We start from the raw sequence: 47,605 nt of genomic DNA on the forward strand, positions 1-47,605 counted from the left end.
CCCAAAGCTCGCCCCAGTTCTCCGCCCCGTGTCCGCCTCACTGCGGCTCCGCTTTCGCTCCGCCACGTTTTCGCGCGCCTTGGGAAATCGTCAAAATGTGCTGGCACATTTTGACGATTTCCCTACTTAAGCGGCGGCGCGCGGAGGGGTTTTGAACCGTCTTTTCCCAATCCTTTGTTCGCGCGCCTACGCGATTCATCCATATTCGACTCACCGCCGAAATGATTGAATCGCTTCTTTAGGCGGGGCGCGCGACTGGGACACTGCCCCGGCTGGTACTGTTCTTTCTGTGAACAGAAAGAACCAAAGAAACTTTAAAGCGCATCCCTACGGGATGCTCTGGCTGGGTCTAACCGCATGTGCAAAACCTCGGCCCAAACAACCGGCAACCTCTATCCCAATAACGTACGACCGCCTCCGCCCAAATTCCAACACAACCTCTACCCAGCTTTTTGTTCCGCGGCCATCTCAGCCCACGCCACAACGAAAAAGCGGCTCGCCTAATAGGCAAGCCGCTCCAAAACTACTGAAAATTCGTAGCCCCTAGGGGAATCGAACCCCTCTTCCAAGAATGAAAATCTTGTGTCCTAACCGATAGACGAAAGGGCCATCGTCGAAATGACAGTGCAAAGGTAGAACCATTTTCGGAAATTCCAAACGTCTGTCGAAAAAATCTCCTCTTCTTTTGATGCCGGAGCGTCAAAAACCTCCCGCAGCTCAGCATCCGCACCTTTCCGAAACAAAAAAGGCTTTCTCCTCAACGCGAGGAAAAAGCCTTTCGAACAAAAAGTGACGCCGACAGGACTCAAACCTGTAACCTTCTGATCCGTAGTCAGATGCTCTATTCAATTAAGCTACGGCGCCAATGCTTTCGCACCGCAAAAGTAGTCATTCTCCCGACATTTCCAAAATTTATATTCTCTATATTTGCAAAAATCTATCCGCACACCCATGAAAACGCTCCCCGAACTCGAAACAGCCCTCATCGCCGACGGCTATCGACTCACTCCGGACGAGGCACGGCATCTTCTGCACACAGCCGAGACCGATGCCCTGTGCCGAACGGCCGACCGGGTGAGACTCCATTTCATGGGCAACCGCATGGACACCTGTTCGATCATGAACGCCCGCAGCGGCCGTTGTTCGGAAGATTGTAAATGGTGCGCCCAGTCGGTTCACCATCGGACGAAAATCGACGTCTACCCCCTGACCGACACCGCCGAAGCCCTGCGCCACGCCCAAGACAACCACGACAAAGGAGTCGGCCGGTTCTCGTTGGTGACCAGCGGACGCGCCATGACCGACCGCGAAATCGGACAATGCGCCGCCATCTATCGCGCCATCGCGGAACGGATGCCGGGTTTCCGAAACGGACACCTCTGCGCCTCGATGGGACTGCTGACCCGCAAACAGCTGCAAACCCTGAAAGAGGCCGGCGTCGGACACTACCACTGCAACATCGAGACCGCCCCGTCCTATTTTCCACAACTCTGCACGACCCACACCTTCGACGAAAAGCGCCGCACACTGCGCTGGGCCCGGGAAGCCGGGATGCGGATTTGCAGCGGCGGAATCATCGGCATGGGCGAAACGGCGGAACAACGGATAGAAATGGCCTTCGCCCTACGCGAAATCGGCGCAGACTCGATCCCGATCAACGTACTGAACCCGATTCCGGGCACGCCGCTCGAAAAGACCCCGCCCTTGTCCGACGACGAGATTTTACGCACCTTCGCCCTCTTCCGCCTGATCCATCCGCAGGCCCATATCCGCTTTGCCGGCGGCCGAACACTGCTGCGGCGCGAAGTACAGGAGCGCGCCCTGCGCGGCGGCGTGAATGCCGCAATCGTGGGCGATCTGCTCACCACGATCGGCTCCGGAGTGGCCGAAGACCGCGAAATGTTCCGACAGTGCGGTTTCGCGGAATAACGGATTCCGCCGGGTACAAAAAATCGCGTTTTTCATCGGGACGGCCCTATTTTAGGAACGGATTTTGCATCCCCCCGACACAGGCACAGGCAGATCCAACCCACCGGCCGAATCCCATTCATGTTCCGCAAGATCGTCAAATATGCGCTGCGTACAGCGGCCATTCTGCTCGGAATGGTCGTCCTGCTTATCATCGCGCTCTATCTTCCGCCGGTTCAGCACTTCATCAAGAACAAAGCCGTCGCTTACGTCTCCGAAAACTTCGGCATGCAGCTGTCCGTCGAACGGTTGCGCCTCCGCTTTCCGTTGCGACTGGCCGTGGACGAGGCCCAAGCCGTGACCACCGAGGACGACACTCTGTTCCGATGCGCCGCCCTGCGCGCCGACATCGCCCTGTGGCCCCTGCTGCGGAAAGAGGTCGTCGTGCGGCAGTTCGAATTTGACGAGACTTCGTTCCATCTGGACGACACCACCGGCGGCCTCGACCTGAGAGTCCGCGTTCAGAAGCTGGCCCTGACCGCCGACCGGGTCGATCTCGCCCAACAGACCGCCCACATCCCCTCCATCCGGCTGAGCGGAGCCACCGTCGGCCTGACGCTGAGCGAAGCCCGGCCCGACACCACCGAAACGGATACGACAGCCGCTCCGCTGCGGTGGAAAATCGATGCCGACCGGCTGCTGTTAGACCGAATCGCGTTTACGATGCGGAATACATCGCCCGAAAGCGACCTGAAAGCACGGATCGAATCGGGCGAAATCACTGCGTGCGCCGTCGATCTGGGCGATCAATCGGTCGAGGTCGGTCGATTGAGTCTCGACGGCGGAGGATTCGCCTACCTGAGCGACACGATCGCATCGCCCGCTTCCGAACGAAGCGCCGAACCGTCCGACACCACCGCGACCCAACCGTGGAGCATACGCGCCGGGGCGATTCGCGTGGGAGCATTCGCCGTCCGCTACGGACTTCCGTACGGAGCGCCCCGGGCCGGTTTCGACCCGAATCACATCGTCATCAGCGGTCTCAACATCGCCATCGACTCGGTATTCAATCGCGGAACGGAGGTACGGGCGACCCTTGCCGACCTGAACTTCACCGAACGCTCCGGTCTCGCGGTCACCCGAACCCGCGGCGACATCCGGATGGACAGTACGGGGTATGGGCTGAGAGCGTTCCGGTTACAGACCTCCGCTTCGACGATCCGGGCCCAGGCCGTCGTCGGGGCCGGAATCGCCTCGATGGAGCCTGCCACACCGATCGACGCCCGCATCGACATGACCTTAGGGGCCTCCGACCTCGCTCGTTTCATCGAGTGGAACGACACCCTGCGGCGACAGCTGGGAAATCGCTCTCTCACCGTGGGGGCCCAGGTCGGCGGAACGTTGAACAAGCTGAATCTGAATCGTTTTTCCGTTGAACTGCCTCGCGTTTTCGCCCTCCGGGCCAACGGCTCCGTACAGCAGCCGACCGACCCGGAACGGATGCTGGGCCGGATCGCCCTGAGCGGCGAACTGACCGATCCGCAATTCGTTTCGCCCCTGCTGCCGGACGGCATCACGCTGCCCCGGATGCGGCTGCGCAGCGACCTGCGGGCTGCCGCCGGGCGGTTCGAAGGCCTCGCGACCCTGTGGGCCGGAACCGGCAAACTGACCGCCGAAGGTTCGTTCATCCCGCGCAGCGAACGGTACACAGCCCGGATCGAAGCGGACAGCCTGCCGCTCTACGCCATCCTCCCGACCGACTCGTCGAGCATCGCCACCTTCGCCATCCGGGCCGCAGGGCACGGTTTCGACCCCTTCTCGCCGCAAACGACCGCCGATATCGAGACACGGATCGTTCAGGCCGTCTACGACCGATTCGACTTCGGCGGCCTGTCGCTCACCGCCGCCCTAGCCGACCATCGGTTCCGGGGACGGTTCGTCGGCGAGAACCGGGCCCTGAACGCCGACCTGCATTTCGGCGGGCTGCTCACACGAGCCCGGCAGGAGGCAAGCATCGAGGGGCGGATTGCGCAACTCGATCTCGAACGCATGCACCTCGTCGCCCAACCGGCCAACGCCTCGTTGCGGCTCCGCGCCGCAGCATCGGCCACCGAGACCAAAGCCTACACGGCGACCGTCGTCCTCGACACCGTGCGGGTACGCTACGGCACGTTCGAAAACACGGTGAACCGCACGACCCTGACAGCCGAAGCCGACTCGGCGCATGCCCGGGCAGATGTCTCATCCGGCGACCTGCAACTGACCTTCCGGTCGACCGTTGGGCTCGACTCGCTGGCCGGCGGTTTCGACCGGGCGATCGCCGAAATCCAACGCCAGATCCGCGCCGGCCGAATCGACGCCGACACCATCGGATATACGCTGCCTCCCTTCTCGCTCGACTTCCGGGCCGGGCGGAACAACATCCTGAACAACTATCTGCTCGCCCGGGGGATGGGTTTCGGGCAGGCCACGCTGACGGGGAGGACGACGCACGGCAAACCGTTCGGCATCCAGGCCGAAATCAATCGTTTCTCGACCCAGGGAATCGTCCTCGACACCATCAAGGCCGGCATCGGTTCCCGGAACGGCCGCCTGCGCTACTTCGCCCGACTGGGCAACCGGCCCGGCAATATGAACCGGCTCGGCTCGATCTTTCTCGACGGCAACGCCTCCGGCAACTCGGCTCTGGTCAGGCTGGTGCAGCTCGACCGGCAGGGGCGCAAAGGGCTCGACTTCGGCCTGCGCGGGACGCTGACCGACAGTGCGGTGACAGTGAACCTCGTACCGCGCCGGCCCGTCTTCGGATTCTCGGAATGGTCGGTCAACAGCGGCAACTACGTCCGCTACGCTTTCGACCGGAGTCTGACCGCCGACCTGCGGATCCAACGACCCGGGCAATCCTTCTCGCTGCAATCGTCCACGGCGAGCGACATGCCCGCCGGCAGCCTCCGGTTAGGAGTCACCGGGTTCGACATCGCAGGCGCGCTGAACCTCCTGCCCAAAGCTCCGCCGGTCGGCGGGCGATTGGGGCTCGACCTGACGTTCGGGCTGGCCGACAGCCTGCTGGCCGCCCAGGGAATGATCGCCATCGACACCCTCCGCTACGAAAACCGTTCGGTGGGCGACATCGGCCTGCGTCTCGCCTACCGGGGCGAAGCCCACAACGGACAACAGGGCTCGGCCGACCTCTCGATCAACCGCCAGCCCGCCCTTTCGCTCGCCGGACACTACCATCCGGCCGACACGGCCCGGGCCGTGCGACTGACGGCCGACCTGCCCGGCATTCCGCTGGAGGTGCTCAATCCGTTTCTGCCGGAAGGCTCGGGCAGTCTGACCGGAAAGCTCGCCGGACACATCGAAGCCGACGGCCCGACCGACGCTTTGCAGCTGAACGGCTCGTTGCAGTTCATCAAAACAGCCGTCGACGTGGCCGCCATCGGAACCCGGTTCGGCATTTCGGGCAACCCGATCCTCCTGCAAGGCGGACGGGTACTGTTCAACGACTGGGGTCTGATCGCTCCCAACCGACAGCCCCTGACGGTGAACGGCTACATCGACCTGCACGACTTCCAACAGATCGCCACCGACCTGCGCATCGAAGCCTCCGACTTCCAGCTGGTAAACGTGGAAAAGAACATGAGCGCAATGGTCTTCGGCCGGGCGAGCGCCGACCTCTCGGCCCGGATGCGCGGGCCGTTAGAAGCGCTGAACATCCGCGGCAATGCCACCCTGCTGACCGGCACCGAGGTGACCTACGTCATGCGGGAATCGCCCATGAGCATCCGCGACCAGTCCCAGAACGTCGTGAATTTCACCGCCTTCAACGACACTACGACGGTCTATGCCGTGCGGCCTCCGGCAATCATCCGCCCGACCGGGATCGACATGCTGATGAACGTTTCGATCGACCCCGACGTCGAAATTTCGGTCTACCTGTCCGAAGACGGCCAGAACCGCATCGACCTGCAAGGGGGCGGCACGCTCACCTATGCGATGAACCGGCTGGGCGACACCCGTTTCGCCGGGAAATACGAACTCTCGGGCGGTCGCGTGCGATACAGCCCGCCGGTGATCTCGACCAAGGATTTCGCCATCTCGCCGGGCGGCTACGTGAGCTGGACGGGCGATATCGCCGATCCGACCTTCTCGATCCGGGCGGCGCAGACGCTCCGCACGACCGTCACGATGGAAGACCAGACTTCGCGACAGGTGACCTTCCGGATCATCATCGCCATCAGCGGCTCGATGCAACAGCTCGACGTGGGGTTCGACCTCGCCGCGCCCGAAGACTTGACGCTCCAGAACCAGCTGGCCTCGCTGACGCCGGAACAACGCCAGAACCAGGCAATGAGCCTCCTGATCTACAACACCTACACCGGCCCGGGCACTTCGGCCAAGGTCAATACGGGGAATCCGCTCAATTCGTTCATCGCCAAAGAGCTGAACCAATGGGCCCAGAACAGCCTGCCGGGCGTCGATCTCTCGTTCGGCGTCGACTCCTACGACGATCCGGCGGCAGGGCCGGGCGGCACCCGAACCGACTACTCCTACAAGCTCTCGAAGAAATTCTTCGACAACCGGGTGCGGGTGGCCGTGGGCGGCAAGGTGACGACGGGCGACCCGAACCAGAACGCCGCCGAGAACCTGATCGACGACATCTCGCTGGAGTACCAGCTCACGCGGCGCGACAACATGTACCTGAAGGCGTTTCGCGAGACCAACTTCGAGAGCATTCTGGAGGGCGACGTAACCGAAACGGGCGTCGGGTTCGGCGTGCGCAAGAAGATTCTGAAACTGGGCGACCTGTTCCGGCTCACCCCGGAGAAAAAAGAGGTGAAAGAGGCCCGCAAGGCGGCCCGACAGGAGAGACGCGAAGAGAGACGCCTGCAACGGCAGGCCGAGAAAGAGGAGGCGACCCGTCCCGCCGAACCGCAGACCACTCCAAACGAACAACCCCGATGAGACACCTTTTCCGACATATCCTCTGCTCCACCCTGCTGCTGGGCGGCCTGGCCGCCTTCGTTTCGTGCTCGACCACCCGGCGGCTGGGCAAAGGCGAAGTGCTCTACACCGGCGTCCGAAAGATGACTTTCACGCCGGCCGAAGACAGCCTGCGGATTCCGGCCGAAGTGATTTCGGCCGTCCGGCAGCCGCTGAACGTGGCCCCGAACAACGCGCTGTGGTCGCCCTACTGGCGAACCGGCATCCCGATCCGGCTCTGGGCGTGGAACTACCTCTACACGCCGAAAGAGAAAGGGTTCAAATACTGGTTCTACAAACGGCTGGCCAAGCCGCCGGTGCTGATTTCGAAAGTCCGGCCCGAACTGCGCGTCAAGGTCACCGAACAACTCTTCGAAAACCACGGCTACTTCGACGCCCACGGCAGCTACGAACTGGTGCCGAGCAAACACAAACCCGACCAGAAAGCGAAAGTGAACTACCGGTTCACCGTTTCGGCGCCCTACACCTACGACTCGATCGAGTACCTCACGGCTCCGGGCCGGGTGGGACGCATCGTGGACAGCCTGCACGCCGGGACGCTGCTCCGCAAAGGGGCGGTCTACAACCTCGACACGCTGGTGGCCGAGCGCAACCGGATCGCCACGACGCTGCGGAGCTTAGGTTATTACTACTTCCGTCCGGAGTACATCGCCTACGACGCCGACACGACCCAGACGCCTTACCGGGTATCGCTGCGGATGCGGCTGGCCGACGGGATTCCGCCCGCCGCCATGCAGCCGTACCGAATCGGGAACGTACAGGTGACGCTGGTCAATCCGGTGCCGGGCCCCTTCGACACGATGACCCTGGGCGACGTCCGGGTGCGCTACCAGCAGCCGCTGAAGATCCGCCCGCGCATTCTGGCCGGCACGATCCGTCTGAAACCGGGCCAGATCTTCAACGTCGAAGCCCAGAACCGAACCCAGAGCGACCTCAACAAGCTGGGGATATTCAACTCGGTGAGCCTCTCGGTGCCGCCGCTGGACTCGCTGCACGAGGGCCAAGACTCACTGAATGTCCACATCTACGCGGCGTTCGACAAACCGATGCAGGCCGAATTCGAAGCCGACTTCAACTCCAAATCGAACAGCTATCTGGGGCCCGGAGTGACTTTCGGACTGCGGCACAACAACATTTTCAAGGGGGGCGAGGTACTGGCCCTCAACCTGACGGGCTCTTACGAGTGGCAAACGGGGAACAAAAGCCAGTACGAGACCCGGCCTTCGGCTGTCAACTCCTATGAATTCGGTCTGAACGCCTCGCTGAGCGTGCCGCGCATTCTGGCGCCGGGCTTCCGCTACCGGGGTTTCACCTACCCGGCCCACACGACCTACAAGATCGGGGCCGACCTGATGAACCGGCCGAAATACTTCCGGATGCTCTCGCTGAACCTCTCGGCGGGATTCGACTTCCGCACATCGCCCTACAGTTCGCACAACCTGACGATCTTCAAGCTGACCTACAACCGGTTGCTCCACACCTCGCACGTCTTCGATTCGACGATGCAGCAGAACCCGGCCGTGGCACTGAGCTTCAGCAACCAGTTCATCCCGGCCATCAGTTACGCCTACACCTTCGACCGGCTGTACGGCTCGCGCCAGCGGAACCGGTTCATCTTCCAGGGGACGGTCACCGAGGCCGGAAACATCTTGGCGGGCCTCTACGGCCTCTTCGGATCGCACGGCGAGAAACGGCTCTTCGGCAGCCCCTTCTCGCAGTTCGTCAAGGGGACGGCCGAGGTGAAGTGGTACCACCGCGTGGGACTGGACAACTGGCTGGTTTCGCGGTTCCTGATCGGCGCAGGCTATGCCTACGGCAATTCGAAGGTGATGCCCTACAGTGAGCAGTTCTACATCGGCGGGGCGAACAGCATCCGGGCTTTCACGGTGCGGTCGCTGGGCCCCGGGAGCTACCGTCCGCCGAAGGAGATGGTGAACGGCTACTGGGATCAGACGGGGAGTTTCAAGCTGGAAGCCAACGTCGAGATGCGGTTCAAGATCATGGGCCGTCTGGGAGGCGCCGTTTTCGTGGACGCGGGTAATATCTGGCTGCTAAAAAACGACCCTCAACGCCCCGGAGGCGTGCTGCGGGCAAAGAATTTCTGGAAAGAGATCGCCCTCGGAACGGGCGTCGGGCTGCGCTACGACATCAGCGTGCTGGTGCTCCGGCTGGACATGGGGATCGGCATCCACACGCCGTATCCGAATCCGGACAAGCGGGGCTATTACAACATTTCGAAATTCAAAGACGGACTGGGCCTCCATCTGGCGATCGGCTATCCTTTCTGATGCGCGCCGTCGGCCGCGGCGCGCGACAGGTAGAGCTCCGTGAGCCGCGCCACCGCATAATCGTCCAGCCGCCCGACCGGAATCACACACCACCCCTCGGGCCACTCGCCGACCGTCAGATCCGGGAGCTCGATCCGGTGGAAGGTCGCATGGATAATGCGGTGCGACAAGACGTGCTTCGGCATCCGCACCGCCCCTCTCCACACCCAATCCGTTCCGTCGACCGGAAGCGGCAAAGCGTCGAAATCGCACTCTCCCTCCGTCTCGACCAGCGGGAATTCGTACAGCCCCCGCCAAATATCGTTCCCCTCGCGTCGGCAGACCACCGTTCGCCCCTGCCGGTCGACCAGATGCAGGTAGTTGAACCACCGCGGCGTCTGCACCGTCCGCCCCTGCTTGACCGGCCGCTCGGCCACCGTTCCGTTCCGCCGGGCCAGACACGCCGTCCCCAACGGACACGCCTCGCACTGCGGCGACCGCGGCGTACAGACCAACGCCCCGAGCTCCATCACCGCCTGATTGTACCGTCCGGCCCCCTCGCCCTTTCGCCCGACCGTCTCCAGAAACTCCTCCAGCAGCCTCTGTGCCGCCGCAGCGAACTCCTTTCGTCCGGCCGCCGTGTCGATCGGCGTATCGATATCCAACAGACGGCTCGCCACTCGATAGACATTCCCGTCCACCACGGCATACGGCGCATCGGTCGAGAACGAGACGATCGCCGCCGCCGTATAATCCCCCACTCCGCGCAACGCTCGGACAGCCGCATAGTCCGTCGGAAAAACTCCTTCGTGCCGCTCCGCGACCTGCCGGGCCGCCGCATGCAGGTTGCGGGCCCGGCTGTAATAGCCCAGCCCCTGCCAGAGCTTCAGCACCTCGTCCTCGTCGGCCCCGGCCAGATCGACCGCCGTCGGAAAACGTTCGACGAAACGAAGATAATACTCCAACCCCTGCGCCACCCGCGTCTGCTGGAGGATCACCTCCGAGAGCCATATCCGATACGGGTCGCGCGTTTCGCGCCACGGCAGCGGACGGTGATTTTCGATATACCAGTCGATCAGAGCGTTGAAGTCCATAGAATCAAAAAACGAAATCGGCCGAAAAATTATTTCCCCTCCTCCCCGCTCTCCGTCGGCCCGGTCAGCGACGCCACGCCGAGCCGTGCAAAGCGGATCAGGTCGTCCGGAGCCAGCGCGATCTGCAACCCCCTCACCCCGGCGCTGATGTAAATGCGGTCGAACCTCCGACAGCTCTCGTCGATAAAGGTCGGAAAGGCGCGCTTCATCCCGATCGGCGAACAGCCGCCTCGGATATACCCGGTCGTTTCGAGCAGCTCGCGGAGGTGGATCATCGCCACGCTCTTATTGCCCGACACCCGCGCCGCCGCCTTGAGATCGACCTCGCGGTCACCCGGAATCACACAGACCAGTATCCCGTTCCGGTCGCCCCGCAAGACCAGCGTCTTGAAGACCTGCCGGACATCCTCGCCCAGCTGTTCGGCCACATGCACCGCATCCAGATGCTCCTCGTCCACCACGTAAGGCACCAGCTCGTACCCGATTCCCGCCCGGTCGAGCAGCCGGGCGGCATTGGTTTTCGTCACTTTCATAAATATCAGCGATTCAACAGCCGATCCGCGAAACGACACCCCTCCGGCAGGCACTCCAACAACCGCACCAACCCCTCCGTCAAGCGTTCCAGCGCCTCCGGAATGCGCCACTCCGACCGCGGATCGCCCGTCCGGTTCGACAGCGCGCGCAGTTGCAGAAACGGCACCCCCTCGTCCCGACACACCGCAAAGAAAGCGGCCCCCTCCATCGACTCCACCGCCTCGCCCTCGTGCAGTGGCAGCGGCGAACAGGCACTATTGGCCGACCGGGCCGCCACCACCCGGAAACGATCCTTCAACGCCCCCACATAGGGACAAGACACGGGCTGCGCCTCCGGCAGCTTGTCGAACGATTCGAAACGGCCCGTCTCGGGCCTCCATGCGCCGATATCGGCCTGCCGGTCGCTCCCGACCAGGACGACATCGTCCAACGTGAGCGACGTGCCGGGCAATATGCCCGCAATTCCGGCCTGGATCGCCAGACAGGGCCGCCCCTCGCGAACCGCCCGCGAAACGGCCACCCCGGTCGCCCCGGCTCCCATGCCGCCGACCATCCACCGCACGGGCCGGTCGCCGAACCGATCGCCCACCCGGGCCCGCAACGGTCGCTGTTCGAGCTCCGTCGCCGTAAGGAGAAGAATGGAAGGTATCATAATTCAATCAATCCGTCCTACAAAGATAACTCGCCCCGGCGATTCCCGGCACCTTCCGAGGCAGAAACCGATGACATCCCTTATCTTTGCACCATTATTTTTCAGACGACTATGCAACGCGACATTCGCCGGGAGCTCCAAGACCGGATCCTGATACTCGACGGCGGGCTGGGTACCCTGATCCAGGCCCGAGGGCTGACCGAATCCGACTACGACGGCCACGTCGGCTGCAACGACTATCTGGTCGTGAGCCGCCCCGACGTGCTTGAGGAGATCCACGCCGCCTATCTGGAGGCCGGAGCCGATATCGTTTCGACCGACACCTTCAACGCCAACCCCGTATCGTTGCGAGACTACGGATTGCAGGCACGCACCTGGGAGCTCAACAAAACCGCCGCCGCACTGGCCCGCAGCGTGGCCGACCGGTTCGAACGGCAGGACGGCCGGGCCCGGTTCGTGGCCGGCTCCGTCGGGCCGACCAACCGGAGCGCCTCGATGTCGCCCGACGTGAACGACCCCGGCCTGCGCAACATCACCTTCGACGAACTGGCCGAAGGATACGCCGAACAGATGCGCGGCCTGATCGACGGCGGAGCCGACCTGATCCTGATCGAGACCGTCTTCGACACGCTCAACTGCAAAGCGGCCATCTACGCCCTCCGGACGCTGATCGGCAACCGTTCGATTCCGCTGATGGTCAGCGGCACGATCACCGACGCCAGCGGGCGGCTCCTGTCGGGCCAGACCGTCGAAGCCTTCTACGCCTCGGTCGAGCACGGCGACCTGCTGAGCATCGGGCTGAACTGCGCGTTCGGGGCGCGGCAGATGATGCCCTACGTCGAACGGCTCGGTCGGGTGGCCAAGGGGGCCGTTTCGGCCCACCCCAACGCCGGACTGCCGAACGTGCTGGGCGGGTACGACGAAAGCGCGGAACAGATGGCCGTTATCATCGAGGAATACCTCAAAAGCGGGCTGTTGAACATCGTCGGCGGATGCTGCGGAACCACGCCGGAACACATCCGGGCCATTGCCGAGGTCGCTAAAAAATACAAACCGCGCACCTTCCGCGCGCCGCAGGACAACGGCGGCGCGACGGTGCTGGCGGGGCTCGACATCGTCCGGATCGAACCGGTGTCCAACTTCGTGAACGTCGGCGAACGAACGAACGTGGCGGGTTCGGCCCGGTTCGCCCGGCTGATCCGCGAACGGCAGTACGCCGAAGCGCTGGCCGTGGCCGCCGAACAGGTCGAAGGGGGCGCCCAGGTGATCGACGTCTGCATGGACGCGCCGATGATCGATGCCGAACGGGCGATGACCAACTTTCTGAACCTGACGGCAGCAGAGCCCGAAATCGCCCAACGGCCCGTGATGATCGACTCGTCGGACTGGCGGGTGATCGAAGCCGGGCTGCGGGTCGTGCAGGGAAAAGCGGTCGTCAACTCCCTCTCGCTGAAGGAGGGCGAAGCGCTCTTTCTCGACCACGCGCGCCGCGTGCGGGCCTTCGGAGCGGCTGCCGTCGTCATGCTCTTCGACGAGCGGGGACAGGCCGACTCCTACGAGCGTAAAATCGAGGTGGCGGAACGGGCTTATAAGCTCCTGACAGAGAACGGATTTCCGGCCGAAGACATTATTTTCGACCCGAACATCCTGGCCGTGGCCACCGGCATCGAGGCCCACAACGACTACGGCCGGGCGTTTATCGCAGCGACGGCGTGGATCAAGCGGAATTGCCCGGGAGCGCGGGTGAGCGGCGGCGTGAGCAACCTCTCGTTCTCGTTCCGGGGCAACAACCCGGTGCGCGAGGCGATGCACTCGGTCTTTCTCTACCACGCCACCCGCGCCGGGATGGACATGGGGATCGTCAACCCCTCGATGCTCCGGATTTACGACGACATCGACCCGGAGTTGCTGACGCTTTGCGAAGACGTGGTACTGAACCGCCGGGACGACGCGGCGGAACGGCTCACGGCATATGCCGGGTCGCACGCCGCCGAAACCGGCGCAGCCGCAACGACAAAGCACGACGCCTGGCGCGACGGAACGGTCGAAGAGCGGATTATCCACGCGCTGGTTCAGGGAGCGACGACGCATATCGAAGCGGACACCCAGGAGGCTTATGAGAAGTACGGTTCGGCTATCGAAGTGATCGATCGCGTGCTGATGGCCGGGATGAGCGAGGTGGGAGAGCGATTCGGAGCCGGGAAGATGTTCCTGCCCCAGGTCGTCAAGTCGGCCCGGGTGATGAAACAAGCGGTCTCGGTGCTGGAACCCTTCATCTCGCACGACCGGACGACGGAACAGGGAGCCAAACTGCTGATCGCCACGGTCAAAGGCGACGTGCACGACATCGGCAAAAACATCGTGTCGGTCGTCCTGACCTGCAACGGCTACCGGATCGTGGATCTGGGGGTGATGACACCGCCGGAACGGATCGTAGAGGCGGCGATGGCCGAACAGGTCGATGCGGTGATCCTCTCGGGGCTGATCACCCCGTCGTTGGAGGAGATGCGCGTGGTGGCCGAACGGTTCGAACGGGCAGGCCTGCGGATACCGATCTGCGTGGGCGGAGCGACGACCTCGGAGCTCCACACGGCGGTGAAAATCGCCCCCTCCTACTACAGCGGTCTGGTGGCCCACTCGACCGACGCTTCGAACTGCGTCCGGTTAGTGAACCGTATTTTGAAAGAGCCGGGGTTTGCAACGCGCTACCGAGCCCGCCAGGAGGAGTTGCGGCAGCAGTATGCCGCCCAGCGTGCGACCGGCGAACTGCGTCCGTTGAGCGAAGCGCGGGCGCACAAACTCGAATTGGATTTCAACGCCGGAACGGTGGCTCAACCCCGACAGCTCGGCAAACGGGTGCTGACCCGTTATCCGCTGGAGGGACTCGCAGAGCGGATCGACTGGAGCTATTTTTTCTCCGAGTGGAACTTGAGGGGGCGTTATCCGGAGATTTTCGACCATCCGACCAAGGGCGAAGAGGCACGGCGACTGTTCGACGACGCCCAGACCATGCTGCGTCGGCTGCTCGCCTCGGGCGAGGTGCGGGCGGATGCGGTGGTGGCGATCGTGCCGGCGCGGAGCGAGGGAGACGACCTGCTGATCCGAGGCTGTTGCCACACCGACGGCACTTCGTGCGGATGCGGTGCGCCGGAGAATCGGTTCGCCTGCCTGCGGAATCAGGAGGTGAATCAAGCAACCAACCTCTCGCTCGCGGACTTCGTTTCGCCGGGGCCGACTGCGGGCGCGCCGCAGGATCACATCGCTCTGTTCGCCTTGGGGGTGACGTGCGATTTCCGCGGCGATTCCGATTACGAAAACATCATGGCCCGCATACTTTGCGATCGACTGGCAGAGGCCTTTGCGACGGAGCTGTCAGCCCGGTTGCGGGATGAGTGGTGGGGTTTTCCGGCCGGTTCGGAAGGGATACGGGTGGCCATAGGCTATCCGTCGGCTCCGGATCACGCGGGCAAACGACTGATTTTCGACCTGTTGGATGTCGAGGGAGAGATTCCGCTGCGTCTGACGGAGAATTTCATGATGCAGCCGACCTCGGCCGTTTCGGGTCTCGTTTTCGCTCATCCGGAGGCACGTTATTTCTCGGTGGGACAGATAAACGACGACCAATTAGCGGATTACGCGCAACGGACGGGGCGTTCGGCGGACGAGTTGCGCCGTCTGCTGCCGAAGCAGGTGCGATAACCCGTGTTTCTCCCGTTTATTCCGAGAGGCAACGCAACTGAATACCGTGGGCACAACTGTATGCACGGCTGGAATAAAGATTCTGTGTGAAGAAACCCAAGTACAGACCATTGGTACCGTTGACCGATGACGACGAACTGTACCCATCGTTACCGACGCCCATCGGCTCTCCCGTATCCCGATGGCGAACGCCCGGGGCGGGGTACTGAGCATCCTTGGAGCACATGAAATTACTTTCCGCGAAAATTTTGACAACGAAATTTGGAGGTTCCGAAATTTTGTCTACCTTTGCACTGCAAACAAGGGGTGCCATAGCTCAGTTGGTAGAGCAAAGGACTGAAAATCCTTGTGTCCTTGGTTCGATTCCGAGTGGCACCACTTAAGATCAGCGTCTACAGTCTCATGTAGGCGCTTTTTTTGTGCTTTGCGCGGTTGGTTTTCGTGGCTTTGGACACCCAAAGTTAAACCGGGAGTTAAACCGAAATTCACCCGAAACATCAAATAATCAACCAACTCCTTGTCGATATCGCCGCCCCGGGCTACCGCCACAACCTGGCGGGTAGCCTGCTGAGCATCGGCGAACAAGGCTACAGTTGGTCTTCCTCGGCGAGCGACACCAACGGCCTGAATTTGGGTTTTGGTGGAACTTGGTTCCGCTTCAGCAGTTCGGACGGACGTGCCTACGGTTTTCAGTTGCGTTGCCTCTCGGAATAAACGGGAACGCGCGCACGCGGTGGGTTAAGAGGCCGGAATGATCCGAACGCTCCCCGACACAGCTATCGCCCCCTCACTTAACGCCCACTCCCTTCAGCCCGCGCCACAGACGAACCGCCCGCAACACCCCCACCGGACAATCCGCACACCGTCCCCGAGCACAATATTCCGTGCTCAACTGAATCAACGCCTGAGAGTCCGACGCGCTTTCCGGCCGGAACGCTCCGGCCCACACCCGGGTATAGCGGTTCGACTCCGGCGCCACCTCGTCGTAGAGCGCCAACGCTCGCTCCTGCAACCCCGTGTCGCGAGTCGCACGCCCCATCGCCGTCAGCAGCGGAATCACGAAATTGATGATCCGCAAATCCACCTTCTGAACGCTCATCCCCTGTTCCGTCCCTCCGAACAACTCGCGCAACGCCGTCATCCCCTGCATCGCCGCCTCGCGCACCCGCTCCGACAACTGTGTCGCCCGAACCAGCAACGCCGCCGCCCTCAGCAGCATCGTCGAAGGCAGCGACACCGGCCGAACGCCCGCTCCGGCCCACGACACCACCGGTCGCAACAACCCGTACTCCTTTTTCAGCGACAAATAGATATCCTGCCACTGCCGAACGGCCGGTTCGGCCTCGAACACCCCGCTCAGATAGCCCGACTGCCCCAGCAGCAACGCCTCGGCCTGCCGCACATCGCCTCCGCAACGGACGAAACAACGCAAAGGGATCGACCTCGCCAACGCCTCGTAAGAACGTTTCTGATCCCCCATCCCCAGCGAACGCAGATAACAGACATACGCCGTCTCGTCCCAATCTCCGCCCAACTCGGCCCGCAACCGTTCGACCTCGGCCGTCTTGCGTCGCAACCGATCCGCCAGCAACCGCGACACGATCTGCCCCTGCTCCACCCCGGCCAGACCGCCGAAAAATTCGACACACTCCCCTCCCCGACCCTCTGCGGCCGTGGCAAGCGATTCGGCGTACCAGCCGACCAGCTCCTCCGACGGCTTCAATACGAGTGTCGTCACCTCCCGTCCGTTCCGCACCAACACGCGATCGCGTTCGCCCACCACGTGGAAAGCCACGCTATCGAAAGCCGGATCGCCCATCCGTCCCCCGTCGCGCCACGTCGAAGCCCGACCATCCACCCGCACCGCTCCGTAAAGCGTCGTCGCTCCGATCCGAACGGCAGCCTGTGCGAAATCCGGCGAGGGGATCGACGCATCGGAATCGGCAGCCGTTTCGGCGGCATACCCCGGATGCTCGACGGCACATTCGCCGCCCTCCCCGACCTCCAGCTGATCGTCCCAGAACAGACGATGGCCCCACACGAGCGCCAGAAAGTTCCTTACTTGATTTTCGGTCATAAATTGTTTCGCTAAAACCGTCCGCCGCACGACCTTTTCCTCCGAGCGGCATTGTTTTCCAAAGATAGCGTTTCGGAACGAAAGTCTCGCTTTCTTTTTCGCCGGAAATCCCCTATATTTGCGACACGAAAAACACACAGTATCACCGAAATTCGATATTATGGGAAGAGCTTTTGAATTCCGCAAGGCGCGTAAACTAAAACGCTGGGGGAATATGGCCAAAACATTCACCCGGCTGGGCAAGGAGATCGTCATCGCGGTGAAGGCCGGCGGGCCGGATCCGAATTCCAATCCGCGGCTCCGGATGTTGATCCAGACGGCAAAGTCGGAAAACATGCCGAAGGACAACGTCGAACGGGCGATCAAACGCGCGATTTCGAAAGACACGGATACGGACTACAAAGAGATTCAGTACGACGGGTACGGGCCGTTCGGCATCGCGATCGTGGTGGAAGCGGCGACGAACAACAACACGCGGACGGTGGCCAATGTGCGAAGCTACTTCAATAAGGCGGGCGGTTCGCTGGGGACGACGGGGAGCCTGGATTTCATGTTCGAGCGCAAGTCGGTGTTCAAGATCAAGACGCCGCAGGGGTTGGATTTGGAGGAGTTCGAGCTGGAGATGATCGACTACGGGGTGGACGAGGTATTTGCGGAAGAGAACGAAGAGGGGGTACAGGAGATTGTGATGTACGGGGCGTACGATTCGTTCAGCAAGATCCAGAACTACTTGGAGGAGAAGGGTTACGAGATTCTGAGCGGGGAGTTCGAACGGATTCCGACGGATCAGAAGGAGGTGACGGCGGAACAGCGGGAGTCGATCGAGAAGCTGCTCGAAAAGTTCGAGGAGGACGAGGATGTGCAGCGGGTGTACCACAATATGAAAGAGGAATAGCTCTCTCGCACGCGTTTTTTTAAACGATATCATGGGCTTTTATCTGATCGAAAAGATGCAAGCCCATTTCTGTTTTCGGCAGATGGAACCCCCGCCCCGGGTGACCGTCTTCACAACTCGGGCGCACTGTTCTACATCGGTAATTATGGTTTTAGCTATTCGTCATCGGTGGGCGGCAATAATGGGATGTTCTTGTGTTTCAACGTGACAAGCCTTAATCTCAATGATACGAACAGTCGCGCCTACGGTCTTCCGTTGCGTTGCCTCTCGGAATAAACGGGGGCGCGTGCTCGCGGGGCAAAGGGCTGGAGTTACCCTATTTGCGTTTTGAGTGCATCCCTGCGGTTCGAAGAACCGCAAAAGCAACTCACCATTCAACCGCCCCCATTCTGCGAGGTTCGTCCTCGGCGCGCCCCCTCGCGCCGAGGACGGCGACCTAAAGGTCGAAAAAGCACAACCCATTCGTCTCTTTAGGCAGTTCGCCGCCAGCGGAGAGCAGCAACGAGCTCCGACGAGTTGCAGCCCTCCGCCTTGCCGGGGCGGCGGACTGCGCGGCTCTGCGAGCCGCAGAAGCTCGGCCCAAAGCACTGCCTCGTGTCGGCCTCACTGCGGCTCCGCTTTCGCTCCGCCGGTGCCGCTCGGCACTCGAAGACTGACTGGAACTACCCCAAGCAAGGGCAACCTCTACCCTATTTTGAATTGAAACCTGCGGCTCGCAGAGCCGCGCGGGCCGGACGTCTCTTTTAGGATGTTCGCCGCCAGCGGTAAATGCAACGAGCCCCGTCGAGTTGCAGTCCGCCGCGTAGGGTGGCGGCGAACTGCGCGACTCTATGGGTCGCAGAAGCTCGGCCCAGTGCGGCGGGAAAACCGTAGCCGGTTTTCCCGCCCGAAGAATAGTCGTAGCCCAAAGCACACCCAGTTCTCCGTCCCGTGTCAGCCTCACTGCGGCTCCGCTGTCGCTCCGCCGCATTTTCGCGCGCCTTGGGAAATCTTGTCAAAACACGCAAGCGCATTTTGACGATTTCCCTATTTTTGGCGGCGGCGCGCGATCTGGTCATTGCTCCCGGAGGGTACTGTTCTCTTTGTGAACAAAGAGAACCAGAAAAACTTTAGACGGATGCTGACGCATCCTCAAACTGCCGACGAACCAAATCTTTTGTTCGCGCGCGGCAGTGCCCGGCACAAAAAAAACCGTGTCCTCCTCACGGAAGGACACGAAAAAAACTCCTCTCCACCACGCAAAATCCTCTATTTAGACAACGACTGCCGATTCTTCAAAGCATGTGTAATCGTCAGTTCATCCGCGTACTCAAGCTCGTCGCCGAAACCGATACCCCGCGAAATCACCGATACCGTTACGCCCAACGGCTGCAATTTTTTGGTCAAATAATACGACGTTGTTTCCCCTTCGATCGTCGTCCCCAACGCGAGAATCACCTCTTTCACCCCGAACCGCGTCACATTGTCCAGCAGAAGATCGACATGCAGATCCGACGGCGAAATCCCCTGAATCGGCGAGATCACACCGCCCAGCACATGATACAATCCGTTGTACTGACGCGTATTTTCGATCGAAATCAGGTCGCCCACCTGCTCCACCACACAAATAGTCGTCCGATCGCGCTTCGGATCGGTACAGATCGGACAAAGCTCCTCGTCGGAGAGGTTCCGACACTGGCGACACCAACAGATATCACGTCGGAACTGATAGATCGCTCCGGCAAAGAGATCGACATCCGCCACCTCCTGCCGCAAAAGGTGCAAAGCCAACCGCAGGGCAGTACGACGCCCCACGCCCGGCAGTTTGGAGAGCTCTCCGACGACGTTTTCGAGCAACTTGGACACCGCGCGCTACTCCTCCCCTCCTGCTGCTTGCGACCGGTGATCAACGACCGCCGGATCGACCGCCTCGACAGCATCCGAAGCGATCCACCCCTTGTTTCCGTCCGACAGAACGATCTCCGTCCAACCGTCCAGCTCCTCCTGCATCCGCACCTTCGTCCCCTCGTGCAGCACAAACAGATCCTTACCGCCCGTCCCCGGCGAACTCTTGACCGGCGCGACGAGATTCATCACCACCGCCTCCCGGTTGTGCAACAGCCGACTCCGTTGGAAATTGGCATAGAACAACGACAGAAAGCACAGAATCAACGCCGTCACCGCCCCATAAAAACCGACTTTCCGTCCCCTCAGCGTCCCGGCCAGCAGCCAAAGAATCACTGCGGCAAACGTCAGCCCCAGAAAGACCAGCCCGAGCACCGCCCAGGTGTTCGACCCGAGCATCAGCCCCAACTGCCGCAGCCAGCTTTTGAGAAAAAATTCGGGAACGGTGTCGATTTTATCCACAATGCGGGCATGCGCCAAAGCCAGATTGTACTGCGTATCCTCGTCGGTCGGATCGAGCAGCAACGCGCGATTGTAGTTCAGAATCGCCTTGCCCATCCGCCCCTGCTTGAACCAGCTATTGCCGAGGTTGTAGTAGAGTTTGACGCTGTGCATCCCCTGCCCGAGCAACGTCTCGTACAGTTCCACCGCCTGCCGATAGCTGCCGTTGCTGTATGCAGCATTCGCCCGGGCCCACAGCGAGTCTGCCGGCACCCGATCCGCGTCGCCGACCTGTGCCAAACCGACGGTATCGACTGTCGCCCCACCCTCCTCCGCCACAGCCGGAAACACGCACGCTCCGAGAGTCAGCAGCACAACCGCTCCGCCACGAAAAGCCCAACGAAATATATTTATCTTCTTCATACGGATCATATTTTGGATTCGAACCGCCCGATCCAGTCGAGAGCGGCCTGATAAGCCTTATCCATCTGCACCCCGCCCGCCGGCGCATACTGCGCGAATTCGCATTCCGAGATCAGGTTCAGAAACTCGCGCGCCTCTTCGTCCGGAATCCCGCGTTCGACAACCAGCACATGTCGCACCCGATCTTTCGTCAAATCGGCCACCGAGATCGCCAGTTTGTCTCCCATATATCCCCACAAAGCGCGCAACATCTCTTCGAAAAACGGGCTCTCTTTCCCCGCCGCCAGATAAGCCTTGGCCCGTTTCAACCGCCGCAGAGCCACTTTATTCGCTTTCCGGGTCTTGACCCGCACGATATCGGCACGCTCACGAATCCGATGTTGCAGGTAGAACAACAGCCCCACGAACAACGCGGCCAGCCCGATCGCCGCAAGGAACCAGCCCCATGACCAGAGGAAAACACGTCCCTGCCGCACGAGGTGCGGATCGCCCATCCGGATGAAGCGGATGTCGGAACCGAGGAGTTTCAAATCCTCTTTCGTCACGCCGGAGACCATGCCGAGCCCGGAACCCGAGCCTCCCTCGCCGCGGACGATCTCGACATGAAACGCTTCGGTGGTCAGTCGATCGTACCGCCCGGTAGCCGGATCGAAATAGGAGAATCCCACGGCCGGTATCTCATACGTTCCCTCGGCCCGCGCAATGAACGGATATTCGTAAGTCCGCTCGCCGGTCGTCCCGCGCAGGGTACTGGCCAGCCGTTCGGTGGTCTTCGTGTCGAACTGTTCGAAAGCCACCGGCAGATCGATCTGCGGCGCTTCGATCAGCGGGAAATTCCCCGTCCCGGTCAGCCGCAGCGAGATCGAACCGGCGCTATGGGCCGGAAAGCGGTCGCCGGAGATGACGCCGGTCAGCTGGAACTGTCCCACTGCGCCGCTGAAATCGGCCGGCTGAGGCTGGGGCAGCTCTTTGACCCGGATCCGCACGACGGGCGTAGAGAGTCGCGTCGGCACCTCCTTGACCTGGGCCGCGCCGCCGAAAAAGAGGTCGTAAGGCGAACCGGTCGAAGGCATCTGGGTCACGAGCCGGGCCACTGCCGTCAGCTGGGTCTGCTCGATTTCGATCGTGCCGGTGCGCTGGGGGTAGAGCAACCACCGACGCAGCACCTGAGACAGATAGACCTTGCCGCCGACCGTCACGCGTTCGCCGCCCTGTCCGCTGACATCCATCTCCTGAGCCCAGAATCCATTGAGGGCCGGATATTTGATCTGCTGGAGTCCGGAAATCTCGATCTGGGTATAGATCCGCAAGGTAGCCACCAGCGCCTCGCCCTTATAGACGTCGTTTTTGCTGACCTCCATCCGCAACAGGATGTCATCCGAAGCGACGGTCGTCTTGGGTGCCGGAGCAGCCGTCTGACCGGCCGCACCGCCACTGTTCCGCCCCCCGTTTCCCGCCGGTCGCGCGCCTCCGGCCGCGCCGTTTTCGAGGCTTTCGATCACGGTGGATTTCGCGGTATACCGTTTATCCCCGACGGTCAGCGTAGCGGCAGGCAAGGTAATCTTCCCGGCCCGCGTGGCCCGCACCCAGTAGGTGTAGGTATGGGTCTGACGACTCTCCGACACGCCGCCCATGTTGCTCATAAAGACGCCGGTGGCCCGCACCGGCCCGGAGAGGATTTCGATCCCCTCAGGCATGGTCGGCGGCGCGAACTGCGCGCCGTTCAGGTCGCCGGTGGTCGAGGCGGCGTATTCGATCTGGAACTGCTGGCCGTTCGCGACGGTCAGCGGGGCCTGTATCTCGAACTCCACCTCCTGGGCCGAAACGCTCCACAGGCAGAGACTGGCGATCCACCCCACCGTCCCGGCTACGCACAACCGCCGCAACCGACGGAAACAGGTATCGAGTTTCATTCTATTCATAAGGGTCTGCACAAAATTACGTTTTTGCATCGACTTCCGACCGGTCGTTGTCGTTTTCCCCATGGGATCTCAGGATTTGAAGATCGAAATCCGGGAGAGCCACCGGTTTTTCCGGTCGAGCATCATGAATTCGACGAGCAGGAGCACCAAGGCACAGGCCAACAGGTAGTGGAACTGGTCGTTGTATTCGGAAAAGGCCATGGAGGAGAACTCTTTTTTCTCCATTCGGTCGATCTGTTTGAGTATCTCGTTGAGACCGATCTGCATGTCGGTGGCGCGGACATAGCTGCCGCCGGTCAACACGGCGATCTGCTGCAAGGTCTGCTCGTCGAGTTTCGAAACGACCATCTGTCCGTTTTCGTCCTTAATGGTCTCGCCGCCGATGGTGATCGGCGCCCCTTCGGGTGTCCCGATCCCGACGGTGTAAACGACTACGCCCTGCTCCTTGGCCAGCTGGGCTGCGGCGATCGGATCGTCGTCGTGGCTCTCGCCGTCGGTAATCAGGATAATGGCGCGGCTCTGTCGGCTCTGGTCGGAAAACGACCGGGTAGCGACCTCCAAAGCTCGTGCCAAAGAGGTCCCCTGAACGGGTACCATATTGGGATTCAGGCCGTTCACAAAGCTCTTGGCGGAGATATAGTCCGAGGTTATGGGCAACTGAATATAGGCGTCTCCGGCAAAGACGACCATCCCGACGCGGTCTTTGTCGAGCTGTTCGATGAGCCGGTTCACGGCGTTCTTGGTGCGTTCCAGCCGGTTGGGGGCGAAGTCTTCGGCCAGCATGCTGTTCGAGACATCGACGGCGAGCATGATTTCGACGCCTTTCCGGGTCACTTCATGCAACTTGGCGCCGAACTGGGGCTGCCCCAAGGCCAGGATCATCAGAAGCAACGCTATGGCGGTGAGAATGAATTTGTTTCTCACGCGTTTGGGCGACGCTTCGGGCATCAGCTGCCGAATGGTCTCGGGATCGCCGAAACGGGCTAACCGCCGGTTCCGGGCACGCCGATACCACCAATAAACGGCTATAACGGCTGGCAACAATATCAATAGCCACAAATACTCGGGCTGCGCAAATCTGAACATATGCTCAATTTATATATCGGTCGTTTGTCGGCATTGTATGGTTATATCCGGCCAGAGCATCCCGCAGGGATGCGCTCTAAAGTTTTTCTGGTTCTCTTTGTTCACAAAGAGAACAGTACCCTCCAGCTACTGCGCGCCACGCCTTAAGAGGGAAATCGTCGAAATGCGCTGGCGCGTTTTGACAAGATTTCCCAAGGCGCGCAGTTCAAACCATATCTGTCACCGGCTGGGATTTCATCTCGATTTTGTGGATGCAAAACAAGTAAAATCTCTTTTTATGCGAGCAGGCGACATTTTTCGCGCGCCTTACGCGATTCATCTATATTCGGCTACCGCCGAAAGAGTTGAATCGCTTCTTTAGGCGGCGGCGCGCGTTGGTATGAGGGTACTGCGCTCGGGCCGCGCGGGCCCCACGTCCCGTGGACGGGCAAAACTGCGTTTTGCTGCGGCAGCCTCGGAAAGAACCGGCATTGACAAACAAACTGTTAAAGTTACGGTATCTGGCGGAGGAAGAGATAGCGGCTGAGGATCTCGACCACCAGCAACACAATCGCCAACAACAACCATCCGTGATACACCTCGCTGTATTTCACGAAATTTTCAACCTCGACCCGCGTTTTTTCCAACCGGTCGATTTCGGCATAAATCTCGGCCAGCTTGGTATTGTCCGTCGCCCGGAAATAACGCCCCCCCGTCTGCTCGGCAATCCGACGCAGGATATCCTCGTCGATCTCGACCTTGGCCTGTACGAACGAAATGCCGCCCCAGGCATTCAACGTCGGCGTCGGCGCCACCCCCTCGCTGCCGACCCCCACCGCATAGACCCGAATGCCGTAGTCCGCAGCGATCTGCGCCGCCGTCATCGGGTCGATCTGACCGCTGTTGTTCACCCCGTCCGTCAAGAGGATAATCACCTTGCTCGGCGAGTCGCTCTCTTTCAACCGGTTCACCGCTGTCGCCAGCCCGTTCCCGATGGCCGTCCCGTCGGCAATCATCCCGATCTCGATCTGATTCATGAGGTTTACCAGCGAGACGTGATCGGTCGTAATCGGCGACTGGGTGAACGCCTCACCGGCAAACACCACCAGCCCGATCCGATCGGTAGGCCGACCGAAAATAAACTTCGACCCGATATCCTTGGCCGCCGAGAGCCGGTCGGGCTGAAAGTCGCGCGCCAGCATCGACCCCGAAATGTCGAGCGCCATCACGATGTCGATCCCCTCGGCATTGATATTCTGCCGATCTTCGGCCGACTGGGGCCGCGCCATGGCGAAAATCACGAGGGCCACCACCGCGCACCGCAACATGAACGGCGTGTGCCTCAACCAGTACCGATAGGTATGCCTCAATCGCTCCACGCCGCGCACCGTGGAGAGCCGAATGGCAGCCCTTCCCTGAAGCGTGCGATAGACATAATAAACCACCATCGGCACCAGCACGAGCAGCAGCCACAAGATGCGTGGATTTTCGAATCTTACTATATCGAACATACAGTGTTCCGTATCTGTCTTTGAATCAACAAACTATCTATTCCGCAAGCCCCTCGTCGCCCCCTACCACTGTTTCCGCCCGCGAACTCCGACCGCTTCGGCCTTCTCGGCATCGACCCGTTTTTTGGTATTGTCCTCGCTGGCCTGAATCGCTTTCAGAAGGCGTTCCGACTCTTCGCGCGAGGCGGACGGCTGACGTTCCGGCTGCCGGCCGTCGTTCGGCTCGTTCTTCTTGTCCGACTGCCCGTCGTCGGGATTGTTCCGATCGTCGTTGTTCTTATCGTTGTTTTTATCTTTATTCTTGTCCGGATTATTCCGATCCTGATCGGGGTCGTTTCGGTCGTCGTTATTCCGATTGTCGGAATTATTCTGGTTGTCCTGATTATCCTGGTTGTTCTCGTTTTGATCGTTCTGGTTATCCTGCTGCTGTTGCTCCTCCTGCTTCAACTTTTTGGCATAGGCCAGGTTGAACTTCGCCTCCTTGTCTTCCGGCACGAGCCGCAAGGCGTTTTTGTAGGCCTCGATCGCCTCGTCCAATTTGCGTTGCTGTACGAGCGTATTCCCGAGGTTGTAATAGGTCGCCGCCTGCCGGTGCCGGTCGTTTCCGTCTTCGGCCAGCCGCCCGTAAGCCGCTGCCGCGTCGTCGTACCGCCCCTGTTTATAGAGCGCGCCGCCGAGGTTGAAATTGGCCTCGTAAGAGGTGATTTTTTTCTCCAACGCCCGCCGATACCCGACTTCCGCCTCCGGATATTTCCCTTCGTAGTAGGAGAGGTTCCCCCACCGGATATCCGCCCGCTCTTTTTGCCCCCAGGCAATGGCCGGAGCGACGGAAAACAGACTCAAAATCAATAGATTCCTCCTCATCGTTCGAACTCTTTGTTTTCAGGTTTCGTTTCCGGATCGAACAAGTCGTCTTCCGGCATATCGACCGCTTCGGTCGCCGTCACCCCCGGCGCGGCAGGGGCTTCGCCCGGCGCAGGGAGCTCTTTGGTCTCTTCGACGTAGAAATAGGCATCGAAGTAGGCCTGTTCGTTATCCTCGGGCGACGGGTTCAGCTTGGCGAACTTCACGAGGTCGGCCAGCCGGAAAAGCTGGCGCAGTTTCTCGCGCAGCCGCTCGTCGTTCACCTCCCGCACGGCGTCCAGGATCTGGTCGGAGGTCATCTCCATGGCGCCGATCCCGTACCTGCCCTCGATATAGATGCGCACGATGTCGGCCAGATGGGAGTAGTACTCCTTGTGTTTGCCGTTCTGCCACAATTTGCGGCTGTGCAGCCGTTCCAGAGCACGAATAGCCGCGACGTGCGGCGGCACAGCCGGTCTGCCCGCGCCCCGTCGCCCGCGCCGCAGATACTTGACGGCCAGATAGATCACGACAGCCAGTCCCACGGCAATCAATCCGCCCCACAAGAGGTACTCCTTGATTTCGCGCCACTGGAACGGGGTGTTGAGCGGCCGTTTGATATCGAATATTTGTTGTTTCGCGGTGTCGATCTCGAAGGTCTCGACGACGAGCCGCATCGCTTCCGGAGCAAAGACGGTGTCTCCTTTCCCGGCCTTCGCTTCGTCGGGCGTGGCCGACCAAACGACCGGGAAGCCGCCCAAGGCATAGTTCCCCTCGTCGAACCCCGTCAGCCGATACGCAACGCGTATCCTGATCCGCCGTCCGCTCTGCTCCAGGGTGTCGATCCGGTCGATCCCGAGCATTTCAATCTGCGGCGTCAACTTCCCGTCCTCGAACTGAGGCAGCTGGATCTCCTGTGCGACATCTTTGTCGATGTCAAGAAAGAGGCTGAACTGGTCGCCGATCAACACGGTGTCGGGCACCAGCCGGGTGTGTACCTCGGGCGGCCGCTGGGCAGAGAGGGGCTGGGCCGTTCCGGATGCCACGCTTCCCCCGGCGGCGACAAAGGCCGAAAGGAGAAAAAGAATCGGACGATATAGTTTCATATCCACGAGTTATCGCATTTTAAAGAGCCGTAACAAAGCGGCTACATAATCTTCGCCGGTGGCCACCGAGACGGTATCGACCCGGCATTTGGTCAAGGCCTGTCCGATCGCCGAGGAGGCGAGCTCCCAGTACCGAGCATAGCTGTCGCGCGTCCGGGCGGAGGCGGTATCGACCCAGACTTTTCTCCCCTCTTCGGCGTCCTGCACTTCAATAATCCCGACGTCGGGCAACACGGCTTCCCGAATGTCGTAAATACGCAATCCGACCAGGTCGTGCCACGACGAGGCGATTTTCAATCCCTCTTCGAAGTTGACGTGCAAGGCCTCGCCACGTGTGGTATCGGCTGAAAAGTCCATGAAGTCGGTCAGCAGAAATGCGGTGCACCGTTTTTTCATCACGTTGGTGAAAAAACGCAGGGCTTCGTTGATATCGGTTCCGCGCCCTTCCGGTTGGAAGTCGACCAGGTCGCTGATAATCCGCAGAACGTGCTGCCGTCCTTTCTTCGGCGGAACGTACTTTTCGATGCGATCGGAAAAGAGGATGCAGCCGATTTTGTCGTTATTCTGAGCCGCAGAGAAGGCCAGCACGGCAGCGATCTCGGTCATCAGGTTCTTCTTAAATTGTCCCTGTGTCCCGAACATGCGGGAGGCGCTGACATCGACGAGCAGCATCATGGTCAGTTCCCGTTCCTCTTCGTAGACTTTGATATACGGGGCTCGGTTTCTGGCGGTGACGTTCCAGTCGATATCGCGGATATCGTCTCCGATGCGGTAGTCGCGCACTTCGCTGAAAGCCATCCCGCGTCCTTTGAAGGCGGAGTGGTATTTCCCGGCGAAAATATCGTTGGAGAGGCCGCGGGTCTTAATTTCGATTTTGCGGACTTTCCGGAGTATGTCTTCTTCGGTCTCTTTCATGGTGTGCAATCGAGTAATATATCTTGTTGCCACAAGGCTTCGGTTCGTTTTTCCCGCCCCGGGCTTCCGCGATGCGGGCAATAACGGACGATCGGGTGCGCTGTGTCTCGTCGGCGAAGGCGGGTACATTTGGAGCTCTACGGCTGTCGAAACCACGGGGATGGACTTGAATTTCCATTCGCACTACCTGGATCCGTATCACACGAGCAATCGCGGCTACGGTTTTCAGTTGCGTTGCCTCTCGGAATAAACGCCGCGGGCCCGCGGTGGGCAATGGGCTGGAACTACCCTAAGTAACCGACAGCCTCTACCCCATTTGCACTTCTGCGGTTCTATCAGCCGCAAAAGCACTGCCTATTTTTTCGGCCGCAGCCAGCGGAGAACGAAGACGGAGCGGGAGCGGAGTATTTCGGCCCTCCGCATCCGGGGGCTGCGGGCCGACCGTTAACACGGGGACTTAGCTATTCGCTCTCAACCCAAAGCACAGACAAGAGCACAGCCCAGTTCTCCGCCCCGTGTCCACCTCACTGCGGCTCCGCTGTCGCTCCGCCGCCTTTTCGCGCGCCTTGCGCGATTCATCTATATTCGGCTACCGCCGAAATAGTTGAATCGCTCCTTTACGCGGCGGCGCGCGGTTTGGTTTGAGGGAACTGTTCCTTTTGTGAACAAAAGGAACCGAAAAAACTTTAGACGGATGCTGACGCATCCTCAAACTGCCGGGGGCCCTAACCAACGCACGGCTGTCGCAGAACCCTACGGTACTTCGACAGCGTTCAAAATCTCGGTGATAATATCCTCGGACGTAATATTTTCAGCCTCAGCCTCATAGGTCAGACCGATCCGATGCCGCATCACATCCGGACAAACCGCCCGAACGTCTTCCGGAATCACATACCCGCGACGTTTGATAAAGGCATAAGCCTTCGCCGCCTTCGCCAGCGCAATCGATGCACGAGGCGAACAACCGTAACCGATCATCATCGCCAACCGATCGAGTCCGTATTCCGCCGGTTCGCGGGTGGCAAAAATAATATCGACGATATAACGTTCGATTTTCTCGTCCATATAGACCTGCGCCACCACCTCGCGCGCCTGAAGGATCGCATCGGTGGTCACCACAGGAGCAGCTTTCGGGAACGCAGCCCCAAGCATGTTCTGCCGGATAATCTGCCGTTCTTCCTCCTTTTTCGGATAGCCGATCTTGACCTTGAGCATGAAACGGTCTACCTGCGCCTCCGGCAGCGGGTAAGTCCCCTCCTGCTCCAGCGGGTTCTGGGTCGCCATCACGAGGAACGGCTTCGGCAAGCGATACGTGTTGTCGCCGATCGTCACCTGATGCTCCTGCATGGCCTCCAGCAAGGCCGACTGCACCTTGGCCGGCGAACGGTTGATTTCATCCGCCAGGACGAAGTTCGCGAAAATCGGCCCGAGTTTAACGGTAAACTCTTCGTTTTTCTGGCTGTAAATCAGGGTTCCCGTCAGGTCGGCCGGCAACAAGTCCGGCGTGAACTGAATCCGGCTGAACTTCGCGTCGATCGCATCGGACAGCGTATTGATCGCCAACGTCTTGGCCAGCCCCGGAACCCCTTCGAGCAGAATGTGCCCATCGCTGAGCAGTCCGATCAGCAGACTTTCCACAAGGTGTTTCTGACCGACGATCACTTTGCCCATCTCCAGAGTCAGCAGATCGACGAACGCGCTCTGCTTTTCGATGCGGGCGTTGAGCTCCTGAATGTTTACGGCTTCGCTCATATAGGTTATTTGGTTAATGTATCGTTTCGAATTTCGACTGCGTTTTTTAAAGTAGTTCAACTACTTTAAACGGTCGGAACGGGATTTTATTTTGTTCCGGACGAACAAATTTAACAGTTTTTCCGCCTCAACGGTCAAATAAGATGCCATTCGTTCGGGCGGCCTGCTAAAACGCCGCGCGTCGGAAGGACAGAAAGCCTTCCGACGCGCCGCAAAAAGCAGTTTTTTTTATACGAAGTACCTCTTTTTCAAGGTTATTCAGCCTCAGTCGCCGCCGTACCATAGACTTCGGCGAGTTTGTTCATCAGCGCTTCGCCGCGCAGGTTGCGGGCCACGATCGTCCCGTCCGGCCCGATCAGCACGTTCGACGGAATCGACCGGACGCCGTACATCCCTGCCGGAACGCACTCCCAGAATTTCAGGTCGCTCACGTTTGTCCATTTCAGACCGTCTTTTTCGATGGCCTGAATCCAATTTTCGCGTCCGTCGGGCCGGTCGAGCGACACGCCGAAGACGGTAAACCCTTTGTCTTTATACTGGTTGTAAGCCGCTACGACATGCGGATTCTCGGCCCGGCACGGCCCGCACCACGAGGCCCAGAAGTCGAGCAGGACGTAATTTCCCTTTCCGGCCACCGAAGACAAGGCGATCGGCGTCCCGGTGGTATCGGGCAGGGTGAAATCGAGGAACGGATGCCCCGGACTGCTGAGTTCGAGTTTATCGGCCATTTCACCGACCAGTTTCAGGTAGACCGATCCCCGGATCGTGCTGTCGAACCCGGCGGCATAGGCGCGCATCTGTTCCGGATCGAGCCCCGGAGCCATCCGGCGGAACAGCAGATAAGCCGCAGCCACGCTGGCCGGATTCTCTTTCACGAAGGCTTCGTTGACAGCCACGTAGTCGTTGTAATTTTTCACCGTATCGACCGCCGCCTGATAGGCCTCGAACAACGCCTGTTCGGCAGAGCCGACGACCTGAATACTGTCAAGCTGTTCGAGCGATCCGGTCACGGCAATCGGGCTATTTTCGAGGAAGAAGACTTTCGCCGGTCGGGCGGTACTGTCGCCTACGGTAATCTGAGCAAGCATGGGGAGTTCGAGCACGCCGCTAAACGAGGCTTTCCCCTGCGCCACCTTGGCCGAGTCGATCACGAGCGGGGTTTTCCCTTGGAAAACAGAGAGGTAGACGGGTTGTCCCTCTTCGAGTCCGTCGAGGGTGGCTACCACTTGATAGCCTTTCCGGGCGCAGGCGGCGAACATCAGGGCCGCCACGCCGAACAGAAGCATTTTTTTCATCGTATTCGTTTGGATTTAATTGTTGTTCAATGTTTTATCGGAGCTTATCCGGATTGTCGCGCACAAAAGCGGCCCAGCCTCTCGCGCCTCCACTACCCGCCGAACGCTCGCCGACGGCAGTTCCGAAGGGGCTGGAGCAGATGTAATAATGACACAAAGCGACCGCCAGCCCGTCCGTAGCATCGAGCTCTTTCGGGGTGGTACCGATGCCGAGGATCTTCTGCAAAAGGGCGGCTACTTGTTCTTTCGATGCACCGCCCTGTCCGGTAATGGCCTGCTTGATCCGTCGCGGCGAGTATTCGAACACAGGAATCCCCTGGGTCAAAGCGGCCACCATCGCCACCCCTTGCGCTCGTCCGAGCTTGAGCATACTCTGCACGTTTTCGCCATAGAACGGGGCTTCGAGTGCCATCTCGTCCGGCCGATACTCGCGCACCAGCGCGGAAACCCGTTCGAAAATGTGCCGAAGTTTCTGGTAACGGTCTCCATACTTCCCCAAGGTCACGACGCCGAGCACCTGACACTGGGGCTGTCCGTTCCGAATCTGCAACACGCCGTATCCGAGCACGTTGGTACCGGGGTCGATCCCGATGAGGGTTTTCCCTTCCATGGGATCGGCCCGGACGGCTTGTTCTTCGCGCTGGGCGCGGCTGCGACGGGTAATCATGCTGTTTTTTACGATAATCTGTCGGGCCTCTGCCACGACTCTGCCCGCCCCGGGCTACCGCCTTCGGGAAACGGGCGCGCTGTATTACGTCGGTTGCAGTGGTTACAGCTGGTCTTCAACGCCTTATAATTCAGTTGATCACTACCGTGGCATGCACTTGGATTTCGGAGTGACGCATCTCGGCCCCAACTACACGACACATCGGGCCTACAGTCATCAGTTGCGGTGCCTCTCGGAATAAATGAGAAGGAGAACCCCGCCCCGGGCCACCGCAATACGAGCACGGGCGACCTGATGGGCGTCGGCAACTACGGCTATAGTTGGTCGTCCGCAGCGAACAACACGGGCGGCGTGTTCTTGGACTTCGGCGTGACGTGGATCCGTCCCAGCGCTCCATACAACCGCGCCTACGGTTTTCAGTTGCGTTGCCTCTCGGAATAAACGGGGACGCGTGCCCGCGGTGGGCAATGGGCTGGAGTTACCCTAATTGCGTTTTGAGTGCATCCCTGCGGTTCGTAGAACCGCCCGGGCCGAAGCCTCCCCCAGCGGAGTCCCGCAACACGCCGCTCACGCACCGAGAGTACCTCCCGGGTGTCCGACCCGCACTATTTTCCCGCTACAAGTTCCGCCCATTCGCTCTCGGTTTAAGCGGGTTGAAGCCTGCGGGGCCCACTGCAACGTCAGTTGCGGGCCTCCGCGGGCGGAGGCTTCGGCCCGCGCGACTCTGCGAGTCGCAAGAGCATAGCCCAAAGCTCGCCCCAGTTCCCTGCCCCGTATCCGCCCCACTGCGGCTCCGCTATCGCTCCGCCACGTTTGCCGTCGCCCGCTGGGATTTCATCTCGATTTTGCTGTCGCAAAATGAGCGAAATCCCTCTTTACGCGGGCGGGCGACGGTTTTCGCGCACCGTTCTTTGTCCGCGCGCTGGCGGAAATCATTCAAACGCGCACTACGCGTTTGAATGATTTCCTTCTCCAGCGGTCGCGCGCGGGTCGAGCTTTGTCCCGCCTGAAACTGCCCTGCGCGGGCGGCGTCCGGGTGACCCCGGCGGGACGGAGCGATACCACGTATCGCTTAAGCAGCCGATGGCCCAACCCACTGTTCGCGCGCAGATGGGGCAATCGACAGCTTCAACAAATTGTTATCCGCCAACTTACTCCTCGGCCCGTTCCCCCAACCGAGCCTCCAGCACCTTGAGCTGCCGCGACAGCTCGGCCACCTGCTTCCGAAGCTCCGGCAACTGCTTGACCGAAGCCTGAATACGATGCCCCTCCAATCCCGGATAGGCCGGAGAACCGAATACCGTCACTCCCGGAGTCAGAATATTGTTCGGAATCCCCGACTGAGAACCGATCTTCACCCCGTCCGCAATCGCGATATGCCCGACAACCCCCACCTGTCCGCCCATCATCACATTCCGCCCCACCTTCGTAGAACCCGCAATACCCACCTGAGCCGCCATCACCGTATTTTCGCCGATCACCACATTGTGCGCGATCTGGATCAGGTTGTCGAGCTTCGCCCCCCGCTTGATCCGCGTGGAACCCATCGTCGCCCGGTCGATCGCACAATTCGAACCGATCTCCACCCCATCCTCGATCACGACATTACCGATCTGCGGAATCTTCTGAAACGAGCCGTCGTCGGTCGGCGCGAAACCGAACCCGTCGCCGCCGATCACCGTCCCGCCATGCACAATCACATCGTCACCGAGCTCGCAAGCCTCGTAGACCTTGACCCCCGGATAGAGAATCGTCCGTTCGCCCACCCGAACGCCGTCGCCCACATAGACCTGCGGCCAAATCTGCGCCCCCGCCTTCACCACCGCCCCTTCGCCGATCACGGCATACTCGCCGACATAAACCCCCTCGCCCACCGTCGCGGTCGAATGAATCGAGGCCAACGGACTAATCCCCGTCTTCTTCGGTTTGTTCGCCACATACAGGTCGAGCAACGAAGCGAACGCTTTGTACGCATTCTCGACCCGCACCAGCGTCAATCCCTCCGGCAGCGCCTCGCGAACGATCAGGTCGGCATTCACGATCGCAATCGTCGCCCCCGTCCGATAGAGGAACTCCTCGTATTTCGGATTGGAAAGAAAAACCAGGTCGCCGGCCTTAGCCTCCTCGATCTTGGCCACCGAACCGACCGCAGCCTGCCCGTTGCCTTCGACCGTGCCGCCGAGAAATCCGGCGATCATCTCTGCTGTAAACTGCATCATCGAATCTGATTTAGAGATATGTGTAAATTCCTACCGCGCAGCCCGCACCAACGAATCGAGACAGGTGTAGAAAGCCGGATCCTCGCCCGTAAAGCGCCGCACCGTGCTGCCGTCCGGCGCCAGAATGATCTTGGTCGGGAAAGCCTCGATTCCGTACCGCACCGGAATGTCATCCCCTTCGGTCCGCACATGGATCCACGGCAGTCCGTGTTTTTCAACTCCCTTTTTCCAAGCCTCCTCCGTATCGCCGCAATCGACACCGACGAACTCCACCTGCCGGCCGTTCCCCAGCTCGGCGTAGGCTTTCTTCATCTCCGGCATCCCCTTGATACACCAACTGCACCAGGTTCCCCAAAAGTCGAGGACAATATACCTGCCCTCCTTATTGAACAGCGACGAGAGGGTGAAATCCTTTCCGTCCAACCCCGGCAAGGTGAAGTCCGGCGCCACCCCGCCTCCGGCCATCGCCGTGCGGGCCTCTTCGGCGGCAAAAACCTTGGCGATCTCTTCGTTTTGCAGGTCGAGCCACGCTTTGAAGGGGCCGTTTTTCACCGAATCGTCGAGCCCGCGATACAAGCTGTCGACCAGATACGGATCGCCGATGGTCGTCAGGTAATAGGCCGAAAGCTGGGCCGACGGATTCTCTGCGATATAGTCGGTCTTGAGGCTGGAAATGGAATCAGCCAAAACCTGCATCTGCATCTGCAACGAGTCGGCCACTCCGCTCCCCGGCTGCACGAACGAAGCGGTCATGCCGAGCATCCCGAGCTGCATTTCGAGCGGTTCGATCACCTTTTGCCGTTCGAGCCACTCCTCCTGCACCGGCGATCCGGTCAGGGTATAGTCGATGGTCTGATGTTCCGGTTCGTATTTCCCTTCGACGCGCATGTCGTTCTCGCCGGGCAGCAGAAAGAGTTGAATGGTCTGCCTCGGCCCGTCGCCGCGATAGCCGCGCGGAGCGAGAATCATGCGATAGAGCTGCTCGTCATCCGGCGTCGTCACACGGAATTCGACGCTCTTCCCATCTGCACTCTTCTGCCCGCCGATCATCCGCTGCACCATCGGCTGCCGGTCGCGAATCGTCGCCGGGGTCATATAGGCGCAGATCAGGCTGTCTTCCTGCAATCCTTCGATGCGAACGGTGAGGCGTTCCTTTTCGTTATTACGGCATCCGAAGGTCAGCAAAAAGAGGCCGAGAAGCAAAAATTTATTTTTCATTATCACTGGTTTTCAAATGGATACAAAAGAACTCCGAGGCATCGCCGGAGAGAGGGGGGTTAGAAGCGCAAACCGAGATTCACCGAGAGCACGCTGCTCTTGGCATGATCTTTCTTGTTTTCGCTGACCCGGATGGTGGAAATATCATATCGCACTCCGAGATCGATCCACCGACGGAACTGGTAATTGATCCCTACCGGAATCGTCAGGTCGAAGCTTTTGCAGTCGTCGATCAGGCTGCGGGTATGCGTGGTCGTTTCAATCACGTTGCCATTCGTGTCATACGAGCTGCTGTTCCACTTCTGCTGTGCCTTGACGAGCCAGTTGAAAGCCACTCCGGCCTCCAGATTGAGCCCGCCGATCAGATAAACTTTGGCCAGAACCGGAATTTTCACGTAGTTATAGGAATAGATATCCTTCTCGTTATTATCGACCTTGCTCCCCTGCAACGAATAGAGCGCTTCGGCCTGCAATCCGATGAGGTCGTTGATCTTATAGCCGACCATGAGTCCGAAGCTCCCCCGAATCCGGGCTTTGGAATAAGTGGTTTTGGTCATCGAACTGACGTTCATCCCGACACGGGGGCCCCAATAAAAATCCTGTGCCGAAGCACTATGGTTCAACCCGAGGCCAAAGATCGCCATGAAAAGGATTTGCACGAATCGTTTTTTGGTCTGCATCGCTTTCAAAATCTGTATGTGTGGTTTGAATGAATCGGTCGGTTCGCCGGGCTGTCGTCCTCGTGTCGGAGGAGCGGAGGCGAAGCCAACCGTTTTAACTGCCAAAGATAAGCATTTATTTTTCAGTTGCTTCGGAATGGGGATTTTTTCAGGCTTTGGCGGTTTGTGTTTCTGTCTTGGCTTCGTGGGATTTCAACCGGCGGTACCCCGCCCCGGGCTTCCGCAACCACGCCTCGGGCGTACCGGGTGGCGTCGGCGACGAGGGTTCGGTCTGGTCTGCGTCGGTGCCCAACGGTAGCACGTACGCCTGGCGTTTGTTGTTCCATGCGACGAACATGAGTCCTTCGAATGCGAGCTATCGCGGCTACGGTTTTCTGTTGCGTTGCCTCTCGGAATAAACGGAGGCGCGTGCTCGCGGGGGCAAAGGGTTGGAGTTACCCTATTTGCGTTTTGAGTGCATCCCTAAAAGAATGCTTTGGCCGGGTCTAACCGCATAATCTCAAACACACATTCCTACCTCAAACAATACGCGTCAGATTCAAATCTTAACCTGACCGCATCACAACAAGAGCATCCCCCTAAACACAAAAAGTAGCAGGGTTCTTGCCTGAGGTAAGAAACCCTGCTACTTCACTAACTCGCTGTGTGCTTCCGAACAGCTTCCAAATGCCGCACCGGCATTCAAAAAGATTCGAATCACACAACCGTCTAAGCATTGTTACCAATGACTTAGCACGTCATACGATTACGCCTACTTCGCCGCCCCTACTTCCGCCGCAGCAGCTTCGGTCGCCTCCGCAGCCGCGTCGTAGTGCATCGCCGCATAACGCTTGTAGCTGTTATACCGCCACTTAGCATTCTCTTCCGAAGCCGCAAAAAGTTCCTGTGCTTCCTGCGGGAAAGCTTTCAAGAGCGAAGTGTAACGCACCTCCTGATGGATAAATTCCTGGAACTTAGACCAATCCGGTTCTTTGGAATCGAGGGTGAACGGATTTTTCCCTTCCTGTTCCAACAGCGGATTGAAACGCCACAGGTGCCAGTAACCGCATTCCACCGCCCGTTTCTCGGTCAGCTGCGAAACGCCCATCCCGTTCTTGTTCCCGTGGTTGATACACGGCGCATAGGCGATAATCAGCGACGGCCCCGGGAATGCTTCCGCCTCCTTGAGCGCCTGGAAATACTGGCTGTGATTAGCCCCCATAGCGACCTGAGCCACATAAACATAGCCGTAGGTCATCACCATCGCGCCCAAGTCCTTTTTGCGAATCCGTTTACCGGACGACGCGAACTTGGCCACCGCCCCGACCGGCGTAGCTTTGGAAGACTGGCCCCCCGTATTGGAGTAGACCTCGGTATCGATCACCAGCACGTTCACGTCCTCGCCCGAAGCCAGCACGTGATCCAACCCGCCGTATCCGATATCGTAAGCCCAACCGTCGCCGCCGAAGATCCACTGCGATTTCTTGATCAGGTACTGCTTCAGTTCCTTGATCTGCCGGCAGTAGTCGCACCCGCAAGCCTCAACGAGCGGCAGGAGTTTGTTGGTCGCTTCCACGGAAGCCGCCGAACTGTCCTTGCCGTCGATCCACGCCTGCATAGCCGCCTTGAGTTCTGCCGAGCAATCCGCGCAGTTGGCAATCGCGTCGGTCATAATCTGTTTCAGCCGGTCGCGCATCTTTTCGACGCCGATGTGCATCCCGAGACCGAATTCGGCGTTGTCTTCGAAGAGCGAGTTGGCCCAAGCCGGCCCGTGTCCCGAAACCTGATCCGGGCAGTACGGCGTCGAAGGCGCGGAACCGCCGTAAATCGACGAACAACCCGTCGCATTGGCCACCATCATCCGCTCGCCGAAGAGCTGGGTGATCGATTTGATATACGGCGTCTCGCCACACCCGGCGCAAGCCCCCGAGAATTCGAAGAGCGGCTGGGTGAATTGCAGGTTTTTCACATTCTGGGTCTTGTCCACCGCCGTAGACTTGTAGCCCACCTTGCCGTGCAAGTACTCCCAGCGCGGTTCTTCCGCCGGCAGCAGCGTTTCCATCGGCTCCATCACCAGCGCCTTGCCTTTCGGTGCCGGACATACGTTGGCACAGTTGCCGCAACCGGTACAGTCGAGCGGCGAAACCTGAATCTTGAATTTGTACTCTTTGAGCGCCCCGTTCCCCTGGATGAACGGCGTCCCTTCCGGCGCAGCCGCCGCCTCGGCTTCCGTCAACAGGAACGGCCGAATGGCTGCGTGAGGACAAACATAGGCACACTGGTTACACTGGATACAGTTTTCGGGTTTCCAAGCCGGAATAGCAGCTGCAATCCCCCGCTTTTCATATGCCGCCGTACCTGCTTCCCAAGTTCCGTCTTCCCGGCCGGTGAATGCCGATACCGGCAGATCGTCCCCCGCCAAAGCGTTGATCGGGTCGACAATTTTCGAGATAAATTCCGGACGCGACGGGTCGGCAGCCTTCGCCGTAACGGTAATCGACGCCCACTCTGCCGGCACTTCGACCTTCACCACATTCTTCCCCCCCGCATCGACCGCAGCGTAGTTCTTGTTCACCACATCCTCGCCCTTCTTCCCATACGATTTGTAGATGGCTTTCTTCATCTCTTCCACCGCCTGGTCGTACGGAATCACCTCCGAAACCTTGAAGAAGGCGGACTGCATGATCGTATTGGTCCGCGACCCCAGCCCCAGTTCCGACGCGATCTTCGTAGCGTTGATGATATAGAAGTTGATATGATGTTCCGCCAGATATTTTTTCATATCGTCCGGCAGGTGTTTCTTGGTGGTCTCTTCATCCCACACGGCATTCAGCAGGAACGTCCCCCCGTCTTTCAAACCCTTGAGCAGGTCATACTTGCCCAGGTACGACGGCACGTGGCAGGCCACGAAGTTCGGCGTGGTCACCAAATAAGTGGAACGGATCGGCCGATCACCGAAACGCAAGTGCGAAGAGGTATACCCGCCCGACTTCTTCGAGTCGTAAGAGAAGTATGCCTGACAGTATTTATCCGTCGCCCCGCCGATGATCTTGATGGAGTTCTTGTTCGCCCCCACCGTCCCGTCGGAACCCAACCCGATGAACCGGGCTTCATAGGTGGAAGCGTCCCCGGCAGCCACTTCAGCACCCACCGGCAGCGATTTGAAGGTCACGTCGTCCACGATCCCGACCGTAAACTGGTTCTTGGGTTCGTTCTGGGCCAGATTTTCGTACACGGCGATCATCTGGGCCGGCGTGGTGTCTTTCGACGACAGCCCGTACCGACCACCGATAATCAGCGGTTTCCGATCGGCCGGCATATCCTTGCGGTTGGCGAACACTTCGACCACGTCCAGATACAACGGATCGCCGTTGGCCCCCGGCTCTTTGGTACGATCCAGCACGCAGATACGTTTCACGGAATCCGGCAACGCCTGCAAGAAATACTTCACGCTGAACGGCCGATACAAGTGCACCGACACCAAACCCACCTTCTCTCCCTTCGCACGCAACATGTCGATCACCTCCTTAATGGTCTCCGTCACACTGCCCATAGCAATCACCACATGGGTCGCCTCCGGATCGCCGTAGTAGTCGAACGGATGATATTCCCGCCCGGTAATCTGGCTGATTTTGGCCATATAGTCCGCCACCATATCCGGCACGGCGTCGTAGAATTTATTCGCCGCCTCTCTACTCTGGAAGTAGATGTCCGGATTCTGTGCCGTCCCGCGGGTCACCGGATGTTCCGGATTCAAAGCCCGTTCGCGGAAGGCCTTCAAAGCGTCCATATCGATCAGCGATTTCAGCGCTTCGGTATCGAACTCTTCGATCTTCTGAATTTCGTGCGAAGTCCGGAAGCCGTCGAAGAAGTTGATGAACGGCACCCGCCCCTTGATTGCGGTCAAATGCGACACCGCCGAGAGATCCATCACCTCCTGCACCGATCCGCTGGCGAGCATGGCAAACCCGGTCTGCCGCGCGCTCATCACGTCGGCATGGTCGCCGAAGATCGACAAGGCCTGTGCGGCCAATGCCCGGGCCGAGACATGGAACACCGCCGGCAAAAGCTCCCCGGCAATTTTGTACATGTTCGGAATCATCAGCAACAACCCCTGCGATGCGGTATAGGTGGTGGTCAACGCCCCCGCCTGCAACGAGCCGTGCACAGCCCCTGCCGCACCCGCTTCGGACTGCATCTCCTGCACGCGGACGGTTTCGCCGAAAATGTTTTTCTTCCCTGCGGCCGCCCATTCGTCCACATACTCCGCCATGGTCGAACTCGGCGTGATCGGATAGATCGCCGCCACTTCGCTGAACATGTAAGCGATGTGCGCAGCGGCATAATTCCCGTCACAGGTAATGAATTTCTTCTGATTTGCCATTGCTATCGAAATTGTTGAAATAATTTACTTACGGTAAGCCAACTCCTGACGCGCCTGCGAGAGCGTCTCTCCCGCGACGAAACACGCGCCCGATTGGACAAAGTTACGGAAAATTTCGGCTCGGCGGGTCGCTAAGCCGATAAAATCCGGTTGAGCCGTTCGACCAGCGCCTCGGCATCGGCCACGGTGACGATTTCGCCCCCCTCGGCGACGGAGATCTTCCCGCGTTCTTCGGAAACCACCACCACGACGGCGTCGCTGTGTTCGGTCAGCCCGATGGCGGCGCGATGCCGCATCCCGTAGTGCTGCGGAATATGCGGGTTGTCGGACGAAGGCAGAATACACCGGGCAGCATGAATCCGCCCCTGTCGGATAATCACGGCGCCGTCGTGCAACGGGCTGTTCTTGAAGAAGATGCTCTCGATCAGCCGCACGTCGATCCGGGCATCGATCGTGTCTCCGGTCGCGGCGTAGGCTCCCAGATCGCCCTGCCGCTCGATACAGATCAAAGCGCCGGTATAGGTCGCGGCCATATTCCGACAGGCTTTGGCGACCTCTTCGGTCCACTGGAGGTCGCTCCGGACGCCGGCCGACCGGAAGATGCGCCGCACGAAGCGGTTCTTGGCTTTGGCATAGCGGCTCCCGAGCAGCAGGAGGTATCGCCGGATCTCTTGTTGAAAGACGATGATCAAGGCGAGTACGCCGACGCCGATCACTTGCCCCATAATGGAGCTGAGGAGGGTCATGTTCAAGGCTTTGACGACGACCCAAAGGAGGTAAACGATGAAGATTCCGGCAAAGATGGTCATCACGGAGGTACCGCGGATCATGCGGTAGACTTGATAAAAAAGCACGGCGACGACCAGCACGTCGATGATGTCGAGGACGGTGATACTGATAAAATCCATAGGTTTTCTCCTCCCGGGGTGAATCGGCCGGAATTGTGTCGGTAAAGATACGATTTTTCCGTTTCCGGCGGTTCGGAGCGCGGTCTCAAAGGAGTTGCCGGCGGTTTTCGGTGGAGTCTTTTTTAGGGAGAGAAGCGCCCCGGGCTTCCGCGGCAGCGGAGAGGGGGCGCTGTGGAACATCGGCAGCAACGGTTATATGTGGCAGTCAGCTGTCAGGGCGTTCAACGGCACGAATCTGGGTTTCAGTCCTTCCTGGCTATTCTCCAACGGATCGGATTATCGCGCCTACGGTTTTCAGTTGCGTTGCCTCTCGGAATAAACGGGGGTAAAGGCGGCCAGTAAAACACCCTGTGGGTGCGCCCCGGGCTACCGCCATTCGCACTCGGGGATGCTGGGGGGCTTGGGTTATCACGGCTTCAACTGGTCTTCGACAACATACAACGACAACGGGATGTATCTGGATTTCAACACAGAGAACCTCTATCCCAGCGGTGCGAATCGTCATGCCTACGGTCTTCAGTTACGTTGCCTCTCGGAATAAACGCGCCCAAAGGGCGTTTTAATGGCAGCCTCTACCCCAATATTAGACAGCCTCTACCCTACTTTTGAATTGAATCCTGCGGTTCGCAGAACCGCCCGGGCCGGAGCCACCCCAGGCGTAGGCCTGCAACTTCGCAAAGCTTGTTTCCGGCCACGCTGGCTCCGACCCGCGAAAGCACTCTCCCCTTCCCATTTATTCGCGCCGGAAGCGGTAGGACACCCGGGAGATGCTGTCGTGAGGTAGAGGCGGCTAGTAAAAGACGCTGTGCGTCCCTCCCGTGGGGAGACTTCGGCCCGCACGGCTCTTCGAGCCGCAAGAGCTCGGCCCATTCACCGCCCCCATTCTTGACAGTTCGTCCTCGGCGCGCCCCCTCGCGCCGGTGCCTTCGGGCACTCCGATTGGGCAGCCTCTACCCCAATAAGAGGACGGCGATTCCTCTCGGAACCGCGCTACTCGCTCTCGACCTATAGCAGTTCGCCACCAACGGAGAGCAGCAACGAGCTCCGACAAGTTACAGCCCACCGCGTGGGGTGGCGGCGAACTGCGCGGCTCAAAGAGCCGCAGAAGCTCGGCCCATTTGGTTTCGGACTTTCGTCCAATTCTGTCGGGTGCGGGCTGCGGCGTCCGGCCCGGGCATCGAAGATGCCCCGCCGCAAGCCCGGCGGCTCTGCGAGCCGCAAAAGCTCAGCCAACAGCTCGGCCCAGCGCGGCGCGAAAACCGATTGCGGTTTTCGCGCCTGAAGAACAGACACAGCCCCAAGCTCGACCCAGTTCTCCGCCCCGTGTCCGCCTCACTGCGGCTCCGCTGTCGCTCCGCCGCATTTTGCCGTCGCCCGCTGGGATTTCATCTCGATTTTGCTGTCGCAAAATGAGTGAAATCCCTCTTTAAGCGGGCGGGCGACGAATGTTTGCGCGAAGTTCGTTGTCCGCGCGCCTGCGCGATTCATTCTATTTCGGCTCTCCGCCGAAATAGTTGAATCGCTTCTTTAAGCGGCGGCGCGCGTCTTTGGTCACAGGAGGGTACTGCCCTTACGCCGGGCGGGCGCACCCTTCGGGTGTTTTATTGGCAGCCTCTACCCCAAGACAGCCTCTACCCCCGTTCTTTGTCCGCGCGCTGGCGGAAATCTTATTCAAACGCAAAACACGCGTTTGAATGATTTCCTTTTCCAGCAGTCGCGCGCGGTCGAGCTTTGTTCGCGCGCCTTGGGAAATCTTGTCAAAACGTGCCAGCACATTTTGACGATTTCCCTCCTAAGGCGTGGCGCGCGGCTTTGGCTACGAGAGGGTACTGTTCTTTTTGTGAACAAAAAGAACAACAAAAAAAAACTTTTGAGGATGCTCACGCATCCTCAAGCGCCGGCGGCCCTAACTAATGCCGCCGCCTCACAGATACTCCTTTAAGATACGTGTCAACTGCGGCGTCTCGATCAGGAAGCCGTCGTGGCCGAAATCCGAATGGAGCGTATAGTAATCCGCCCCGATCAACCCCGCCATCTCCCGCACCTCCGGCTCCGTAAACATCATATCCGTATCGACCGACAAAACGACCGTCTTTGCAGCAATCCCCCCCAACGCTGCCTCCACTCCGCCCCGGCCACGCCCCACGTCGTGCGAATCGAGCGCCTGCAACAGCCGATAATAACAGTGCGCATTGAACCGCCGGCGCAGCTTCTCGCCCTGATAACGCTGGTAGCTCGATGCCCGGAAATCCCCCAGTTTGTCCGTCTCCGGATCGTGCTGCGTGCGATTGAAAGCCGTCGAATTGCGATAGATCAGCATCGACATCGCCCGAGCCGCCGCCAACCCCGCCGCCCCGCCGTCGAGCCGCCGGTCGAGAAACGTCGGATCGGCCTCGATCGCCAGCCGCTGCGCCTCGCTGTCCGCCACGATCCACGGCGTCGTCCGCGGCAGCGTCACCGTCAGCGCCAGCGTGTCGAACAATTCAGGCTCGGCGATCGCCCACTCCATCGCCTGACATCCCCCCGTCGACCCCCCGATCAGCATCCTGACACGCCGGATTCCCAACGCCCTGCGGAGCTCCCCGTAAGCCCGCACCATATCCCGCATCGTGATCTGCGGAAAATCGAGGTACCACGGCTCGCCCGTCGCCGGATTCGTTGAAATGGGCGAAGTCGAACCGTAAGGAGAACCCAACTTATTGGCACAGACGATAAAATAACGCGTCGGATCGAGCAGCCCCCCCTCGACCACCGTCCCCGGCCACCACTCCGCCACATCCGAATTGGCCGTCAACGCGTGGCACACCCAGATGACATTGTCGCCCGCCACATTCAACGTGCCATAAGTGTGATAAGCGAGCGTCACGGAGGGCAGCTCGCCGCCCGCTTCGAGCGGAAAAGGGCGATCGATCGTGAAAAACTGCGGCGCGCGGCCGGCATATTCGGCGTAGTGCATAAAGGTCAGTCCGTTTTTGGAATCCGAAGAGGCCCAAAGATAGGGAATTTTCAGTATCTTTGGGGCCTCTAAAACAGCGAATAACATGGCTCTTCAATGCGGCATCGTGGGTTTGCCGAACGTCGGGAAATCGACCCTTTTCAACTGTCTGTCGAACGCCAAGGCCCAGGCGGCCAACTTTCCGTTCTGCACCATCGAACCGAACGTCGGGGTGATCACCGTACCGGACGACCGGCTGACGAAACTGGTGGAGATCGACAACCCGAAACGCGTCGTGCCGACCACCATCGAGATCGTAGACATCGCCGGACTGGTCAAAGGGGCCTCGAAAGGCGAAGGGCTGGGGAACAAGTTCCTCGCCAATATTCGCGAGACGGACGCCATTATCCACGTTCTGCGGTGTTTCGAGAACGGGAATATCACCCACGTGGACGGCTCGGTCGACCCGGTGCGCGACAAGGAGATCATCGACACCGAGCTGCAACTGAAAGACCTCGAAACGGTCGAAAACCGGCTCGGCAAGGTGCAGAAACAGGCGCAGAGCGGCGGCGACAAGGCGGCCAAACGGCTCTACGAAATTCTGATACGCTACAAGGAGGCGCTGGAACAGGGACTTTCGGCGCGGACGGTGGTGTTGGATAACAAAGAGGATGAAAAATTAGCGGCGGATTTATGCCTGCTGACCAACAAGCCGGTGCTCTACCTCTGCAACGTGGACGAGGCTTCGGCAGCTACCGGGAATGACCATACGCGCGCCGTGGCGGAGGCCATTCAAGCGGAGGGGGCGCAGATGCTGATCGTGGCGGCGGCGACGGAGGCGGACATCGCAGAATTAGAGAGCTACGAGGAGCGACAGATGTTCCTCGCGGACCTGGGGCTCGAAGAGTCGGGGGTTTCGCGCCTGATCCGGGCGGCGTATGCGCTGCTGAATCTCGAAACCTACTTCACCACGGGGCCGGACGAGACGCGGGCGTGGACGTATGCCCGGGGCACGAAGGCGCCTCAGGCAGCGGGAATTATCCACACCGACTTCGAGCGGGGTTTTATCCGGGCCGAGGTGATCAAGTTCGCGGACTATGTGGCGTTAGGCTCCGAAAAGGCGTGCCGCGAGGCGGGCAAGATCGGGATCGAGGGCAAGGAGTATGTGGTGCAGGACGGAGATATCATGCACTTCCTGTTCAACGTCTGAGCCGGGACGAATCGCCTCGGCGGGCGGTTCGAAACGATTTAGGCAGGCCTCACGGCCTGCCTTTTTTATTCCGCCTCCCCAGCCGACGTCAGACGACCCGGTCGATCTCGGGATCGCCGGCGAAGAAACGCATCACGTTCCGCGCGGCATGGGCGCTCATCTGCTCGCGGGTCTCGACCGTATTGGTGCCGGTATGAGGCGTGAGTACGATGTTGTCCAGCGTAAGCAACTCGGGCAACACGCGGGGTTCGTTTTCGAAGACGTCCAGCGCGGCTCCGGCGATCTCGCCGCTGCGGAGCGCTTCGGCCAGCGCCGCGTTATCTACCACAGCACCGCGAGCGGTGTTCACCAGCAGGGCGGTCGGTTTCATCCTCCGAAACTGCTCGGGGCCGAACAGGTGGCGCGACTCGTCGGTCAGCGGGGTGTGCACCGACACGATATCGGATTCGCGCAACAAGGTGTCGAAGTCAGCGTATTCGACCTCCAGCGCACGCTCTTCCTCCGCGGGCAACGACCGACGGTTGTAGTAGAGCACCCGCATGCGCGAAGCGGCGGCATACCGTCGCAAGGCTTTGCCGATCCGTCCCATCCCCACGATCCCGAGCGTTTTGCCGTAGAGCGAGGTTCCGAGATTATCCATAATGCCCCATTTCGCCTCGCCGCGGCGCAGGTCGCGGTCGCATTCGGGTATCCGGTGAGCCACGGCGAGCATCAGGGCGTAGGCGTGTTCGGCGGTGGGTTTGAGCACGGGCGTGGGGTTGTTGGTCACGACGATGCCGCGCCGTTGGGCGGCGGCGAGGTCGATATTGTCGTACCCGACGCCGTAGCTGGCGATGATTTTCAACCGGGGCGCAAGGGCCATCATCTCGTCGGTGACTCGCAGTGCGGTGGAGGCGATCATGCCGTCGATCCGGGGCAGGAGCCGCTGGAACTCCTCTTTCGAAAATCGTTCTTCGCACGGGATGAGCACTTCGAATTGCGCCTCCAACTCGGCAAAGTGTTCGCGCGGCAGGCGGTGGGTAATCAGTATGGTCTTTTTCATGGTTCGAGAATGGTTTGTTTTTTCTTCGGCAGACCCGCCCCGGGCTTCCGTGGTCGTTCGGAAGGAGCAATCGGCGTCGCCGGCAATTCGGGATACTGCTGGACGAGCACGATCCGCGAAATTTACGGCATGTATTTACATTTCAGCATGGTCGAATTCACGGACAGCGGGGCGAACAGTCGGGCTTACGGTCGTCAGTTGCGTTGCCTCTCGGAATAAACAGGAAGGCGGAGGCATTTAGGGTAGAGGCGGCCCGTAAAACGCCCTACGGGCGCGCCCCGGGCTACCGCAGCAACGGGAATGCTGGTACTCTGGGGGGCGTCGGCAACTACGGCTACAGCTGGACATCCATGGTCAATGGTACCAATGGCATGAATTTGAGTTTTCATGTAACATGGCTCAATCCCGGTGGCGCATACTACCGCAGTTACGGTTATCTGTTGCGTTGCCTCTCGGAATAAACGGGCCGCGGGCCCACGGTGGGCAAAGGGCTGGAGCTACCCTAATTGCGTTTTGAGTGCATCCCTGCGGTTCGCAGAACCGCGCGGGCCGATAGCCTCCCCCAGCGGGAGGCCCGCACAGCGTCTTTTGCTGGCAGCCTCTACCCAAAGCAGCGCAGGCTCCGGCCCGCTGCAAGCCCGGCGACCCTGCAAAAGTTCAACCCCAGCCCCTGTCGGGTTCTTCCTCGGCGCGCCCCCCACGCGCCGGTGTCTTCGGGCACTCCGATTGGGCAGCCTCTACCCCAATAAGAGGCCGGCGATTCTTCACGGAATCGCGCTATTCGCTCTTGACCTATAAGTTCGCCGCTGGGGTGGCGGCGAACTGCGCGACCCTAAAGGGTCGCAAAAGCAACAACCCATCCACCGCCCAAGGCTGTCGAGTTCGGCCTGTCGCCCATCCCCCCGAAGCCGCTACGCGGCTTGGGCGACAAGGCCGGCGACCCAAAGGGTCGCAAGAACCAGCCCAAAGCTCCGCCCTGTGTCGGCCTCACTGCGGCTCCGCTTTCGCTTCGCCGCATTTTCGTACACCGATCTTTGTCCGCGCGCCTTGGGAAATCTTGTCCAAAGCGCAAGTCGCTT

35 protein-coding genes and 3 tRNA genes are annotated in these 47,605 nt (G+C 59.9%); 13 read left to right on the forward strand and 25 right to left on the reverse strand.

Annotation, left to right across the window (positions count from 1 at the left end; translation table 11 throughout):
- Positions 1-537: 537 nt before the first annotated feature.
- Both ACTO3O_RS05350 and ACTO3O_RS05355 read right to left on the reverse strand, forming a co-directional pair.
- Positions 538-609, reverse strand: a tRNA-Glu gene (locus ACTO3O_RS05350).
- A 181-nt stretch (positions 610-790) separates the two neighbouring features.
- Positions 791-864: transfer RNA gene (locus tag ACTO3O_RS05355), tRNA-Arg, on the reverse strand.
- Between the two features lie 87 nt (positions 865-951).
- Between ACTO3O_RS05355 and bioB the strand changes: the two genes are divergently transcribed.
- From bioB to tamL, 3 genes are all read left to right on the forward strand, one after another.
- The gene (gene bioB, locus ACTO3O_RS05360; protein ID WP_297830667.1) at positions 952-1,929 is read left to right on the forward strand and encodes a biotin synthase BioB; all 978 of its coding nucleotides are present in this window, start codon (positions 952-954) and stop codon (positions 1,927-1,929) included.
- Between the two features lie 120 nt (positions 1,930-2,049).
- Positions 2,050-6,870: a translocation/assembly module TamB domain-containing protein gene (locus ACTO3O_RS05365; protein ID WP_297830669.1), complete on the forward strand. Its 4,821-nt coding sequence runs from the start codon at positions 2,050-2,052 to the stop codon at positions 6,868-6,870.
- Positions 6,867-9,197 carry a translocation and assembly module lipoprotein TamL gene (gene tamL, locus ACTO3O_RS05370; protein WP_297830671.1) on the forward strand — a complete coding sequence of 777 codons (2,331 nt, stop codon included), beginning with the start codon at positions 6,867-6,869 and terminating at the stop codon, positions 9,195-9,197. The genes ACTO3O_RS05365 and tamL overlap by 4 nt, the downstream gene beginning before the upstream one ends.
- Here tamL and mutY read toward each other — a convergent pair.
- From mutY to ACTO3O_RS05385, 3 genes are read right to left on the reverse strand one after another with little or no spacing between them, the layout of a single operon-like run.
- On the reverse strand, positions 9,185-10,270 hold the full coding sequence (gene mutY / locus ACTO3O_RS05375) for an A/G-specific adenine glycosylase (protein ID WP_297830673.1): 1,086 nt from the start codon (positions 10,268-10,270) through the stop codon (positions 9,185-9,187). The genes tamL and mutY overlap by 13 nt on opposite strands.
- Before the next feature lie 29 nt (positions 10,271-10,299).
- The gene (gene ybaK / locus ACTO3O_RS05380) at positions 10,300-10,803 is read right to left on the reverse strand and encodes a Cys-tRNA(Pro) deacylase (RefSeq protein ID WP_297830675.1); all 504 of its coding nucleotides are present in this window, start codon (positions 10,801-10,803) and stop codon (positions 10,300-10,302) included.
- A 5-nt stretch (positions 10,804-10,808) separates the two neighbouring features.
- Positions 10,809-11,456 carry a phosphorylase family protein gene (locus tag ACTO3O_RS05385; protein WP_297830677.1) on the reverse strand — a complete coding sequence of 216 codons (648 nt, stop codon included), beginning with the start codon at positions 11,454-11,456 and terminating at the stop codon, positions 10,809-10,811.
- A 111-nt stretch (positions 11,457-11,567) separates the two neighbouring features.
- Between ACTO3O_RS05385 and metH the strand changes: the two genes are divergently transcribed.
- Positions 11,568-15,155: a methionine synthase gene (gene metH / locus ACTO3O_RS05390; RefSeq protein WP_297830679.1), complete on the forward strand. Its 3,588-nt coding sequence runs from the start codon at positions 11,568-11,570 to the stop codon at positions 15,153-15,155.
- Between the two features lie 16 nt (positions 15,156-15,171).
- On the opposite strand, the gene ACTO3O_RS05395 is transcribed toward metH, so the two are convergent.
- Positions 15,172-15,318 carry a hypothetical protein gene (locus tag ACTO3O_RS05395; RefSeq protein WP_297830681.1) on the reverse strand — a complete coding sequence of 49 codons (147 nt, stop codon included), beginning with the start codon at positions 15,316-15,318 and terminating at the stop codon, positions 15,172-15,174.
- A gap of 142 nt (positions 15,319-15,460) precedes the next feature.
- Here ACTO3O_RS05395 and ACTO3O_RS05400 point away from each other — a divergent pair.
- Positions 15,461-15,533, forward strand: a tRNA-Phe gene (locus tag ACTO3O_RS05400).
- A 409-nt stretch (positions 15,534-15,942) separates the two neighbouring features.
- On the opposite strand, the gene ACTO3O_RS05405 is transcribed toward ACTO3O_RS05400, so the two are convergent.
- The gene (locus tag ACTO3O_RS05405) at positions 15,943-17,232 is read right to left on the reverse strand and encodes a DUF2851 family protein (RefSeq protein WP_297830683.1); all 1,290 of its coding nucleotides are present in this window, start codon (positions 17,230-17,232) and stop codon (positions 15,943-15,945) included.
- A 160-nt stretch (positions 17,233-17,392) separates the two neighbouring features.
- Here ACTO3O_RS05405 and ACTO3O_RS05410 point away from each other — a divergent pair, with 160 nt between their 5' ends.
- Positions 17,393-18,127, forward strand: a complete 735-nt coding sequence (locus ACTO3O_RS05410; protein WP_297626005.1) for a YebC/PmpR family DNA-binding transcriptional regulator — start codon at positions 17,393-17,395, stop codon at positions 18,125-18,127.
- 1,248 nt (positions 18,128-19,375) lie between these two features.
- Here ACTO3O_RS05410 and recR read toward each other — a convergent pair.
- From recR to ruvC, 11 genes are all read right to left on the reverse strand, one after another.
- Positions 19,376-19,972, reverse strand: coding sequence for a recombination mediator RecR (gene recR, locus ACTO3O_RS05415; RefSeq protein ID WP_294593460.1), 597 nt, complete (start codon positions 19,970-19,972; stop codon positions 19,376-19,378).
- Positions 19,973-19,978: 6 nt separating this feature from the next.
- On the reverse strand, positions 19,979-20,875 hold the full coding sequence (locus ACTO3O_RS05420; RefSeq protein WP_297831172.1) for a tetratricopeptide repeat protein: 897 nt from the start codon (positions 20,873-20,875) through the stop codon (positions 19,979-19,981).
- A 5-nt stretch (positions 20,876-20,880) separates the two neighbouring features.
- Positions 20,881-22,788: a BatD family protein gene (locus ACTO3O_RS05425; protein ID WP_482596540.1), complete on the reverse strand. Its 1,908-nt coding sequence runs from the start codon at positions 22,786-22,788 to the stop codon at positions 20,881-20,883.
- A gap of 78 nt (positions 22,789-22,866) precedes the next feature.
- Entirely contained in the window at positions 22,867-23,883 is a 1,017-nt protein-coding gene (locus tag ACTO3O_RS05430; protein ID WP_294593466.1) for a VWA domain-containing protein, read from the reverse strand.
- 491 nt (positions 23,884-24,374) lie between these two features.
- The gene (locus ACTO3O_RS05435; protein ID WP_297831180.1) at positions 24,375-25,373 is read right to left on the reverse strand and encodes a vWA domain-containing protein; all 999 of its coding nucleotides are present in this window, start codon (positions 25,371-25,373) and stop codon (positions 24,375-24,377) included.
- 63 nt (positions 25,374-25,436) lie between these two features.
- Positions 25,437-26,237 (reverse strand): tetratricopeptide repeat protein, encoded by an 801-nt coding sequence (locus tag ACTO3O_RS05440; protein WP_297831183.1) that lies wholly within the window; start codon positions 26,235-26,237, stop codon positions 25,437-25,439.
- Positions 26,234-27,328, reverse strand: a complete 1,095-nt coding sequence (locus tag ACTO3O_RS05445; protein WP_294593472.1) for a hypothetical protein — start codon at positions 27,326-27,328, stop codon at positions 26,234-26,236. Before ACTO3O_RS05445 ends, ACTO3O_RS05440 begins: the two co-directional genes overlap by 4 nt.
- A gap of 3 nt (positions 27,329-27,331) precedes the next feature.
- Positions 27,332-28,237, reverse strand: a complete 906-nt coding sequence (locus tag ACTO3O_RS05450) for a DUF58 domain-containing protein (protein ID WP_297831187.1) — start codon at positions 28,235-28,237, stop codon at positions 27,332-27,334.
- Positions 28,238-28,990: 753 nt separating this feature from the next.
- Positions 28,991-29,989: an AAA family ATPase gene (locus ACTO3O_RS05455; protein ID WP_297831190.1), complete on the reverse strand. Its 999-nt coding sequence runs from the start codon at positions 29,987-29,989 to the stop codon at positions 28,991-28,993.
- 254 nt (positions 29,990-30,243) lie between these two features.
- On the reverse strand, positions 30,244-31,284 hold the full coding sequence (locus tag ACTO3O_RS05460; RefSeq protein WP_297831193.1) for a TlpA disulfide reductase family protein: 1,041 nt from the start codon (positions 31,282-31,284) through the stop codon (positions 30,244-30,246).
- Positions 31,285-31,318: 34 nt separating this feature from the next.
- Positions 31,319-31,894 (reverse strand): crossover junction endodeoxyribonuclease RuvC, encoded by a 576-nt coding sequence (ruvC, locus tag ACTO3O_RS05465; RefSeq protein ID WP_297831199.1) that lies wholly within the window; start codon positions 31,892-31,894, stop codon positions 31,319-31,321.
- 282 nt (positions 31,895-32,176) lie between these two features.
- Between ruvC and ACTO3O_RS05470 the strand changes: the two genes are divergently transcribed.
- Positions 32,177-32,392: a hypothetical protein gene (locus ACTO3O_RS05470; protein WP_297831196.1), complete on the forward strand. Its 216-nt coding sequence runs from the start codon at positions 32,177-32,179 to the stop codon at positions 32,390-32,392.
- Positions 32,393-33,102: 710 nt separating this feature from the next.
- Here the strand turns inward: ACTO3O_RS05470 and lpxD are convergent.
- The 3 genes from lpxD to ACTO3O_RS05485 are packed head-to-tail and all read right to left on the reverse strand — an operon-like array spanning position 33,103 to position 36,068.
- Positions 33,103-34,170, reverse strand: a complete 1,068-nt coding sequence (gene lpxD / locus ACTO3O_RS05475) for a UDP-3-O-(3-hydroxymyristoyl)glucosamine N-acyltransferase (protein WP_297831258.1) — start codon at positions 34,168-34,170, stop codon at positions 33,103-33,105.
- 30 nt (positions 34,171-34,200) lie between these two features.
- Positions 34,201-35,388: a TlpA family protein disulfide reductase gene (locus tag ACTO3O_RS05480; RefSeq protein WP_297831256.1), complete on the reverse strand. Its 1,188-nt coding sequence runs from the start codon at positions 35,386-35,388 to the stop codon at positions 34,201-34,203.
- A gap of 59 nt (positions 35,389-35,447) precedes the next feature.
- A complete protein-coding gene (locus ACTO3O_RS05485; protein ID WP_297831253.1) occupies positions 35,448-36,068 on the reverse strand; it encodes a porin family protein in 621 nt (206 codons plus the stop codon).
- 176 nt (positions 36,069-36,244) lie between these two features.
- On the opposite strand from ACTO3O_RS05485, the gene ACTO3O_RS05490 reads away from it, so the two are divergent.
- A complete protein-coding gene (locus tag ACTO3O_RS05490) occupies positions 36,245-36,466 on the forward strand; it encodes a hypothetical protein (RefSeq protein ID WP_294593894.1) in 222 nt (73 codons plus the stop codon).
- Positions 36,467-36,819: 353 nt separating this feature from the next.
- On the opposite strand, the gene nifJ is transcribed toward ACTO3O_RS05490, so the two are convergent.
- Together nifJ and cdaA are read right to left on the reverse strand one after the other, a co-directional pair.
- Positions 36,820-40,431, reverse strand: coding sequence for a pyruvate:ferredoxin (flavodoxin) oxidoreductase (gene nifJ, locus ACTO3O_RS05495; protein ID WP_297831250.1), 3,612 nt, complete (start codon positions 40,429-40,431; stop codon positions 36,820-36,822).
- A 131-nt stretch (positions 40,432-40,562) separates the two neighbouring features.
- Entirely contained in the window at positions 40,563-41,339 is a 777-nt protein-coding gene (gene cdaA, locus ACTO3O_RS05500; protein WP_294593898.1) for a diadenylate cyclase CdaA, read from the reverse strand.
- A gap of 196 nt (positions 41,340-41,535) precedes the next feature.
- Between cdaA and ACTO3O_RS05505 the strand changes: the two genes are divergently transcribed.
- On the forward strand, positions 41,536-41,658 hold the full coding sequence (locus ACTO3O_RS05505) for a hypothetical protein (RefSeq protein WP_297624142.1): 123 nt from the start codon (positions 41,536-41,538) through the stop codon (positions 41,656-41,658).
- 69 nt (positions 41,659-41,727) lie between these two features.
- The gene (locus ACTO3O_RS05510) at positions 41,728-41,880 is read left to right on the forward strand and encodes a hypothetical protein (RefSeq protein ID WP_297831245.1); all 153 of its coding nucleotides are present in this window, start codon (positions 41,728-41,730) and stop codon (positions 41,878-41,880) included.
- A 1,383-nt stretch (positions 41,881-43,263) separates the two neighbouring features.
- Here ACTO3O_RS05510 and ACTO3O_RS05515 read toward each other — a convergent pair.
- The gene (locus tag ACTO3O_RS05515) at positions 43,264-44,295 is read right to left on the reverse strand and encodes a homoserine O-acetyltransferase family protein (RefSeq protein ID WP_297831791.1); all 1,032 of its coding nucleotides are present in this window, start codon (positions 44,293-44,295) and stop codon (positions 43,264-43,266) included.
- Between the two features lie 85 nt (positions 44,296-44,380).
- On the opposite strand from ACTO3O_RS05515, the gene ychF reads away from it, so the two are divergent.
- Entirely contained in the window at positions 44,381-45,484 is a 1,104-nt protein-coding gene (gene ychF / locus ACTO3O_RS05520; RefSeq protein WP_294594584.1) for a redox-regulated ATPase YchF, read from the forward strand.
- Between the two features lie 88 nt (positions 45,485-45,572).
- On the opposite strand, the gene ACTO3O_RS05525 is transcribed toward ychF, so the two are convergent.
- The gene (locus ACTO3O_RS05525) at positions 45,573-46,526 is read right to left on the reverse strand and encodes an NAD(P)-dependent oxidoreductase (RefSeq protein ID WP_297831794.1); all 954 of its coding nucleotides are present in this window, start codon (positions 46,524-46,526) and stop codon (positions 45,573-45,575) included.
- A gap of 9 nt (positions 46,527-46,535) precedes the next feature.
- Between ACTO3O_RS05525 and ACTO3O_RS05530 the strand changes: the two genes are divergently transcribed.
- Positions 46,536-46,745: a hypothetical protein gene (locus ACTO3O_RS05530; RefSeq protein WP_297831797.1), complete on the forward strand. Its 210-nt coding sequence runs from the start codon at positions 46,536-46,538 to the stop codon at positions 46,743-46,745.
- Positions 46,730-46,987 carry a hypothetical protein gene (locus ACTO3O_RS05535; RefSeq protein ID WP_297831800.1) on the forward strand — a complete coding sequence of 86 codons (258 nt, stop codon included), beginning with the start codon at positions 46,730-46,732 and terminating at the stop codon, positions 46,985-46,987. The genes ACTO3O_RS05530 and ACTO3O_RS05535 overlap by 16 nt, the downstream gene beginning before the upstream one ends.
- The last annotated feature ends 618 nt before the right edge of the window (positions 46,988-47,605 follow it).

The organism is Rikenella sp., assembly GCF_056799795.1.

What these genes read in the sequence shown, in the direction of transcription:
- tamL (WP_297830671.1), top strand. Translation starts at nt 6,867, where the DNA reads ATGAGACACCTTTTCCGACATATCCTCTGCTCCACCCTGCTGCTGGGC.
- mutY (WP_297830673.1), bottom strand. Translation starts at nt 10,270, where the DNA reads ATGGACTTCAACGCTCTGATCGACTGGTATATCGAAAATCACCGTCCG.
- ACTO3O_RS05425 (WP_482596540.1), bottom strand. Translation starts at nt 22,788, where the DNA reads ATGAAACTCGATACCTGTTTCCGTCGGTTGCGGCGGTTGTGCGTAGCC.
- ACTO3O_RS05440 (WP_297831183.1), bottom strand. Translation starts at nt 26,237, where the DNA reads ATGAGGAGGAATCTATTGATTTTGAGTCTGTTTTCCGTCGCTCCGGCC.
- ybaK (WP_297830675.1), bottom strand. Translation starts at nt 10,803, where the DNA reads ATGAAAGTGACGAAAACCAATGCCGCCCGGCTGCTCGACCGGGCGGGA.
- ACTO3O_RS05455 (WP_297831190.1), bottom strand. Translation starts at nt 29,989, where the DNA reads ATGAGCGAAGCCGTAAACATTCAGGAGCTCAACGCCCGCATCGAAAAG.
- ACTO3O_RS05450 (WP_297831187.1), bottom strand. Translation starts at nt 28,237, where the DNA reads ATGAAAGAGACCGAAGAAGACATACTCCGGAAAGTCCGCAAAATCGAA.
- ACTO3O_RS05395 (WP_297830681.1), bottom strand. Translation starts at nt 15,318, where the DNA reads ATGGGCGTCGGTAACGATGGGTACAGTTCGTCGTCATCGGTCAACGGT.
- ACTO3O_RS05525 (WP_297831794.1), bottom strand. Translation starts at nt 46,526, where the DNA reads ATGAAAAAGACCATACTGATTACCCACCGCCTGCCGCGCGAACACTTT.
- ACTO3O_RS05530 (WP_297831797.1), top strand. Translation starts at nt 46,536, where the DNA reads ATGGTTTGTTTTTTCTTCGGCAGACCCGCCCCGGGCTTCCGTGGTCGT.
- nifJ (WP_297831250.1), bottom strand. Translation starts at nt 40,431, where the DNA reads ATGGCAAATCAGAAGAAATTCATTACCTGTGACGGGAATTATGCCGCT.
- ACTO3O_RS05515 (WP_297831791.1), bottom strand. Translation starts at nt 44,295, where the DNA reads ATGCACTACGCCGAATATGCCGGCCGCGCGCCGCAGTTTTTCACGATC.
- ACTO3O_RS05435 (WP_297831180.1), bottom strand. Translation starts at nt 25,373, where the DNA reads ATGTTCGATATAGTAAGATTCGAAAATCCACGCATCTTGTGGCTGCTG.
- ychF (WP_294594584.1), top strand. Translation starts at nt 44,381, where the DNA reads ATGGCTCTTCAATGCGGCATCGTGGGTTTGCCGAACGTCGGGAAATCG.
- ACTO3O_RS05385 (WP_297830677.1), bottom strand. Translation starts at nt 11,456, where the DNA reads ATGATACCTTCCATTCTTCTCCTTACGGCGACGGAGCTCGAACAGCGA.
- ACTO3O_RS05405 (WP_297830683.1), bottom strand. Translation starts at nt 17,232, where the DNA reads ATGACCGAAAATCAAGTAAGGAACTTTCTGGCGCTCGTGTGGGGCCAT.
- ACTO3O_RS05410 (WP_297626005.1), top strand. Translation starts at nt 17,393, where the DNA reads ATGGGAAGAGCTTTTGAATTCCGCAAGGCGCGTAAACTAAAACGCTGG.
- ACTO3O_RS05505 (WP_297624142.1), top strand. Translation starts at nt 41,536, where the DNA reads ATGTGGCAGTCAGCTGTCAGGGCGTTCAACGGCACGAATCTGGGTTTC.
- ACTO3O_RS05485 (WP_297831253.1), bottom strand. Translation starts at nt 36,068, where the DNA reads ATGCAGACCAAAAAACGATTCGTGCAAATCCTTTTCATGGCGATCTTT.
- ACTO3O_RS05365 (WP_297830669.1), top strand. Translation starts at nt 2,050, where the DNA reads ATGTTCCGCAAGATCGTCAAATATGCGCTGCGTACAGCGGCCATTCTG.
- ACTO3O_RS05480 (WP_297831256.1), bottom strand. Translation starts at nt 35,388, where the DNA reads ATGAAAAATAAATTTTTGCTTCTCGGCCTCTTTTTGCTGACCTTCGGA.
- ACTO3O_RS05460 (WP_297831193.1), bottom strand. Translation starts at nt 31,284, where the DNA reads ATGAAAAAAATGCTTCTGTTCGGCGTGGCGGCCCTGATGTTCGCCGCC.
- bioB (WP_297830667.1), top strand. Translation starts at nt 952, where the DNA reads ATGAAAACGCTCCCCGAACTCGAAACAGCCCTCATCGCCGACGGCTAT.
- metH (WP_297830679.1), top strand. Translation starts at nt 11,568, where the DNA reads ATGCAACGCGACATTCGCCGGGAGCTCCAAGACCGGATCCTGATACTC.
- ACTO3O_RS05420 (WP_297831172.1), bottom strand. Translation starts at nt 20,875, where the DNA reads ATGAAGAAGATAAATATATTTCGTTGGGCTTTTCGTGGCGGAGCGGTT.
- ruvC (WP_297831199.1), bottom strand. Translation starts at nt 31,894, where the DNA reads ATGGAAGGGAAAACCCTCATCGGGATCGACCCCGGTACCAACGTGCTC.
- ACTO3O_RS05430 (WP_294593466.1), bottom strand. Translation starts at nt 23,883, where the DNA reads ATGTTCAGATTTGCGCAGCCCGAGTATTTGTGGCTATTGATATTGTTG.
- lpxD (WP_297831258.1), bottom strand. Translation starts at nt 34,170, where the DNA reads ATGATGCAGTTTACAGCAGAGATGATCGCCGGATTTCTCGGCGGCACG.
- ACTO3O_RS05510 (WP_297831245.1), top strand. Translation starts at nt 41,728, where the DNA reads ATGCTGGGGGGCTTGGGTTATCACGGCTTCAACTGGTCTTCGACAACA.
- cdaA (WP_294593898.1), bottom strand. Translation starts at nt 41,339, where the DNA reads ATGGATTTTATCAGTATCACCGTCCTCGACATCATCGACGTGCTGGTC.